The sequence below is a fragment of the Mycobacterium sp. 1164985.4 genome, assembly GCF_001668575.1.
Taxonomy (GTDB): Bacteria; Actinomycetota; Actinomycetes; order Mycobacteriales; family Mycobacteriaceae; genus Mycobacterium.
Genome location: NZ_LZMD01000022.1, coordinates 1 through 57,232, shown reverse-complemented (window position 1 = coordinate 57,232; position 57,232 = coordinate 1). Strand labels below are relative to the sequence as shown.

General features: G+C 68.4%; 54 protein-coding genes and 2 riboswitches. Of the genes, 21 read left to right on the top strand and 33 right to left on the bottom strand.

Going from position 1 to position 57,232, the window contains the following annotated elements; genetic code table 11:
- Positions 1-748: NAD(P)/FAD-dependent oxidoreductase (locus tag A5650_RS03435; protein ID WP_197501775.1), on the top strand; the 748-nt coding region annotated here is incomplete at its 5' end.
- On the opposite strand, the gene A5650_RS03430 is transcribed toward A5650_RS03435, so the two are convergent.
- The 7 genes from A5650_RS03430 to A5650_RS03400 are packed head-to-tail and all read right to left on the bottom strand — an operon-like array spanning position 745 to position 5,523.
- Entirely contained in the window at positions 745-1,371 is a 627-nt protein-coding gene (locus A5650_RS03430) for an urease accessory protein UreD (RefSeq protein WP_067286311.1), read from the bottom strand. The two genes, A5650_RS03435 and A5650_RS03430, sit on opposite strands and share 4 nt — an antisense overlap.
- Entirely contained in the window at positions 1,371-2,045 is a 675-nt protein-coding gene (ureG, locus tag A5650_RS03425; RefSeq protein ID WP_067286309.1) for an urease accessory protein UreG, read from the bottom strand. Before ureG ends, A5650_RS03430 begins: the two co-directional genes overlap by 1 nt.
- 15 nt (positions 2,046-2,060) lie before the next feature.
- Complete coding sequence (locus A5650_RS03420) at positions 2,061-2,696, bottom strand: urease accessory protein UreF (protein WP_067286307.1); 636 nt, start codon at positions 2,694-2,696, stop codon at positions 2,061-2,063.
- Positions 2,697-2,698: 2 nt separating this feature from the next.
- Positions 2,699-4,432, bottom strand: a complete 1,734-nt coding sequence (locus A5650_RS03415) for an urease subunit alpha (protein ID WP_067286306.1) — start codon at positions 4,430-4,432, stop codon at positions 2,699-2,701.
- Between the two features lie 10 nt (positions 4,433-4,442).
- On the bottom strand, positions 4,443-4,757 hold the full coding sequence (locus A5650_RS03410) for an urease subunit beta (RefSeq protein WP_067286315.1): 315 nt from the start codon (positions 4,755-4,757) through the stop codon (positions 4,443-4,445).
- An 8-nt stretch (positions 4,758-4,765) separates the two neighbouring features.
- The gene (locus A5650_RS03405; protein WP_067286304.1) at positions 4,766-5,068 is read right to left on the bottom strand and encodes an urease subunit gamma; all 303 of its coding nucleotides are present in this window, start codon (positions 5,066-5,068) and stop codon (positions 4,766-4,768) included.
- 50 nt (positions 5,069-5,118) lie between these two features.
- Positions 5,119-5,523: a PaaI family thioesterase gene (locus A5650_RS03400; RefSeq protein WP_067286302.1), complete on the bottom strand. Its 405-nt coding sequence runs from the start codon at positions 5,521-5,523 to the stop codon at positions 5,119-5,121.
- Positions 5,524-5,586: 63 nt separating this feature from the next.
- Here A5650_RS03400 and A5650_RS03395 point away from each other — a divergent pair, with 63 nt between their 5' ends.
- The gene (locus A5650_RS03395; RefSeq protein WP_067286300.1) at positions 5,587-5,964 is read left to right on the top strand and encodes a rhodanese-like domain-containing protein; all 378 of its coding nucleotides are present in this window, start codon (positions 5,587-5,589) and stop codon (positions 5,962-5,964) included.
- Positions 5,965-6,134: 170 nt separating this feature from the next.
- Here the strand turns inward: A5650_RS03395 and A5650_RS03390 are convergent, their stop codons facing one another.
- On the bottom strand, positions 6,135-6,911 hold the full coding sequence (locus tag A5650_RS03390) for an iron reductase (protein WP_067286298.1): 777 nt from the start codon (positions 6,909-6,911) through the stop codon (positions 6,135-6,137).
- A gap of 218 nt (positions 6,912-7,129) precedes the next feature.
- Here A5650_RS03390 and A5650_RS03385 point away from each other — a divergent pair, with 218 nt between their 5' ends.
- The 9 genes from A5650_RS03385 (at position 7,130) to A5650_RS03345 (ending at position 19,428) form a co-directional block, all read left to right on the top strand.
- Positions 7,130-7,546 carry a BlaI/MecI/CopY family transcriptional regulator gene (locus A5650_RS03385; RefSeq protein WP_067286296.1) on the top strand — a complete coding sequence of 139 codons (417 nt, stop codon included), beginning with the start codon at positions 7,130-7,132 and terminating at the stop codon, positions 7,544-7,546.
- A gap of 14 nt (positions 7,547-7,560) precedes the next feature.
- The gene (locus tag A5650_RS03380; protein WP_067286294.1) at positions 7,561-8,502 is read left to right on the top strand and encodes a M56 family metallopeptidase; all 942 of its coding nucleotides are present in this window, start codon (positions 7,561-7,563) and stop codon (positions 8,500-8,502) included.
- Positions 8,503-8,560: 58 nt separating this feature from the next.
- On the top strand, positions 8,561-10,024 hold the full coding sequence (gene gnd, locus A5650_RS03375) for an NADP-dependent phosphogluconate dehydrogenase (RefSeq protein WP_067286293.1): 1,464 nt from the start codon (positions 8,561-8,563) through the stop codon (positions 10,022-10,024).
- A 102-nt stretch (positions 10,025-10,126) separates the two neighbouring features.
- A complete protein-coding gene (locus tag A5650_RS03370; RefSeq protein ID WP_067286291.1) occupies positions 10,127-11,563 on the top strand; it encodes a GuaB1 family IMP dehydrogenase-related protein in 1,437 nt (478 codons plus the stop codon).
- Positions 11,564-11,759: 196 nt separating this feature from the next.
- Entirely contained in the window at positions 11,760-13,133 is a 1,374-nt protein-coding gene (locus A5650_RS03365; protein ID WP_067286289.1) for a hemolysin family protein, read from the top strand.
- The gene (locus A5650_RS03360) at positions 13,126-14,178 is read left to right on the top strand and encodes a hemolysin family protein (RefSeq protein ID WP_067286287.1); all 1,053 of its coding nucleotides are present in this window, start codon (positions 13,126-13,128) and stop codon (positions 14,176-14,178) included. Before A5650_RS03365 ends, A5650_RS03360 begins: the two co-directional genes overlap by 8 nt.
- Positions 14,171-15,091: a 3-methyladenine DNA glycosylase gene (locus A5650_RS03355; protein ID WP_231992515.1), complete on the top strand. Its 921-nt coding sequence runs from the start codon at positions 14,171-14,173 to the stop codon at positions 15,089-15,091. The genes A5650_RS03360 and A5650_RS03355 overlap by 8 nt, the downstream gene beginning before the upstream one ends.
- Positions 15,092-15,138: 47 nt before the next feature.
- A complete protein-coding gene (locus A5650_RS03350; RefSeq protein ID WP_067286313.1) occupies positions 15,139-17,346 on the top strand; it encodes a malate synthase G in 2,208 nt (735 codons plus the stop codon).
- Between the two features lie 33 nt (positions 17,347-17,379).
- Positions 17,380-19,428, top strand: a complete 2,049-nt coding sequence (locus A5650_RS03345) for a substrate-binding domain-containing protein (RefSeq protein WP_067286285.1) — start codon at positions 17,380-17,382, stop codon at positions 19,426-19,428.
- Here the strand turns inward: A5650_RS03345 and A5650_RS03340 are convergent.
- The 13 genes from A5650_RS03340 to A5650_RS03275 form a co-directional block, all read right to left on the bottom strand.
- Entirely contained in the window at positions 19,409-20,290 is an 882-nt protein-coding gene (locus A5650_RS03340) for an alpha/beta fold hydrolase (RefSeq protein WP_067286283.1), read from the bottom strand. The genes A5650_RS03345 and A5650_RS03340 overlap by 20 nt on opposite strands.
- A gap of 116 nt (positions 20,291-20,406) precedes the next feature.
- On the bottom strand, positions 20,407-23,253 hold the full coding sequence (gcvP, locus tag A5650_RS03335; protein ID WP_067286281.1) for an aminomethyl-transferring glycine dehydrogenase: 2,847 nt from the start codon (positions 23,251-23,253) through the stop codon (positions 20,407-20,409).
- Between the two features lie 38 nt (positions 23,254-23,291).
- Positions 23,292-23,411, bottom strand: a riboswitch (glycine riboswitch).
- Positions 23,412-23,509: riboswitch (glycine riboswitch) on the bottom strand.
- A 120-nt stretch (positions 23,510-23,629) separates the two neighbouring features.
- Positions 23,630-24,265: a MerR family transcriptional regulator gene (locus A5650_RS03330; protein WP_067286278.1), complete on the bottom strand. Its 636-nt coding sequence runs from the start codon at positions 24,263-24,265 to the stop codon at positions 23,630-23,632.
- Positions 24,266-24,496: 231 nt separating this feature from the next.
- The gene (locus A5650_RS03325) at positions 24,497-24,991 is read right to left on the bottom strand and encodes a bifunctional nuclease family protein (protein WP_059098552.1); all 495 of its coding nucleotides are present in this window, start codon (positions 24,989-24,991) and stop codon (positions 24,497-24,499) included.
- Positions 24,992-25,051: 60 nt separating this feature from the next.
- Complete coding sequence (gene ftsR / locus A5650_RS03320; RefSeq protein ID WP_067286269.1) at positions 25,052-25,801, bottom strand: transcriptional regulator FtsR; 750 nt, start codon at positions 25,799-25,801, stop codon at positions 25,052-25,054.
- Positions 25,802-25,832: 31 nt separating this feature from the next.
- A complete protein-coding gene (garA, locus tag A5650_RS03315) occupies positions 25,833-26,312 on the bottom strand; it encodes a glycogen accumulation regulator GarA (protein ID WP_067082990.1) in 480 nt (159 codons plus the stop codon).
- A gap of 132 nt (positions 26,313-26,444) precedes the next feature.
- Entirely contained in the window at positions 26,445-26,840 is a 396-nt protein-coding gene (gcvH, locus tag A5650_RS03310) for a glycine cleavage system protein GcvH (protein WP_067286268.1), read from the bottom strand.
- Positions 26,841-26,860: 20 nt separating this feature from the next.
- Positions 26,861-27,700 carry a DUF881 domain-containing protein gene (locus tag A5650_RS03305; RefSeq protein ID WP_067286266.1) on the bottom strand — a complete coding sequence of 280 codons (840 nt, stop codon included), beginning with the start codon at positions 27,698-27,700 and terminating at the stop codon, positions 26,861-26,863.
- A gap of 13 nt (positions 27,701-27,713) precedes the next feature.
- Positions 27,714-28,046, bottom strand: a complete 333-nt coding sequence (locus A5650_RS03300) for a small basic family protein (RefSeq protein WP_067286265.1) — start codon at positions 28,044-28,046, stop codon at positions 27,714-27,716.
- Between the two features lie 21 nt (positions 28,047-28,067).
- Positions 28,068-28,985: a DUF881 domain-containing protein gene (locus A5650_RS03295; protein ID WP_067286264.1), complete on the bottom strand. Its 918-nt coding sequence runs from the start codon at positions 28,983-28,985 to the stop codon at positions 28,068-28,070.
- On the bottom strand, positions 28,982-29,608 hold the full coding sequence (locus A5650_RS03290) for a CDP-alcohol phosphatidyltransferase family protein (protein WP_067286263.1): 627 nt from the start codon (positions 29,606-29,608) through the stop codon (positions 28,982-28,984). Before A5650_RS03290 ends, A5650_RS03295 begins: the two co-directional genes overlap by 4 nt.
- 9 nt (positions 29,609-29,617) lie before the next feature.
- Positions 29,618-31,954 carry an accessory Sec system translocase SecA2 gene (secA2, locus tag A5650_RS03285; protein ID WP_067286262.1) on the bottom strand — a complete coding sequence of 779 codons (2,337 nt, stop codon included), beginning with the start codon at positions 31,952-31,954 and terminating at the stop codon, positions 29,618-29,620.
- Between the two features lie 254 nt (positions 31,955-32,208).
- On the bottom strand, positions 32,209-33,840 hold the full coding sequence (locus tag A5650_RS03275; RefSeq protein ID WP_067286260.1) for an acetolactate synthase: 1,632 nt from the start codon (positions 33,838-33,840) through the stop codon (positions 32,209-32,211).
- A gap of 258 nt (positions 33,841-34,098) precedes the next feature.
- On the opposite strand from A5650_RS03275, the gene A5650_RS03270 reads away from it, so the two are divergent.
- Positions 34,099-36,012: an ABC transporter ATP-binding protein/permease gene (locus A5650_RS03270; RefSeq protein ID WP_067286248.1), complete on the top strand. Its 1,914-nt coding sequence runs from the start codon at positions 34,099-34,101 to the stop codon at positions 36,010-36,012.
- On the opposite strand, the gene A5650_RS03265 is transcribed toward A5650_RS03270, so the two are convergent.
- From A5650_RS03265 to A5650_RS03245, 5 genes are read right to left on the bottom strand one after another with little or no spacing between them, the layout of a single operon-like run.
- On the bottom strand, positions 36,009-37,514 hold the full coding sequence (locus A5650_RS03265; RefSeq protein ID WP_067286246.1) for an FAD-binding protein: 1,506 nt from the start codon (positions 37,512-37,514) through the stop codon (positions 36,009-36,011). The genes A5650_RS03270 and A5650_RS03265 overlap by 4 nt on opposite strands.
- Positions 37,511-37,981, bottom strand: coding sequence for a VOC family protein (locus A5650_RS03260; protein ID WP_067286244.1), 471 nt, complete (start codon positions 37,979-37,981; stop codon positions 37,511-37,513). Before A5650_RS03260 ends, A5650_RS03265 begins: the two co-directional genes overlap by 4 nt.
- Before the next feature lie 49 nt (positions 37,982-38,030).
- Positions 38,031-38,669, bottom strand: coding sequence for an SRPBCC domain-containing protein (locus A5650_RS03255; protein ID WP_067286241.1), 639 nt, complete (start codon positions 38,667-38,669; stop codon positions 38,031-38,033).
- A complete protein-coding gene (locus A5650_RS03250) occupies positions 38,666-39,004 on the bottom strand; it encodes an ArsR/SmtB family transcription factor (RefSeq protein ID WP_067286239.1) in 339 nt (112 codons plus the stop codon). Before A5650_RS03250 ends, A5650_RS03255 begins: the two co-directional genes overlap by 4 nt.
- A gap of 31 nt (positions 39,005-39,035) precedes the next feature.
- A complete protein-coding gene (locus tag A5650_RS03245) occupies positions 39,036-39,722 on the bottom strand; it encodes a TetR/AcrR family transcriptional regulator (protein ID WP_067286237.1) in 687 nt (228 codons plus the stop codon).
- Between the two features lie 101 nt (positions 39,723-39,823).
- On the opposite strand from A5650_RS03245, the gene A5650_RS03240 reads away from it, so the two are divergent.
- On the top strand, positions 39,824-40,264 hold the full coding sequence (locus A5650_RS03240; RefSeq protein WP_067286236.1) for a nitroreductase/quinone reductase family protein: 441 nt from the start codon (positions 39,824-39,826) through the stop codon (positions 40,262-40,264).
- Here the strand turns inward: A5650_RS03240 and A5650_RS03235 are convergent.
- The 3 genes from A5650_RS03235 to A5650_RS03225 all read right to left on the bottom strand — a co-directional run bounded on the left by A5650_RS03235 (position 40,261) and on the right by A5650_RS03225 (position 43,488).
- The gene (locus A5650_RS03235) at positions 40,261-40,956 is read right to left on the bottom strand and encodes an Rv1815 family serine proteinase (protein WP_067286233.1); all 696 of its coding nucleotides are present in this window, start codon (positions 40,954-40,956) and stop codon (positions 40,261-40,263) included. The two genes, A5650_RS03240 and A5650_RS03235, sit on opposite strands and share 4 nt — an antisense overlap.
- A gap of 183 nt (positions 40,957-41,139) precedes the next feature.
- Positions 41,140-42,558 (bottom strand): NAD(P)/FAD-dependent oxidoreductase, encoded by a 1,419-nt coding sequence (locus tag A5650_RS03230; protein ID WP_067286231.1) that lies wholly within the window; start codon positions 42,556-42,558, stop codon positions 41,140-41,142.
- 45 nt (positions 42,559-42,603) lie between these two features.
- On the bottom strand, positions 42,604-43,488 hold the full coding sequence (locus tag A5650_RS03225) for a sterol desaturase family protein (RefSeq protein ID WP_067286312.1): 885 nt from the start codon (positions 43,486-43,488) through the stop codon (positions 42,604-42,606).
- A gap of 193 nt (positions 43,489-43,681) precedes the next feature.
- Here A5650_RS03225 and A5650_RS03220 point away from each other — a divergent pair, with 193 nt between their 5' ends.
- Both A5650_RS03220 and A5650_RS03215 read left to right on the top strand, forming a co-directional pair.
- Positions 43,682-44,017 (top strand): DMT family transporter, encoded by a 336-nt coding sequence (locus tag A5650_RS03220; RefSeq protein ID WP_067286228.1) that lies wholly within the window; start codon positions 43,682-43,684, stop codon positions 44,015-44,017.
- Positions 44,017-44,340: a DMT family transporter gene (locus A5650_RS03215; RefSeq protein ID WP_067286226.1), complete on the top strand. Its 324-nt coding sequence runs from the start codon at positions 44,017-44,019 to the stop codon at positions 44,338-44,340. The genes A5650_RS03220 and A5650_RS03215 overlap by 1 nt, the downstream gene beginning before the upstream one ends.
- Here the strand turns inward: A5650_RS03215 and A5650_RS03210 are convergent.
- Positions 44,309-45,505, bottom strand: a complete 1,197-nt coding sequence (locus A5650_RS03210; RefSeq protein ID WP_067286224.1) for an MFS transporter — start codon at positions 45,503-45,505, stop codon at positions 44,309-44,311. The genes A5650_RS03215 and A5650_RS03210 overlap by 32 nt on opposite strands.
- A 107-nt stretch (positions 45,506-45,612) precedes the next feature.
- On the opposite strand from A5650_RS03210, the gene malQ reads away from it, so the two are divergent.
- Together malQ and A5650_RS03200 are read left to right on the top strand one after the other, a co-directional pair.
- A complete protein-coding gene (gene malQ, locus A5650_RS03205; RefSeq protein WP_067286223.1) occupies positions 45,613-47,742 on the top strand; it encodes a 4-alpha-glucanotransferase in 2,130 nt (709 codons plus the stop codon).
- A gap of 77 nt (positions 47,743-47,819) precedes the next feature.
- A complete protein-coding gene (locus A5650_RS03200) occupies positions 47,820-48,230 on the top strand; it encodes a hypothetical protein (RefSeq protein ID WP_067286220.1) in 411 nt (136 codons plus the stop codon).
- A gap of 43 nt (positions 48,231-48,273) precedes the next feature.
- Here A5650_RS03200 and A5650_RS03195 read toward each other — a convergent pair whose 3' ends face one another.
- The 3 genes from A5650_RS03195 to A5650_RS03185 form a co-directional block, all read right to left on the bottom strand.
- Positions 48,274-51,441: an ATP-binding protein gene (locus tag A5650_RS03195; protein ID WP_067286218.1), complete on the bottom strand. Its 3,168-nt coding sequence runs from the start codon at positions 51,439-51,441 to the stop codon at positions 48,274-48,276.
- A 147-nt stretch (positions 51,442-51,588) separates the two neighbouring features.
- Positions 51,589-52,023: an SRPBCC family protein gene (locus tag A5650_RS03190; RefSeq protein WP_067286215.1), complete on the bottom strand. Its 435-nt coding sequence runs from the start codon at positions 52,021-52,023 to the stop codon at positions 51,589-51,591.
- A gap of 3 nt (positions 52,024-52,026) precedes the next feature.
- Positions 52,027-52,872, bottom strand: a complete 846-nt coding sequence (locus tag A5650_RS03185; protein WP_067082915.1) for a lysophospholipid acyltransferase family protein — start codon at positions 52,870-52,872, stop codon at positions 52,027-52,029.
- Between the two features lie 120 nt (positions 52,873-52,992).
- On the opposite strand from A5650_RS03185, the gene A5650_RS03180 reads away from it, so the two are divergent.
- From A5650_RS03180 to A5650_RS03165, 4 genes are all read left to right on the top strand, one after another.
- On the top strand, positions 52,993-53,937 hold the full coding sequence (locus A5650_RS03180; protein ID WP_067286213.1) for a metal-dependent hydrolase: 945 nt from the start codon (positions 52,993-52,995) through the stop codon (positions 53,935-53,937).
- On the top strand, positions 53,937-55,040 hold the full coding sequence (locus tag A5650_RS03175) for a PDR/VanB family oxidoreductase (RefSeq protein ID WP_067286210.1): 1,104 nt from the start codon (positions 53,937-53,939) through the stop codon (positions 55,038-55,040). Before A5650_RS03180 ends, A5650_RS03175 begins: the two co-directional genes overlap by 1 nt.
- A 20-nt stretch (positions 55,041-55,060) precedes the next feature.
- Entirely contained in the window at positions 55,061-56,506 is a 1,446-nt protein-coding gene (locus tag A5650_RS03170) for a serine/threonine-protein kinase (RefSeq protein ID WP_067286208.1), read from the top strand.
- Positions 56,503-57,232 (top strand): LLM class F420-dependent oxidoreductase (locus A5650_RS03165; RefSeq protein WP_067286206.1); only part of this gene is annotated, 730 nt, incomplete at its 3' end. The genes A5650_RS03170 and A5650_RS03165, both read left to right, overlap by 4 nt.

Sequence of the window (57,232 nt, the reverse complement as noted above, 5' to 3'; positions counted from 1 at the left end):
CCTGCTCGATGCGGCGCCTGCGGTGCTGCCCCCGATGGGCGAGAAGCTCGGCAAGAAGGCGCAGACGCGGCTGGAGAAGATGGGCGTCGACATCCAGCTCGGGGCCATGGTCACCGACGTCGACCGGAACGGGATCACGGTCAAGGACTCCGACGGCACAATCCGGCGGATCGAATCCGCGACGAAGGTGTGGTCGGCGGGCGTGGCCGCCAGCCCGCTGGGCCGCGACCTCGCCGAACAGTCCGAGGCCGAGGTCGACCGGGCCGGTCGCGTGCTGGTGCAACCCGATCTGACGTTGCCCGGGCATCCGAATGTGTTCGTGGTGGGCGATATGGCGCACGTCGAGGGCGTTCCCGGACAGGCGCAGGGCGCCATCCAGGGCGGCAGGTACGCCGCCAACGCGATCAGGGCCGAACTCAAGGGCGCCGATCCCAGCCAGCGCGAGCCGTTCCAGTACTTCGACAAGGGCTCGATGGCCACGGTGTCGCGGTTCTCGGCGGTCGCCAAGATCGGCCCGCTGGAATTCGGCGGGTTCATCGCCTGGCTGGCCTGGCTGGTGCTGCACCTGGTCTACCTGGTCGGCTTCCGTCGCAAGATCACCACCCTGCTGCACTGGACGGTGACGTTCCTGTCGACGCAGCGCGGCAACCTCACCATCACCGAACAGCAGGCCTACGCCCGCACCCGGATCGAAGAACTCGAAGAGATCGCCGCCGGGGTGCGCGACACCGAGAAAGTTGCCGGCTAGAGCCGCGGACCCTGCCAGGTCGTCAGGCAGCCGCCCGCGGCCAACGCCAGCGGCGTGCCGGTGGTTTCGGTGTCGACGTCGGGATAGCTCAGTTCGCTGATCGCTGCCATCGGTGTGCCGATCTCGTCGTCGGCGACAGATCCTCCGCCGAGTTCGATGCGGTGACGCAACAGCGGTGCGCCGTCGACGTCCGCGTGCAGCGAGCCCGACCAGAAGCCCTGCCGCTCACCGGATCTGCCGATCTGCACCCGCTCACGCAACTTCACGCGCCCGGACACGCCGAGCTCGAGCCGAATCGAACTGTGGTGACGCGAGGCCGCGGCGACCACCGTGGGTTCGGGGTCGAGGTCCAGCTCGCCGGCCACATCGAGATCCCAGATCGCATGCGAGTCAAGGGTTTCCGCACCCGGCAGCGTCACCGTTGCCGCAGCGGTGCGTAAACGCAGCCGCGCGTCGGGTTCCACGACGACCCGGAAGTGCAGCACGTCTCCCCCCAGCGGCGTCGCCGCCGCCGACACCAGGTGGACAATGTCGGGCCCGGTGAGCCGGGCCGCCAGCCCACCGGCGCATTCGATGCGCGGCCGACGGTCGCGGCGCGCGACGATCAGCACCTCGGAGCGCACTAGACGGGCACCCGCAACTGTTCACGCACCCAGTTCAGCACCGGTGAGGCAGCGGGATCGTCGGTCAGCGAGATCATCACGAAGGGCCGCTCACCACGGACCGCCGCCGCGTCGCGTCGCATCACGTCGAGGTCCGCCCCGACCATCGGGGCGAGATCGGTCTTGTTGATCACCAACAGGTCGGAGTAGGTCACCCCCGGCCCACCCTTGCGGGGGACCTTGTCGCCGCCGGCCACATCGACGACGAAGATTTGGACGTCGACCAGGCCCGACGAGAACGTCGCCGTGAGATTGTCGCCGCCGGATTCGACGAGGATCAAGTCCAACGGGTCGTTTCCGGCGATGAGGTCGTCGATCGCATCGAGGTTGGCGGTGATGTCGTCGCGGATCGCGGTGTGCGGGCACCCGCCTGTCTGCACCGCCGCGATCCGCTCGTCGGGCAACACGGCGTGGCGGCGCAAGAAGTCGGCGTCCTCGGTGGTGTAGATGTCGTTGGTCAGCACTGCCAGCGACAGTTCCTCGCGAAGCCGGCGGCACAGCGCCGCGACCAGTGCGGTCTTGCCCGATCCGACCGGACCGCCGACGCCGATGCGCAGTGGTTCTCCCGGTTGGCGCGAACGCCTGGGCCGTTCGACATGGTGGTGCGGCTCGCCGTCGTTGAAATGCGGTGGCATGACGTCCTTTCGGGGCTACGAGGCGAAGAGTGGGCGTTCGCGGCGGTGGTGGCGCTCGGCCAGCACGTCGAGCAGCGGATCGGACAGGTCGGCCAGTTCCTTGGCGGCCGAGGTCGCCGTCTGATCGCACAGCGCCGACAGTTCGAAGGTGAGCGCTGCGACGTCGCCGGGATCGAGGGCGAGCAGTCGCTGGGCGGCCGTCGCCGAGTTCGTCATCGTGGTGTAGACGACCGAAAGCGCGGTCTGCTCGGCGGTCAGACCGGCGGCTCGGCCCACCCATCCCGCCGCCACCGCGAGGTGGGGCGTCGCGCCGAGCGGCTCCCAGTCTTCGCCGGCCCACACCCGCCGGGCCAGCCTCACGAGGCCTCGGCCCTGCGCCCGCGACGCCTGGCGGGCTGCGGGTGCCGGTGTGCGAGCGTCGGTTTCGAGGTCGGCCCGGGGCGGGGCGAGTGTCCCGGTGTGCACCGCCGCCGCTAGTGAGGCGGTGACCAGTCCCTGAGTGCGGATGCGGCGACGCAGATAGGCCCGCAGGGTTATCACGTCGGCGACCAGTCCGCTGGTGACGGCCTCCTCGACGCCGCCGGAGTGCACGTGCCCACCGGTCGGCAGCCGCGAATCGGAAAGCGCGAGAAGCATGGTCAGGTTCGTCATCGTCAGAAGAGGAAATACCGTTGCGCCATCGGCAGTTCGGCCGCCGGCTGCTCCTGCCACACGTCGCCGTCGATGCGGACGGTGAACGTGTCGGGGTCGACCTCGATGCGAGGCAGTGCGTCATTCAGCGGCATATCGGCTTTGCCGACCTTGCGAACATCCGTGACCGCAACGAGGCGCCGCTTCACGTCGATCCGATCGGCGAGCCCGTCGTCGACGGCCTGCTGCGAGACGAAGTGCACGGACGTGGCGGCAGCGGCCGACGGCGCGGCGCCGAACATGGGACGCGGCAGCACCGGCTGCGGGGTGGGGATCGACGCGTTGGCGTCTCCCATTGCGGCCCAGGCGATCATGCCGCCCTTGAGCACCGCGTGCGGCCGCACCCCGAAGAACGCGGGTTCCCACAGCACCAGGTCGGCGAGCTTGCCCACCTCGACCGACCCGATCTCACCGTCGAGACCGTGCGCGATCGCCGGGCAGATCGTGTATTTGGCGACGTAGCGGCGCGCGCGGTGATTGTCGGACTGTCTCGGTCCGGTCGGGTCGCCGTCGAGCGCCCCGCGTCTGCGCTTCATGACGTGAGCGGTCTGCCATGTGCGGATGACCACCTCTCCGATGCGGCCCATCGCCTGCGCGTCGCTGCCGATCATCGAGATCGCGCCGATGTCGTGCAACAGGTCCTCGGCGGCGATGGTGGAGGGTCGGATGCGGCTCTCGGCGAACGCGAGATCCTCGGGGACGCTGGGGTTGAGGTGGTGGCACACCACCAGCATGTCGAGATGCTCGTCGAGCGTGTTCACCGTGTGCGGCCGCGTCGGGTTGGTCGAACTCGGCAGCACGTGCGGTTGCGCGGCGACGGTGATGATGTCGGGCGCGTGTCCGCCGCCCGCACCCTCGGTGTGGTAGGCGTGGATCGACCGGCCGGCGATCGCGCCGACGGTGTCCTCCACGAACCCCGCCTCGTTGAGGGTGTCGGAATGCAGCGCCACCTGAACGCCCGACGCGTCCGCCACAGCGAGGCAGGCGTCGATGGCCGCGGGTGTGCTGCCCCAGTCCTCGTGCAGCTTGAACCCCGAAGCGCCACCACGCAATTGCTCCCACATGGCTTCGGCGCTGACGGTGTTGCCCTTGCCGAGCAGCGCGATGTTCATCGGCCAGGAGTCCAGCGATTCGAGCATGCGGGCCAGATGCCATGCGCCGGGGGTCACGGTGGTGGCCTTGCTGCCCTCCGCGGGACCGGTGCCGCCGCCGATCATCGTGGTGATACCGCCGCCGAGCGCCTCCGCCATTGTCTGCGGGCAGATGAGATGCACGTGGCAGTCGATGCCACCGGCGGTGACGATCCGGCCGTTGCCGGCGATGATCTCCGTCGAAGGACCCACGACCAGATCGGGATGTACGCCCGACATGATGTCCGGGTTGCCGGCCTTGCCGATCGCGGTGATGCGGCCGTCGCGAATACCGATGTCGGCCTTGATGATTCCCCAGTAGTCGAGGATCACCACACCGGTGATGACGGTGTCGGGGGCCCCGTCCGCACGCGTCGCACGGCCCTGACCCATCGACTCGCGCAACACCTTGCCCCCGCCGAAGACGGCCTCGTCGCCGGCGAACTCCGCTCCCCCGCTGCGGTCTTCGGTGATCTCGATGAAGAGGTCGGTATCGGCCAGCCGGATCCGGTCGCCGGTCGTGGGGCCGAACAGTGCACCGTATCTGGCGCGCGGCAGCCGGGTCATCGGGCTCCTCTCATTGCGGGTCCAGCCGCCCGGGTGGGTTCAGGCTCAAGCCGTGCACCTCACGCGAGCCCCCGAGCGGGACGAGCGAGACAGTTTGAGCCACACCGGGTTCGAACCGCACCGCGGTGCCCGCGGGGATGTCGAGCCGGTGCCCGCGCGCGGCGGACCGATCGAAGGACAGCGCGGCGTTGGCCTGCGGCAGGTGGACGTGGCTCCCGACCTGCACGGGACGGTCGCCGGTGTTGACGATCTCGATTGCGAGCCGCGGGGCACCGGCGTTGATCTCGATATCGCCGTCCCCGTAGATGATCTCGCCCGGCACCATGGGTCCGGTCATGGGATCGGATGGTGGACGGTGACGAGCTTGGTGCCGTCGGGGAACGTTGCCTCGACCTGGACGTCGTAGAGCATCTCGGGCACGCCCTCCATGACGTCATCGCGACCGAGAACCTCGCGGCCGCTGGCCATCAGTTCGGCCACTGTGCGCCCGTCGCGTGCCCCTTCGAGGAGGTGGTCGGTGATCACTGCGACCGCCTCCGGATGGTTGAGCTTCAGACCCCGGGCCTGCCGGCGCCGGGCGAGTTCGGCCGCGTAAGAGATGAGCAGGCGGTCCTGCTCATGCGGGGATAGACGCATAGTGGGCGATATTGCCACGGAGCGCGGCGATCAGCAGCGCACGCGAAGCCCTACTCGGCAGGCATGTTCTGTAGCCGCACCTGCCCGCGGGCGACGACCTTGTCGTTCTCGTCGGTGATGACGATCTGCCACAGCTGCTGGCGCCGGCCGCGGTGAATCGGTGTGGACACCGCGGTGACGGTGCCCGAGGTGATGGCCCGCAGAAAGTCGGTGTTGTTGTTGACACCGACGACGTTGCCGCCCCCGTGGTCGGCTAGCCACACCGCAGCCGACACGCTCGCCAGGCTCTCGACGATCGAGCAGTACACGCCCCCGTGCACGATGCCGTAGGGCTGCAGCAGCTTGTCGGTGATCGTCAGCTGCGCACGGCCGCCGTCGGGTCCGAGATCCAGATAAGCGAGGCCGAGCTCTTTGTCGAAGCCCCTACCCAGGTCGGATGGCAAGTCAGAAGTCACGCAACGTGTTTACACGCTGTCGAACTCCATGACCGCGTCGGGTGCTGCGAGTTAGTCTCGGCCATGGCCAAGACCGCGAAAGAACTCGTAGAAGCCGCCAACGCCGTGGTGCCCAAGATCTCCCACGACGAGGCGAAAGACTTGATCGGCAAGGGCGCGTTGGTCGTCGACGTCCGCGACGCCCCCGAGGTGGAGAAGAGCGGAAAGGTGGCGGGCGCCATCCACGTACCGCGCGGCATGCTCGAGTTCCGCGCCGATCCTGAGTCGCCGTACCACGACCAGAACTTCTCCAGGGACAAGCCGGTCATCGTGTACTGCGCGTCCGGCGGCCGCTCGGCCCTGTCCGGTCAGGCGCTCAAGGAACTCGGTTACGAGAACGTCTACAACCTCGGCGGCTTCGGCGACTGGGCCGACGGCGGTGGCGCGGTCGAGAAGGTTTGATCGAAAAGCGTTGAGGCAGCCCCGCGTTCGGCGGGGATGCGAACGGGCCCCGCACCGATGGTGCGGGGCCCGTCCTCCGTGTGGACCGGGGGTCTCTGCAGCCCTCAGGACTCCGGCGCGGTCCGGTGGTTCTTCGTCGATCTCTTCAACAGAGCATAGGCAAGGCTGCCCTAATTAAGCAAGACCTTCCCCGCGGATGCGCGAGACGTTCCCCGCACGGGGAGGCCGAAGCCGACCAGCGCGTCGAGGACGGACTGGCTGCGGCGCATGCTCGTCCATTCGCTCGAGCCGGCGAGCAGCGGCACCTGCGTCGCAGCGGCGACCACCGCCCCGCCCACGACGTGCCACATCGACGCGACCGACATGGCGCCGCCGCTGATCTCCGCCAGCTTGGTGAACAGAGGCGCGAGCGCGCGGTGGCTGCGGTGCGCCACCCACGTCGTCAACGCCGCCTCGCTCGGCAGCGCGACGATCCCCTCGCGCGTCGACCGGTCGATGTCACCCGACCCGCGCTCGAAACACGGATCGTCCGGCAGTGCCCGCAGTGTCGGGTCGACGACGCCGACCCAATCGATCGCACCCTCGGAATCCACGTGCACCCACAGGTTCTCCAGCCCGGTGTCCCAGGCCCGGCCCTCGAGGACGACCAGGGGGACGACCCGTCCGACGACGACGTGGGCGAGCGTGGCCGCCAACTGGTGGGCCACCGCCGCGCGGCTGTCGGTCTCTTCGGCCGCGAGGTCGAACATCGTCTGCAGACGGTCCGTGGTCAGCGCATCGGCTAGCGGCCACCATCGCCGCCGGGACAGGTCACCCATCACCGCGACGCCGTAGACGCGCGGACACTCGGGGTAGAGCGCGCGGAGCCGCCGACTCGACTCATGCAGCGGCAGGATCCTGCGGATCGCCATGCTTGCGATGAGTGGATCGTCGACCAGTACCGTCATGGAGCCTCCCGACATCGAGTTAGGTAAGGCTTACTATAGCTTTGCGCGTCACGACGACCAGACCCTGTGACTGCTTTCACACAGGGCTGTAAAGCGGCGGTGACCACGGCGGAAGGCTCGCGCGGTCGTTGGCGACGCCTTGTCCACCAGGCGAAATACGACGCACGGTAGTAACAAGTAGTACGCTGGACCAATAGCCTCTAGGAGATGAACGGACCATGGCGAAGTTGACGCGTCTAGGGGACCTGGAACGCGCTGTGATGGATCATCTGTGGTCCTCGCGCGAGCCCCAAACCGTGCGCCAAGTTCACGAGGCGCTGTCCGCCGAACGCGACCTGGCGTACACCACGATCATGACCGTGCTGCAGCGGCTGGCGAAGAAGAACCTCGTCGTGCAGCACCGCGACGACCGCGCCCACCGCTACGCCCCGACCCACGGCCGCGACGAACTGGTCGCAGGGCTGATGGTCGATGCGCTCGACCAGGCCGCCGATTCGGGCAGTCGGGAGGCGGCGCTGGTGCATTTCGTCGAGCGGGTCGGCGCCGACGAAGCGGCCGCGCTGCGCCGCGCGCTGGCCGAGCTGGAAAGCAAGGATCGCGTTACGCCGCCCGCTGGCAATTCGGGCACCGGCTGAGAGAGACTTACAGCGTGTCCGCGCTGGCCTTCACCATCCTGGCGCTGGTCCTGTCCGGACCGGTGCCCGCTCTCCTGGCGCGCGCGTCCTGGCCCTTCCGCGCACCGCGGGCGGCGATCGTGTTGTGGCAGGCCATCGCGTCGGCCGCTGTGCTGTCGGCCTTTTCGGCCGGGATCGCGATCGCGAGCAGGCTTTTCGCGCCCGGGCCCGACGGCAGGCCGACCGCAGGCATCACCAGTGAGATCGCCGTCCTGGGGTGGCCGGTGTGGATCGCCTATGTCGTCGTCTTCGCGCTGACGCTGGTGATCGGTGCCCGGCTGATGGCCGCGGTGTTGCAGGTCGCGATCGCGACGCGACGCCGCCGCGCGCATCACCGGATGGTCGTCGACCTCGTGGGCAAGTCGCAGACGTGGGCCCGCGCGCACGCCGGTGACGGCCTGCGCATCCTCGACGTGGACCAGCCGCTGGCCTATTGCCTGCCCGGCGTGCGGAGCCGCGTGGTGGTCAGCGAGGGCACGCTGACGACGTTGGAGGACAACGAGATCGCCGCGATCCTCACCCATGAACGGGCGCACCTGCGCGCCCGCCACGACCTGGTGCTCGAGATGTTCACCGCAGTGCATGCGGCATTTCCCCGCTTCGTCCGCAGCGGAAGCGCGCTGCACGCCGTGCGCCTGCTGGTCGAGATGCTGGCCGACGACGCCGCGGTGCGCATCGCCGGTCCCACTCCTCTGGCCCGCGCGCTCGTCGCGTGCGCGGCCGGGCGCACGCCGTCGGGTGCGCTGGCCGCGGGCGGGCCCACCACCGTGCTGCGGGTGCGCCGCCTCGGCGGGCGACCCAACAGCCGGGTGCTGGCCGCCGGCGCGTACGCGGCCGCGGCGGCGGTGCTCGTGGTCCCGACCGTCGCGGTCGTGCTGCCGTGGCTGACCGAGCTGCAAAGGCTGTTCACCGCTTAAGGGACAAGCCACCCCCGAACCATGCGTTCACACAACAAAACAACGAAAGGCTGCCCGAATGAGCTCTGACGCTTCCGCATCAATCACCGGTACCGCTCAAATCGGGGTGACCGGGCTCGCCGTCATGGGGTCCAACATCGCGCGCAACTTCGCCCGGCACGGGTACACCGTTGCGCTGCACAATCGGTCCGTCGCCAAGACCAATGCGCTGCTCGAACAGCACGGCTCCGAGGGCAAGTTCGTGCGCAGCGAGACCATCGCGGAGTTCCTCGACGCGTTGGAGAAGCCGCGCCGGGTCCTGATCATGGTCAAGGCCGGTGACCCCACCGACGCGGTGATCAACGAGCTCGCCGACGCGATGGAAGAAGGCGACATCATCATCGACGGCGGCAATGCGCTCTACACCGACACGATCCGCCGCGAGAAGGCGATGCGCGAACGCGGTCTGCACTTCGTCGGGGCCGGCATCTCCGGCGGCGAGGAGGGTGCGCTGAACGGCCCGTCCATCATGCCCGGCGGCCCGGCGGAGTCCTACAAATCGCTGGGCCCCCTGCTCGAGGAGATCTCCGCACACGTCGACGGCGTGCCGTGTTGCACCCACATCGGCCCGGACGGCGCCGGCCACTTCGTGAAGATGGTGCACAACGGCATCGAGTACTCCGACATGCAGCTGATCGGCGAGGCCTATCAGCTGCTGCGCGACGGGCTGGGCAAGTCGGCAAGCGAGATCGCCGACGTCTTCGACGAGTGGAACTCCGGCGACCTGGACAGCTTCCTGGTGGAGATCACCGCGAAGGTGTTGCGCCAGAACGACGCCAAGACCGGCAAGCCGCTGGTCGACATCATCCTCGACGAGGCCGAGCAGAAGGGCACCGGACGCTGGACCGTGAAGTCGGCCCTCGATCTCGGCGTTCCGGTGACCGGCATCGCCGAGGCCGTGTTCGCTCGTGCCCTGTCCGGATCGGTAACCCAGCGCAAGGCCACGACCGGCCTGGCCTCCGGCGGCCTCGGCGAAAAGCCCAGCGACGCCGAGAAATTCACCGAGGACGTCCGCCAGGCGCTGTACGCGTCGAAGATCATCGCCTACGCGCAGGGCTTCAACCAGATTCAGGCGGGCAGCGCCGAGTACGACTGGGGCGTCACGCCCGGCGATCTGGCCACCATCTGGCGCGGCGGCTGCATCATCCGGGCCAAGTTCCTCAACCGCATCAAGGATGCGTTCGACGAGGATCCCGACCTGCCGACGCTGATCGTCGCGCCGTACTTCCGCAGCGCCATCGAAGCGGCGATCGACAGCTGGCGCCGCGTCGTCGTCACGGCCACCGAGTTGGGCATCCCGATTCCGGGCTTCGCCTCGGCGCTGTCGTACTACGACGCGCTGCGCACCGAGCGCCTGCCCGCTGCGCTCACCCAGGGCCTGCGCGACTACTTCGGCGCCCACACCTACGGGCGCATCGATGCGGACCCCGCCAAGCGGTTCCACACGCTGTGGAGCGGGGACCGCAGCGAGGTCGAGGCGTGACCTCCTCGGCGAGCAGACGGAAAACTGCCGCATTTCGCGCTTGAATGGGCAATTTCGCGTCTGCTCGGCCGAGTACTGGGGCGCAACTAGACTTGAGCCGACATGCGATTCCTGGAGGGCCACCGGCCCGCTTATGACCTGACCTACAACGACGTCTTCGTCGTCCCCGGGCGCTCCGACGTCCAGTCCCGGATGGACGTCGACCTGTCGACCTCCGACGGCTCGGGCACCACGATCCCCGTCGTCGTCGCGAACATGACCGCGGTCGCCGGCCGACGGATGGCCGAGACGGTGGCCCGCCGCGGCGGCCTCGTCGTGCTTCCGCAGGACCTGCCGATCTCGGCGGTCAAGGAGACGGTCGACTTCGTCAAGAGCCGCGACCTCGTCGTCGACACCCCGGTCGTGCTCTCCCCCGACGACTCGGTGTCCGACGCGACCGCGCTGATCCACAAACGCGCGCACGGCGCCGCGGTCGTGGTGTTCGAGGGCAGGCCGATCGGACTGGTGACCGAGGCCAACTGTGAGGGCATCGACCGCTTCACCCGCGTGCGCGACGTGGCGATCTCCGACTTCGTCACCGCGCCGGTGGGAACCGAACCGCGCAAGGTCTTCGATCTGCTCGAGCACGCACCGGTCGACGTGGCGGTGTTGACCGAGAGTGACGGCACGCTGACCGGTGTGCTGACGCGCACCGGTGCGGTCCGGGCGGGCATCTACACCCCCGCCATCGACGACCGGGGCCGGTTGCGGATCGCCGCCGCGGTCGGCATCAACGGCGATGTCGGTGCCAAGGCGCGCGGCCTGGCCGAGGTCGGCGTCGACCTGCTCGTGATCGACACCGCGCACGGGCACCAGGTCAAGATGCTCGACGCGATCGAGGCGGTGGCGGCGCTGGACCTGGGTCTACCGCTCGCCGCGGGCAACGTGGTCTCCGCCGAGGGCACCAGGGACCTGATCAACGCGGGCGCGTCGATCGTGAAGGTCGGCGTCGGGCCCGGCGCCATGTGCACCACGCGGATGATGACCGGCGTCGGCCGGCCGCAGTTCTCGGCAGTCGTCGAATGTGCCGCGGCAGCAAGGGAATTGGGTGCCCACGTGTGGGCGGACGGCGGTATCCGCCACCCGCGCGACGTCGCGCTGGCGCTGGCGGCGGGCGCCTCCAACGTGATGATCGGCTCCTGGTTCGCGGGGACCTACGAATCCCCCGGCGACCTGATGCGCGACCGCGACAACCAGCCGTTCAAGGAGAGCTACGGCATGGCGTCAAAACGCGCGGTGGCCGCCCGCACGGCCGGCGACGGCGCCTTCGACCGGGCCCGCAAGGCGCTGTTCGAGGAAGGCATATCGACATCGCGGATGGGGCTGGACCCGTCCCGCGGCGGCGTGGAGGATCTGCTCGACCACATCACCTCCGGGGTGCGCAGCACGTGCACCTACGTCGGCGCCGCGAATCTGACCGAACTGCACGAGAAGGTCGTGCTCGGCGTGCAGTCCGCGGCCGGCTTCGCCGAGGGCCACCCGTTGCCCACCGGTTGGTGAGCCCTCACCCGCCCCATCACCCGTTACCATGGGTTTTCTTCAGTCCTCTACGCGAAAGGGATCACGTGCCGCAGGCACCCGTCGAGGTCCGGGTTGCAGAGGGGCCCGAGGGGGCCGAGCGGCCCGAGCCTCCCGACGCCGAGCCTTCCTCTAGACGGCCGGGCGAGCGGCCCGGCATCCGCGTGGGGACCACCCGATGAGCGTCGTCTCGTCGCTGTTGGCCCTGCTCGCATTCGTCCTGTTGACCGCGGGCACCGCGGTCTTCGTCGCCGCCGAGTTCTCGCTGACCGCGCTCGAGCGCAGCACGGTGGAAGCCAATGCGCGCAGCGGCAACCGGCGCGACCAGCTGGTCCGACGGGCGCACCGCACGCTGTCGTTCCAGCTCTCCGGCGCCCAGGTCGGCATCTCGATCACCACGCTCGCGACGGGTTTTCTGGCCGAACCCGTCGTGGCCCGGCTGATCCACCCGGCCCTTGACGCGGTCGGCGTACCCCCGCAGTACACCGGCGGGATCGCGCTGACGCTGGCGATCCTGATCGCCACCTCGCTGTCGATGGTGTTCGGCGAGCTGGTGCCGAAGAACCTGGCGGTCGCACGACCGGTACCGGTGGCGCGGTGGTCGGCCGCGCCGCAGCTGTTGTTCTCGGCGCTGTTCACACCGTTGATCCGGCTGACGAACGGCACCGCGAACACGATCCTGCGCCGTCTGGGTATCGAGCCCGCCGAGGAGCTGCGCTCGGCCCGCTCTCCCCAGGAGCTGGTGTCGCTGGTGCGCAGTTCGGCCCGCAGCGGTGCGTTGGACCCGGTCACCGCGGTGCTGGTCGACCGGTCGCTGCGGTTCGGTGACCGCTCCGCCGAGGAGCTCATGACGCCCCGGCAGAAAATCGAGGCCCTCGACGCCGACGCGACGGTCGCCGACCTGGTCACCGCCGCGATCCGGACCGGATACTCGCGGTTTCCGATCATCCGCGGAGACCTCGACGAGACGATCGGGATCGCCCACGTCAAGCAGGTGTTCGAGGTGCCGATCGACAAACGCGGCAGCACCCGGCTGGCCTCGCTGGCGCTGCCGGTGGCCAAGGTGCCCTCGACGTTGGACGGCGATGCGGTGATGACACAGATCCGCGCCAACGGCCTGCAGACCGCGCTGGTCGTCGACGAATACGGCGGAACGGCGGGCATGGTCACGGTCGAAGATCTCATCGAGGAGATCGTCGGCGACGTCCGCGACGAACACGACGACGAAGCCCCCGACGTCGTGCCCGCGGGTCGCGGCTGGCAGATTTCGGGCCTGTTGCGCATCGACGAGGTCGCCGGCGCCACGCCGTTCCGCGCCCCCGAGGGCGACTACGAGACGATCGGCGGCCTGGTCCTCGAGAAGCTGGGCCACATCCCCGACGAGGGCGAGTCGGTCGAGCTCGAGGCGTTCGACCCCGACGGTCCCCTCGAGGACCCCAACCGCTGGCTGGCCACCGTGCTGCGGATGGACGGGCGCCGCATCGATCTGCTCGAGCTGACCGAGCTCGGCCGCAGCGAGGACGCCGTCGACGGGAGAAGCGTCGATGGGTGACTTCCTCGGTGTGCTGCTGACGGCGCTGCTGTTGGGCGTCAACGCGTTCTTCGTCGCCTCGGAGTTCGCGTTGATCTCCGCGCGACGTGACCGGCTGGAGGCGTTGGCCGAACAGGGCAAGAAGAGCGCCGTCACCGTGATCCGTGCCGGTGAACATCTGTCGCTGATGCTCGCAGGCGCCCAGCTCGGTATCACGATCTGCTCCATCCTGCTCGGCCGCGTCGGCGAACCCGCCGTCGCGCACCTGCTGGAGAAGCCGTTCGACGCCATCGGCGTGTCCGACGCGGTGCTGCACTCGGTGTCGTTCGTCGTCGCGTTGGCCGTGGTGGTCGTCCTGCACGTGCTGCTCGGCGAGATGGTGCCGAAGAACATCGCGATCGCCGGTCCGGAGTCGGCGGCGATGCTGCTGATCCCGACCTACCTCGTGTGGATCCGGGTGGCCCGGCCGCTGATTGCCTTCTACAACTGGTGCGCCAACGCCACGCTGCGGCTCTTCCGGGTGGAGCCGAAGGACGAACTCGACGTCACGGTGTCCACGGTCGAGCTGTCGGAGATGATCGCCGAATCGCTGTCGGAGGGCCTGCTCGATCCCGAGGAGCACGGCCGGCTGACCCGGGCGCTGCAGATTCGCGACCGCGCGGTCAAGGACGTGGCGTTCCCGCTGCGTGACATCAGGACGGTGGCGGTGTCTGGCGAGGGCGCTGGACCGACGGTCGGCGCCGTCGAGGAGGCGTTGGCCGAGACCGGCTACTCACGCTTCCCCATCACCGATGCGTCCGGCGCCTACCTCGGCTACCTGCACATCAAGGACGTACTGGCGTTCGTCAACGATCCCGACGCCGTGCTGGACTTCGCGATGGTGCGCCCGCTGCCGGTGGTGTCGGCGTCGCTCCCACTGCCCGACGCATTGTCTCGGCTGCGGCGCACCAACAGCCACCTGGCGCTGGTCACCGGGCCCGACGGCAGCGTGACGGGAATGGTGGCGCTGGAAGATCTGGTCGAGGACCTGGTCGGCACCGTGCGTGACGGGACCCATCGTGTCTGACGTCGCCCTGTGCTCCCGGGTCACCGAACTGCTCGACGAAGAGGCCTGGGCGGACCGCGAGGCTGCCCACCAGCGTCGGGCCGACGCGTTCTGCGCCCCGCACCGCCGCCGGGCCCGCGCCGGCGAGAAGCACCCGGTCTGGGACTTCCTGTTCACCTACTACAGCCTGCGTCCCGGCCAGCTACGCACCTGGCATTCCGGCTTCGGCGTCACCCTCGGCGGCGCGCGGGCGCAGCGCTTCCTGGCCCGGACTGGTTACACGCGTGACCACAACGGAGTGACGGTGAGCCCCGAATACCTGGCCGCGCGCCTCGACACGGTCCGCTTCGTCGCCCGCCTGCTGCGATCGACCGAGGCCCGCCCGGCGCGGCTGAACTGCTTCGGGCTGCACGAATGGGCGATGGTCTACCAGGCGCCGACGGTACGCCACGAGGGCGTGCCCCTGCGGCTCGGCGCAGCGGGCACCGACACGGTCGTCGACTCGATGCCGTTGCGCTGCAGTCACTTCGACGCATTCCGCTTCTTCACCGAACCCGCCGCCCGGCTCAACGCCGAACAGCTCACCCGGCGGCGCCAGGTCGACACCGAACAACCGGGCTGCCTGCACGCTTCCATGGACCTGTACAAGTGGGCCTTCAAGCTCGGCCCCTTGGTGCATTCGGAGCTGGTGATGGACTGCCTGGGACTGGCCGCCCAAGCCCGCGAACTCGACATGCGGGCCAGCCCCTATGATCTCCGCGAATACGGATTCGAGCCGATCGCGATCGAGACACCGGCCGGTCGTGCCGAATACGTGCGGATTCAGCAAACCATTGCGGAGCGGGCGACGCCGTTGCGGGCCGCACTGGCCGATCGGTGCGAACGGCTTCTCGCCGCGGCCGCCCGCGGCAGCGGACCGGCAGGTTGCGAATAAGCCCGGTTACCGCTGGGTAAGCTGGGGCGACAGTTCTAGGAGGAATGATGACCGATCGCGTGACGGTGGGGAACCTGCGCGTGGCCAAGGTGCTGTACGACTTCATCAACAACGAGGCGCTGCCCGGCACCGACATCGAACCCGACACCTTCTGGTCCGGCGTGGACAAGGTCGTCGCCGACCTGACCCCGAAGAACGAAGAACTGCTGGCCAGGCGGGACGATCTGCAGGCCCGCATCGACAAGTGGCACCGGCAGCGGGTCATCGAGCCGCTCGACCATGACGCGTACAAGGCGTTCCTGACCGAGATCGGCTACCTCCTGCCCGAACCCGACGACTTCACGATCACCACCGCGGGCGTCGACGACGAGATCACCACGACCGCCGGCCCGCAGCTGGTGGTGCCGATCCTCAACGCCCGCTTCGCGCTGAACGCCGCGAATGCGCGCTGGGGTTCGCTCTACGACGCGCTGTACGGCACCGACGTGATCCCCGAGGACGACGGCGCGGAGAAGGGCGAGAGCTACAACAAGATCCGCGGCGACAAGGTCATCGCGTACGCCCGCACCTTTCTCGACGAGGCCGCACCGCTGGCGTCCGGTCAGTGGAGTGAGGCGACCGGTCTGCGCATCGACGACGGCCAGCTGCTCGTCGATCTGGGTGACGGCAACTCCGTCGGGCTGGCCACGCCCGAGCAGTTCGTCGGTTACACCGGCGACCTCGGAGCGCCGCAGTGGTCGGTGCTGTTGCGCAACAACGGATTACACGTTGAGATTCTCGTCGATCCCGAGTCGCCCGTCGGCTCGACCGACGCCGCAGGAATCAAGGATGTGGTCCTGGAGTCTGCGGTCACCACGATCATGGACTTCGAGGATTCCGTCGCGGCCGTCGACGCCGACGACAAGGTGCTCGGATACCGAAACTGGCTGGGCCTCAACCGCGGTGACCTCACCGAAGAGGTGAGCAAGGGCGGTAAGACCTTCACCCGCCGGCTCAACGAGGACCGCACATACACCACTCCGGACGGCGAGGGTGAGCTGACGCTCCCCGGTCGCAGCCTGTTGTTCGTGCGCAACGTGGGCCACCTGATGACCAACGACGCGATCGTCAGAACCGACGGCAATGGCCAAGAAGTCGAGGTGTTCGAGGGTATCCAGGATGCGCTGTTCACCAGCCTGGTCGCGATCCACGGCCTCAAGTCCGGCGACGGTAACGGCCCGCTGGTCAACAGCCGGACGGGCTCGGTCTACATCGTCAAGCCGAAGATGCACGGCCCCGACGAGGTGGCTTACACCGTCGAGTTGTTCGGCCGGGTCGAGGACGTGCTGGGACTGCCGGCCAACACCCTCAAGGTCGGCATCATGGACGAGGAGCGGCGCACCACCGTCAACCTCAAGGCCTGCATCAAGGCCGCCGCCGACCGGGTGGTGTTCATCAACACCGGCTTCCTGGACCGCACCGGCGACGAGATTCACACGTCGATGGAAGCGGGACCGATGATCCGCAAGGGCGCGATGAAGAGCACCCAGTGGATCCAGGCGTACGAGGACCAGAACGTCGACATCGGCCTGGCGGCTGGTTTCTCCGGCAAGGCCCAGATCGGCAAGGGCATGTGGGCGATGACCGACCTGATGGCCGACATGGTCGAGCAGAAGATCGGCCAGCCCAAGGCGGGTGCCACCACCGCATGGGTGCCGTCGCCGACCGCGGCCACGCTGCACGCCATGCACTATCACGAGGTCGACGTGTACGAGGTGCACAAGGAGCTGCAGGGCGAGAAGCGCACCAGCATCGAGCAGCTGCTGGCGGTGCCGTTGGCCAAGGAACTGGCCTGGGCGCCCGAGGAGATCCGCGAGGAGGTCGACAACAACTGCCAGTCGATTCTCGGTTACGTGGTGCGCTGGATCGACGCCGGTGTCGGCTGCTCGAAGGTGCCGGACATCCACAACGTCGCGTTGATGGAAGACCGTGCGACGCTGCGTATTTCGAGCCAGCTGCTGGCGAACTGGTTGCGCCACGGCGTCATCACGCGCGACGATGTGGTGGCCAGCCTCAAGCGGATGGCCGCCGTCGTCGACAAGCAGAACGAGCAGGATCCCGAATTCAAGCCGATGGCAACGGATCCGGATCACAACATCGCGTTCCAGGCCGCGCAGGAGCTGATCCTGTCGGGCGCCGAACAACCGAACGGCTACACCGAGCCGATCCTGCATCGCCGGCGCCGCGAGTACAAGGCCGCAAACAGCGGTGCGTGATCCGGTGACCGGTCGGCGTCAGTAAGGGCGGAAGTGGGCAGGCACAGCAAACCGGATCCCGAGGATTCGCCAGGCGGGGACTTCGGCGAGCGGCACGACGAGTCGCAGACCGAGCGTTTCGGCTACCTCCGTGATGAGCCAGACCGCGGGGACGCAGGGTACGACGCCGGTTACGGCTCCGACTACGAGGACGGCTCCGATTACGACGACGTAGACGACCCCGCCTACTCGGATGGCCCGGACTACACCGACGCGCCGGATCACACACCCGACTTCGAGGACGACGCCGGATCGGCCCCTCCGTCTCGCCCGATGCGCCGGCACAGCGGCGAGTGGGAGGGCGGCGAATGGACCGGCAGCCACCGCGCGGTCACCGCGGGCAGGCGCGGCGTCAGCGTCGGCGTCATCGCGGCCCTGGTGGCGGTCGTCGTCCTCGTCGGCGCGGTGATCCTGTGGCGCTTTTTCGGTGACGCCCTGTCCGATCGCACTGATCAGGCCGCCGCGCGCTGTGTGGCCGGTGAACTGTCCGTCGCGGTGGTGGCCGACCCGAACATCGCCGAACCGATCCAGTCGCTGGCCAACCGGTACAACGAGACCGCGGCCCCAGTGGCCGACAAATGCGTGAAGATCGGCGTCAAGCCCGCCGAATCCGATCAGGTGGTCAACGGCTTCATCGGGCCGTGGCCGAAGGAACTGGGCGACCGCCCCGCGCTGTGGATTCCGGGCAGCTCGGTGTCGGCCGCCCGGCTCGAGGCCTCCTCGGGTGCGCAAACGATCATCGACAGCCGATCGCTGGTCACCTCCCCCGTCGTGCTGGCCGTCCGACCGCAGCTCAAAAGTGCCTTGGCGCAGCAGAACTGGTCGACGCTGCCGAACCTGCAAAGCAACCCGACGTCGCTGGACGGGCTGAACCTCCCGGGCTGGGGCTCGCTGCGGCTGGCGCTGCCGTTGACCGGCGACAGCGACGCGTCGTATCTCGCCGCGGAGGCGATTGCCGCCGCGTCGGCGCCGGCCGGTGCACCGGCGAGCGACGGCACACGCGCGGTGAACACCCTGATGGCGGGGCAGCCGAAGCTCGCGGACAAGAAGACCTCGACCGCGATGGACGCGCTGGTCAAGGCCGCCGATCCGGCGGCAGCGCCGGTGCACGCCGTCGCCATCACCGAACAGCAACTGTTCCAGCGCAGCGCGGATCTGCAGGACGCCGCCAAGGTGGTGTCCGCGTGGCTGCCGCCCGGGCCCGCGGCGGTCGCCGACTATCCGACAGTGCTCCTGTCGGCGGACGGGCTGACACAGGAACAGAAGAGTGCCGCAAGCGAATTCGCCCGGTTCATGCGCAAACCCGAACAGCTCGCCGAACTGGCCAAGGCCGGGTTCCGCGCCCAGGGTACGACGCCGCCGGACAGCGACGTCGTCGACTTCGGGCCGGTGCCGGCGCCGCTGTCGGTGGGCGACAACGAGACACGCGCGCTGCTGGCCAACGCCCTGACAGCCCCGGCGGCCAATCCGGCGGTGACGATCGTGCTCGACCAGTCGATGCCCACCGACGACGGCGGACGACCCCGGCTGGAGAACGTCGTCTCCGCGCTCAACGCCCGTCTGCAGGCGTTGCCGGCATCGGCGGCGGTGGGGCTGTGGACGTTCGACGGCACGTCGGGCCGTTCGGAGGTGAGCACCGGACCGCTCAGCGATCAGGTGAACGGGCAGCCGCGGTCGGCGGCGTTGACCTCGACGCTGAACGGACAGTCCGCCTCGGCCGGCGGCGCGGTGTCGTTCACGACGCTGCGGCTGGTCTACACCGAAGCGATCGCGAATTACCGGCAAGGACAGAAGAACTCGGTCCTGGTGATCACGACCGGGCCGCACACTGACCAGACCCTCAACGGGGACGGGCTGCAGCAGTACATTCGCGGCGCGTTCGACGAGGCCAAACCTGTGGCCGTGAACGTCATCGACTTCGGCTCGGACTCCGACCGCGCGACCTGGGAGGCCGTCGCCGAGATCAGCGGCGGCAGCTACCAGAACCTGGACAGCTCCGACTCCCCCGAGCTGACGTCGGCGATCACGAACTTCCTTGGCTAGCGGCGAGTAGGCTCAGCGCGGCCCGGCTGAACACGTCGGGCACCTCGACCTGTGGATAGTGACCGACCCTCGGCAACTCGATGACGTCGGCGTGGGGCCGCAGTTCACGCAGACCGTCGAGCACATTGCTGGTCGCAACCGGATCGTCTAGCGCCCACAAGAAGCTCAGCGGCTTGCCCCAATCACGCACGGCGCCATGCCATCGCGGCGCGAACTCGACACGCTCGTTGAGGTAGGAGATCAGCAGGTGGGCGATCCGGTTCCCGTCGTTGTGGGCCAGCAGCGCCCACTGCGCCTCGGCCTCGTCGCGGGTCAGCGGGTGCGCGCCGCTGAACAGCCTGCCGAACCCACGGGCGAAGCCGCGTTCGTTGGTCAGCCGGGAGAACACCGGCCCGAGCGGACCGCGCAGAATCTTCTGCGCCGGCCGCAGGCTGGCCCGGTCCAGGATGACGCTGCCGTTGGTCAAGACCGTCGCGTGCAGGTCGAAGGGCAGCTTGCCGTCGATGTCGCGCGCCAGTAGTTCGGTAGCCACCGACGTGCCCATGTCGTGGGCCACCATTACTACCGGACCCGTCGTCGTCTCGGCCACCACGGACTGCACGATGTCGGCTTGCTCGAACAGGCTGTACCGGTGCGGGCGTGGTTTGTCCGACAACCCGAAGCCCAGGAAGTCCAGCGTTACCCAGGCCCTGCCCTCCAGATGCGGCACGACGCGTCGATAGTCGTAGGAACTCGACGGATAACCGTGCAGCAGCAGGATCGTCGGGCCGTCGCCGGGCGCGCTGCGGACGAACACCTTCCCCGCCGCCGTGCTCAGCAGGCGACCGCCGTCCCGCCACTCCGCGACCGTCGGTGGTAGCACGCCAGCACCCTATCCGCCGAACGTGGGTTACCGGCGCACATTTCGGCATCGAAGCGTGTGTCAAGCCACACCCGGCGGTATGGCCGGCGGGCTTCAGGCGGTATGGCCGGCGGGCGTCAGGCGAACGCCTCCACCGGCGGGCAGGAGCACACCAGGTTGCGGTCGCCGTACGCGCCGTCGATGCGGCGCACCGGAGGCCACACCTTCGGTCGGTAGTTCTTGCCCAGCGGATAGGCGGCCTGCTCGCGGGTGTAGGGGTGGTTCCAGTCGTCGACGAGGAGGGACTCCGCAGTGTGGGGTGCCCCGCGCAGCGGATTGTCGTCGACGGACCAGGTGCCGTCGCCGACCTTGTCGATCTCCGCGCGGATCGCGATCATAGCCTCGCAGAAGGCATCGACCTCGGCGAGGCTTTCGCTCTCGGTCGGCTCGACCATCAGCGTGCCCGCCACCGGGAAACTCATGGTCGGTGCGTGGAAACCGTAGTCCGCCAACCGCTTCGCCACATCGTCGACGGTGACGCCGGTCTGCTTGGTGATGGTGCGCAGATCGAGGATGCACTCGTGGGCGACCATGCCGTTCTCGCCGGTGTAGAGCACCGGGTAGTACTCGTCGAGGCGGCGGGCGATGTAGTTGGCCGACGCGATGGCGGTCAGCGACGCGGCGCGCAGGCCGTTCGCGCCCATCATCCGGATGTAGGCCCAGCTGATCGGCAGGATCGACGCCGACCCGTACGGCGCCGCCGAGACGGTGTGCTTCTCGGGAAGCTCGTCGGCCAGCGGATGTCCGGGCAGATACGGCGCAAGGTGGGCGCGGACGGCGACCGGACCCACGCCCGGTCCCCCGCCGCCGTGCGGGATGCAGAACGTCTTGTGCAGGTTGAGGTGGCTGACGTCGCCGCCGAAGCGGCCGGGACGGGCCAGGCCGACGAGAGCGTTGAGGTTGGCGCCGTCGACGTACACCTGACCGCCGGCGTCGTGCACGGCCGCGCAGATGTCGGCGATGTCGTGCTCGTACACCCCGTGGGTGGACGGGTACGTGACCATCAACGCGGAGAGGTGATCCGCGTGCTCGCTCACCTTCGCGCGCAGATCGTCGAGGTCGACGTCGCCGTTCGCGCGGCACGCCACCACCACGACCCGCATACCTGCCAGCGCCGCCGACGCCGCGTTGGTGCCGTGCGCGCTGGACGGGATCAGGCAGACGTTGCGGTCGGGCTCGCCGTTCTCGGCGTGGTACGCCTGGATCGCGAGCAGACCGGCGTACTCGCCCTGCGAACCAGCGTTGGGCTGCAGCGACACCGCGTCGTATCCGGTGATGCCGATCAGCCACTGCTCCAGATCCGCGATCAGCTTGCGCAGGCCCGGGGTGTCTGAGGCCGGGGCGAACGGATGCTGACGGCCGAACTCCGGCCAGGTGATCGGCTCCATCTCGGCGGCCGCGTTGAGCTTCATCGTGCACGAGCCGAGCGGAATCATGCTGCGGTCCAAGGCGATATCCTTGTCGGCCAGCGACCGCAGGTAGCGCATCATCTCGGTCTCGGTGCGGTACCGGGTGAACGCGGGATGGGTCAGGAACTCCGATGCGCGCGTCGCGATGCGGGGCCCGTCGAATTCCGCGTCGACCGGCGCCGCCGAGAACGCCGACAGCACCGCCTCGACGTGCGCATCGGTGGTCGCCTCGTCACAGGCGACAGAGACGTGGTCGTCGTCGACCAGCCACACGTTGATTCCGCGCGCCTTGGCCGCGTCGCGCACCGCCGTCGCCCGGCCCGGCACCTCGGCCAGCACCGTGTCGAAGAACGAGCGGTGCACGATCTGCACCCCGGCCGCCGAGAGTCCGGCAGCCAGCGCCCGAGCGCGCTCGTGCACCCGGTGCGCAATCCCGGTCAAGCCGTCGGCGCCGTGGTAGCTGGCGTACATCGCGGCCATCACCGCCAGCAGAACCTGTGCGGTGCAGATGTTGCTTGTCGCCTTGTCGCGGCGGATGTGCTGTTCGCGCGTCTGCAACGCCAGCCGGTACGCCGGCGCGCCGTCGGCGTCGAGCGATACCCCGACCAGGCGGCCCGGCAGCTGACGCGCGTGCTTGGCGTGCACGGCCAGGTACCCCGCGTGGGGTCCGCCGAATCCCATTGGCACACCGAACCTTTGGGTGCTGCCGAAGGCGACGTCGGCGCCGATCTCGCCGGGCGGGGTGAGCAGCGTCAACGCCAGCAGGTCGGCGCCGATCGCGACCAGTGCGCCGCGGTCGTGGGCCTGGGCGACCAGGTCGCTCCAGTCGACGACGGCGCCGCTGGCGCCCGGCAGCTGCGTGACGACGCCGAAGAACCCGCCCTCGGGCAACCCCTGGGTCAGGTCGGCGGTGACGATCTCGATGCCGAGCGGCTCGGCGCGGGTGGCCAGCACGGCGGCGGTCTGGGGGTACAGGTCGGCGTCCACGGCGAGGCGGTTCGACGATCCGCGCACGGCGCGATGCATCAACGTCATCGCCTCGGCGGCCGCCGTGCCCTCGTCGAGCATCGACGCATTGGCGACCTCGAGGGCTGTCAGGTCGGTCACCATGGTCTGGAAGTTGAGCAGCGCCTCGAGGCGGCCCTGGCTGATCTCCGGCTGGTACGGGGTGTACGCGGTGTACCAGGCGGGGTTCTCAAGGATGTTGCGGCGCAACACCGGTGGGGTGAGCGTGTCGAAGTAGCCCTGGCCGATCATCGACACCGCGACGGTGTTCTGGTCGGCCAGCGCGCGCAATTCGGCGAGCGCCTCCTCCTCGGTGGCGGCAGCGGGCAGCCGGTCCAGGCCCGGGGCCAGGCCGTCGACCGAGAGCGCGTCGAGGATGTTGGCAGGCAGCGCCTTCTCGGCGAGCTCGTCGAGTGAGGAGGCGCCGATGGTCTTCAGCATGATGCCGACGGCGTCGGCATCGGGTCCGATGTGACGGTCGGCGAAGTTGGGCTGGTGGTGATCGAACACTCGGGCTGCTCCAGACGCGTACAGGCAGAGACCGCTGGTCCTCCCCCTCTGTCGTCGACCCGGTGCGGGCGCCTGAGAGATTCGGCGATCGCGACGGTGCGAGATTCGCCTTTCCCCATGGGCGGGTGAGCGCTGCTCACCGCTTTCCAGAGGCATCGGGGTCTCGTGCGGTCCGGGTGCCTGAGAGGTTGACGGAGAGGTATTGCTCCTTCGGCGTCCGTGACTGGCCGTCACGAAACTCTCCCGCACAAGTGCGATGCGTTGGCCAGTTTACCGGTGGGTCCTGTCAGGCCGCGAGCAGACGCGAACATGCCCGTTTCCCGCCGAAAAGAGGCAGTTTTGCGACTGCTCGCGAAGTAGTGAGGCCCCGGGGGCGCTAGCCGATCTTGCGGTCGCGGTGCTTGCGCCGCGACGCCAGTTCGTCCTCGGGTGCGGCGATCGATTCGCCGCCGTCGGCGCGTTCGCCGGGGAAATCGGCGATCGCACCGGTCAACTCCCGCATGGCGCCCGACACCGCGATGCCGAACACGCCCTGACCGCCCTGCAGCAGGTCGACGACCTCTTCGGCCGATGTGCACTCGTAGACCGTCGTGCCGTCGGAGAACAGCGTGATGTTGGCCAGATCGCGAACCCCGCGCTGGCGCAGGTGGTCGACGGCGACGCGGATGTTGTGCAGCGAGATGCCGGTGTCGAGGAGCCGCTTGACGATCTTGAGGACCAGGATGTCCTTGAACGAATACAGCCGCTGGCTGCCGGAGCCGGCCGCGCTGCGAATGGACGGTACGACCAGCGAGGTCCGCGCCCAGTAGTCGAGCTGGCGGTAGGTGATGCCGGCGATCTGGCAGGCGCTCGGTCCGCGGTAGCCGACGAGCTCGTCGGGCACCGAGTTGTCGGGGAACAGCCCCGCCTGCACGGGCTCTTCGGTCGTCACCGAGGCGGTGGTCGGTTCCGAATCCGCGGGGCCGCTAGCAGCAGTGAGGTCCAGCTGCTCCTGACGTGGCGTGTCTCCCACTTGTCGATTCCTCTCGCCGATCGAACCCGCGTCTGTGACCTCGCGTGGGGCGCACATTTGCCAAGCCCGAGTGTGTCGAGCATACGCTTCTCGCCGTCCGTGGACTGCCCATCAGTGGTCCAGCTATCGAAGTATGGCTGCCCATCTCGCCGATGGGGAAAACCCCGCACCGCGTGTCGAAGTGACGAGACGTTTCCGTGATAAACAGTCACGGTGCCGGCCCAGGTCGGGCTAGGTCGCCTTGAAGTCGTCGGGTGAGACGCTGTCGAGGAACTCCTTGAACTTCTCGACCTCGTCCTCGCGCACCGCACCCGCGGCTTCGTCGTCGTTCTCGTCCGGAATGATCAGGCCGGCCTCGGCCAGCACTGCTTCCTCGACGTAGATCGGCACCCCGACCCGCAGCGCGATCGCCACCGAATCCGACGGGCGCGCCGACACCTTGATGTCGCGGTCGAAGATCAGGTCGGCGTAGAAGGTGCCCTCCTGCAGGTCGACGATCCGCACCTCTTTGAGCGAATGGCCAAGCGCGGCAATGACATCTCGGATCAGATCGTGCGTCAGCGGCCGTGCGGGCTCGACACCCTGCTGTTCGAGCGCGATCGCAGCGGCCTCGGACTGCCCGATCCAGATGGGCAGATATCGGTCGCCGTTCGACTCCCTCAGCAGCAGGACCGGCTGGTTCTGCGGCTGCTCAACGCGAATGCCGACCACACGAACCTCACCCATCTGTGTCTGCCCTCCGCGCCGAAGAAGCGAGCCTGATAGCCATCGCTTCGAGTCTAATCCTCAGCGATCCAGTACGTCGCGCACAGCCGACTTGATCAGCGATGTGTGCAAGGTGATCGCCAGGGCTGCCACCTCGCGTGCCAGGTCGTCGGCCCTGTCGCGCGCGCCGGCCTTGTTGCCCTTGACGATCGGCCCGGCGATCTGCGCGATCAGGTCGGACTGGCGGTCGGCCGCCGACCGGAACGCCCGTAGATGCCGCGGCTCGACACCGTAGTCGGCCAACGCGCGGGCGCACTGCGCGATCACCACGGAGTGCTCGTCGAAGAAACCACCCGGGCCGGTGGTGATGATCCCCGATTTCACGAGCGCGCTGAGCAGTTCCTCGTCGACGCCGGAGCGCGCCAGCAGGTCCTCCCGCGAAAGCCGCACCTGCGTCGGGGCCACCGCCGCCGCACCCGCGGCGTTGTCGTCGCCGTCAGTGCCGTCTGGGGAGACCGGCACCAAACGCGGTACGCCGTACGCGGATCCGTGCGAAGGCAGCTCACCGTCGGGCTGCGCGTCGAGCTGCGCCTTGATCACCTTCAACGGCAGGTACTGGTCGCGCTGCGCGGTGAGGATGAACCGCAGGCGCGCGCAGTCGTAGGCGGTGAACCGCCGATAACCCGACGCGGTGCGCTCAGGGGTGACCAGGCCTTCGGCCTCCAGGAAGCGAATCTTGGAGATGGTCACGTCCGGGAAGTCCGGTCGCAGCAGATCGAGGACCGCTCCGATCGACATCCCAGTGAGCGCGGGAGTGTCGGGTGCGCCCATGGCTACTCTTCGCGCATGCGCTGGTCGAGCATTAGCCGGCCTGACCGCTGTCGTCGTTCTTGGGCCCGGTGAGGAACACCAGGCGGAACTTCCCGATCTGCACCTCGTCGCCGTTGGCGAGCACCGCGGAGTCCACCGGTTCGCGGTTGACGTAGGTGCCGTTCAGGCTGCCGACGTCGACCACCTGGAACTCGCCGCCTTCGAGGCGGAACTCGGCGTGCCTGCGGCTCACCGTCACGTCGTCGAGGAAGATGTCGCTGTCGGGATGCCGACCGGCCGACGTGGTGGGCTGGTCGAGCAGGAACCGGGAACCGGCGTTCGGCCCGCGCTTGACGACCAGCAGCGCCGATCCGGCGGGCAGACCTTCGACGCCCGAAACGGCGCCCTCGGTTCCCGCCGTGGCCGGGGCGTCCAGTTCGTTCAGGAAGTCGGCGCGGAAGACGGATGTCGTTTCCACGGTGACTTCGTCAGACGTCTGGTCGGTCCCAGAGTTCTGGTCGTTTTCCGTCACCCGCTGCTCCTAACTGGCTGCTGTGGCGATACCGCGTCTGGTGTCGACCGTACCGCGCGGCGAGCGTCGTTGTGCCCACCACCGCCGGATCCGCCCTAGTTGGCGTCCGGTCTGCAAAACCCTAACAACCCGTCATTCCGACACCGTGCTGCGGTAGCCGTCGGCGTCGAGGAGCCCGCCCAGGCCTTCCTCCAGCGCTGCGGCATTGGCCTGCAGCTCGATCAGCCAACCCTCGCCGTAGGGGTCGGAGTTCACGAGCTGCGGACTTCCCTCGAGATCACCGTTGACCGCAACGACTTTCGCCGTGACGGGCGCGTAGAGGTCCGACACCGACTTGGTGGACTCCACCTCGCCGAACGACTCGCCGGCCGTCACCTCGGTACCGACGTCGGGCAGTTGAACGAACACCACGTCACCCAGCGCCGACTGGGCGTAGTCGGTGATACCGACGCGCACGGTGTCGTCGCCGGTGCGCAGCACCCACTCGTGCTCCTCGGTGTAGTGCAGGTCGGCTGGGATCTCGCTCACGGCGCTCCTCGTAGGTCAGCTCATTTGACTGGCTGAGCGTATTGGCGCTGTTTCGGTTGCCGCAAGGCGGTCACGTCGACGCGCTCGGACTGTTGCACGGTCATGGTGCCGCCGACGCGTTCGACGCTGTCCATCGCGCCGCCGGGGATCGTCATCGCCGCGGCCAGGGTCGGCGGATCGCCAATGGCCAGAACAGAATACGGCGGGTTCATCGTGACGTTGTCGATCACCAGGGCGCCAGGGTTGCCGACGACCCAGGTGTCGACGCCGACCCGCACTGCGGTCGCTGAGTCGGGTCCCCCTGCGCGGATCTCCATCGCCTCGGCGCCGGCGTTGCGCAGCTCGTTGACCACGTCGAGCAGTGTTTCAGCCGGCACGCCGGGCGTGGTGTCGGTGATGGTCAACGTCACGCCGGGGCCGGTCGCGGGCACGGTGCCGATCAGGATGGACAGGGCGGCCAGCCGGGCCTGAGTGTTCTCGATGGCCGCCTGGTCGCTGCTGCCCGACGCCTGCAGCTGGGCCAGGGTGCGCTGCAGATCGCTCACCTCGGTGTTGAGCGCGGCCTCCCGCTGCTGCAGCGAGTCCAGCAGCACCAGCAGGTCGGCGGGCCGGGCCGTCTCCAGCGAGTCACCGGACTCGTTCTGCCGGACCTGGGTCACGATCGCCACGCCGAGCAGCAGGCACAGCACCACGGCCAGCGCCCCGAACGCCACCTGCGAGCGGCCCCGGCGCAGCACCCCGGCCACCCCGCCCGCGTGCAGCTCACCGATCTCCGGCGACGGCTCATCGCGCGGCAGTTCGTGACGGCCACCGTGGGCGTGGTCGTCGGGATCGGAGTGCTGCGGTGTGTGCTCACTCATAGGTCACGCCTCGCTACGCGCCGAACAGCCTGCGGCGCAACGCGGCTGCGTTACCGAAGATTCGGATGCCCAGCACGACGATGATCGCCGTCGACAGCTGCGTGCCGACGCCGAGTTGATCACCGACATAGACGATCAGCGCGGCGACCAGCACGTTGAACACGAACGACACCACGAACACCTTCGCGTCGAAGATGCGCTCGAGATACGCGCGCAGGCCACCGAAGACCGCGTCGAGCGCGGCGACCACCGCGATCGGCAGGTACGGCTGGACGAACTCGGGCACGTCGGGGTGGAACACCAGGCCCAGCACGACGCCCACGATCAGTGCGGCGATTCCGATCATGTGTCTGACTCCATGGTGGTGTCACTGCCCAATCTGCTTGGCGAAGTTGACTTCTCGGACGGTGCCTGCGGGCAGCCGCAGGCCCTCACCGGCGCTCACGCTCACCCCGACGCCGTAGGAGGCCTCCAGCAGCCGAAGGCGCTGCAGGCCGGGGCTGCGGTCGAACACATCCTGCATCGCGTGCGGCGGTCCGATCGCGAGGACGACGTATGGGCTGCTGATCGGTTGATTGTCGACCAGGATCCCGCCGCCCGCCTGCCGGACCGTCACATTGGGGCCGATCCGCACGCCGCCCACCGACAGCGCCTCGGCGCCGCTGACCCATAGCGAGTTGACGACCAGCTGCAGGTCGCGGTCGAGGATCACCTGTCTGCTGCCCGGCAGCCGTTGTTTGGACACGTCGCTCAGGTTGGCCGCCGACGCGCCCGGATCGGTGACGGTGATCGTCAGCCCCGGGCCGATGACCGGTGTGGCCGCGGCGGCGAAGTTCGCCTCGTCGAGGCGGCTCAGCAGCTGCTGGCCGCGCGCGTCGCCTTCCAGGCGCCGACGGCGCTCGTCGTCGACCTCGGCTGCAAGGGCGTCGCGACGTTCCGCGGCGGCGGTGGTCTCGGCCTGCTCGGTGCGCACGCTGCCGGCCAGAACGTGCTGCGTCTCGCGGACGCCGGGGGCGGTGGCGCGCGCCTGGGCCACGGCGGCCGCGAACACGACGACAAGCAGCAGAGCGCCCGCCAGCTGCCAGGCCCACTGCTGCCATCTGGGTCGCTCACGACCGGCGGCCTTGGCCTCGGCGGCAGCCGCGTACCCCGGGTCGAGGTGATCGGTCAACAAGGAGCGCAGCAGCGACGGCACCGGGATCTTCGTCGGCCGGTCCGTCCCGTGGGCGCGAAGCCCCGCGTCGGGGTCGTAACCGCCGAGCGTCTTGCGGAAGCTCTGCGTCATCGCGGAACCTTCGGTAGCCGGCGCACCACCATTCCGACCTGGATCAGGTACAGCAGGCCGGACCACAGGTACATCAGCAGGCCCCAGATCAGAAAGCCCCACCCGATCGCGAGCACCACCCGACTCCAGGTGGCGTCCCACTGCCCCAACAGGATCAGCGGAAGACCCGACATCAGCGCGAACGTGGCGGCCTTGCCGATGTAGGTGACCGGCAGCGCGGTCAGCCCGCGGCGGCGGAGCAGCGGCAGGGTGGCGGCGAGCACGGCGTCACGGCCGATCAGGGTGAGCACGATCCACCACGGCAGCGAACCGTGCAGCCCCATGGCGATCGGGATCGTGATCATGTAGATGCGGTCGACCGCGGGGTCGAGCAACTCCCCCAGCCGAGACGACTGGTTGTCGACCAGCCGGGCGATCTTGCCGTCGGCCCAGTCGGAGAACCCGGAGAACATCAGCACGGCCACGGCCCACCCGTTGGCGTGCACCACGAGCAGCAGCCAGAGGAAGACCGGCACCAGCACCAGTCGCACCGCGCTGAGCACGTTGGGCACCGTGAGCACCCGGTCGCGGGCCTGACCCGCCTCATCCGGCGGCGAAGGCACCCGGCCATGCGCCTCGGTCATGGGCTAAACCTAGCGGAATACGCCCGGAAGGCTCAGCGCCGAGAGCGAGTCGTCGGCCAGCGGGTTGTCGTGCACCATGTACGTCCACGTCGAGGTCGGCCGGGCCAGCTTCGACAGGTCGACGCCGGGCTCGTCCTCGATCGACGGCGCCGTCTCGAACGTCTGTTGGGCCGCCTCGATGGCATCAGCGGCCAGCGACGCGAACGCGTCGACGGCCATCCGGTGGAACTCGTCGATCGGCGTCTGGTTGCCCAGCGCCCGCAGGTGGATGCTCTCCCGGATGTCTGCCAGATAGGCCAGGTGATCGGCCCAGCCGCGGTCGAGGTGATAGAGCATGATCAGCCGGCAGATCTTCTCGAGCTTGTCCTCGCCGAGCCGTTCGACGACCTCCTCGTAGCGCTTCGGCGACAGCTCGGCGAGCTCCTCGCGCGCGGTCGCCGTGCGCAACAACGTGTTTCGGCGGTCGACGATGATCGCGCGCTGCTGGGCGATCAGCTGGTTGTATCGCCAGTTGTTGGCGTGGATGTCGAGCATCCGGCCCTCGGCGATGCGCTGGGCGTGATCGAGCAGGCTGGCCGCTTTCGGGCTGACGACGCGACCGTCTTCGTCGGTCTCCATCGGCAGCTTGTTCGGGTCGAGGTGGGCGACCACGACGTCGTCCTCCCAGCTGGAGAAGAACACCGACGACCCGGGATCGCCCTGGCGTCCGGCGCGGCCACGCAGCTGGTTGTCCAGCCGCTCGGTGTGGTGGCGGCCAGTCCCGATCACGTGCAGCCCGCCGAGTTCGGCGACCTCATCTTTTCTGGCGTCGTGGTCGCTTACGTCGGAGCCGCCGAGCCGGATGTCGGTGCCGCGGCCGGCCATCTGGGTGGACACCGTGACGCTGCCGAGCTTGCCGGCCTCGGCGATCACCGCGGCCTCCTCGGCGTCGTTCTTCGCGTTCAGCACGACCGCCGGGACGCCCGCCTTGACGAGTTTCTCGTGCAGCTCTTCGGATTCGGCGACGTCGCGGGTGCCGACGAGCACCGGCTGGCGGGTCTCGTGGATCTCCTTGATGTGCTCGACGATCGCGTCGTTCTTGGCCGCCGCGGTGACGTACACCCGGTCGGGCTCGTCCTCGCGGATGTTCGGCTTGTTGGGTTCGATCGGTGACACGCCGAGCTTGTAGAACTGCCGCAGCTGCTCACCGGCCGCCAGCGCGGTGCCGGTCATGCCGCACACCGTCGCGTACCGGTTGACCAGCGCCTGGACCGTGATGGTGTCGAGCACCTCGCCGGTCTCGGTGGTCTCGATGCCCTCCTTGGCCTCGACGGCGGCCTGGAGCCCGTCGGGCCAGCGCTGCAGCTGGGCGATGCGGCCGCGGGAGGCGTTGATCAGGTGCACGGCGTCATCGCGGACGATGTAGTGCACGTCGCGTTGCAGCAGCACGTGCGCGTGCAGCGCGACGTTGACCTCGGTCAGCGTGCTGGAGACGTGCTCTTCGGAGTACAGGTCGATGCCGCCGAGCTTGGCCTCTAGTTTCTGCGCGCCCGTCTCGGTGAGGTGCACGTTGCGGCTGTCGGCGTCGGTGTCGTAGTCGACGCCGGGCGTGAGTTCACCGACCATGCGGATGATCTCGACCTTCGGGGTCTCGCGGTGGCTGGTGCCTGCCAGCACCAGCGGCACCAGCGCCTCGTCGACCAACACAGAGTCGGCCTCGTCGATCAGCGCCACGTCGGGGTTCGGCGAGACGAGGTCGTCGACGTCGGTGACCAGCTGATCGCGCAGCACGTCGAACCCGATCTCGTTCACCGACGCATAGGTGACGTCGCACTTGTAGGCCGCGCGGCGCTCCTCGGCCGTCGAGGCCTCGGTGATCCAGCCGACAGTCAGGCCCAGCGCTTCCAGCAGCGGGCCCATCCATTCGGCGTCGCGGCGGGCGAGGTAGTCGTTGATGGTGATGACGTGCACGCTGCGGCCGCCCAGCGCGTATCCGGCGGCGGCGATCGCACCCGAGAGCGTCTTACCTTCGCCTGTGGCCATCTCGACGACGTCGCCGGCGAGCATGCGCAGGGCGCCCAGGAGCTGAACGTCGAAGGGCCGCAGCGACGTTGTGCGCTCGGCGGCTTCCCTGGCGATCGCCAGGAACTGCGGGATGTCGGTCGCTTCGGCGAGATCCTCGAGGTTCAGCAACTTGGCGGCCTTGCGCAACTGCTCGTCGTCGAGGGCCGCGGCCTTCTCGTCGAACTCCGCCGAACTGCGCACCTGCGCCATCGATTGCGCCTGGTCCCGGTCGGTGCTGGCGCCGAGCAGCCGCCAGAACCTATTGCTGACACGACCTGAAGTGCGGGTCTTCGTCTTCGCCACACCGCTACGGTACGCGTCGCCGCCCGGTGCCCCCCTCCCGGAGCGGGACGGCTCCGTGGCGCGAGCGTGCCGGAGTTCTGCCGCGCCGAGAGCCGCAGCGCATCGTCGGGTATCGCCGTCCGCAGGAGCGTCAGCTCGACGGTGTTGGCGATCGGATCGCCCGGTTTCGTCGCGCTCGTCGGCGGTGAGGGTGCGCGAAGTGCCGTAAATTCGCGGCGTGTCGTGTGCAGACACGCGCGCTCGCGCAAACAGGGCTAGGCGAGGTTGGAGCGGCGAGGGTAGGCGACCGCCGGGTCGGTCAGCACGTTGACCACCGCGGGCAGCGCCGACGCGAAGGCCCGCTCCAGCGCCGGGCGCAACTCGGCGGGCGTCGACACCAACTCGCCGTGCCCGCCCAGCGCTGTCACCACCTCGTCGTACCGGGTTCCGGGTCGCAGGTCAGCCACGACGGAATACCCGTAGATCGCCTCCATCGGATGCTTCTCGAGCCCCCAGATCCCGTTGTTGCCGATCACCGATACAACCTGAATACCGTGACGCACCAACGTGTCCCACTCCATGCCCGAGAACCCGAACGCGCCGTCGCCCTGCAGCAGCACCACTTGCCGTTCGGGTCGGGCCAGCTTGGCGGCCAGGGCGTAGCCGGGTCCGGACCCGAGGCAGCCGAACGGTCCGCTGTCGAGCCAGGCGCCGGGCACGTAACTGTCGATGACGCGGCCGGCGTAGGAGCCGAAGTCACCGGCGTCGACCACCACGATCGCGTCGCGGTCGAGCATCGCGCTGATCTCGGCGTACACCCGCATCGGGTGCAGCGGCGTGCGGTCGTCGCGCAGCTCGTCCGCTTCGGCGGTACGCACGGCGGTCTCGGCCGCGCGCAGACCGGCGATCCACGCCTCGTGATCGCCGGCGGCCGCCGCCGCCAACGCCGACAATGTCGTGCTGATGTCGCCGTACAAACCGGCCGCCACCTCCCGCGGATGAGGTCGATCGGGTGCGACGCGGTCGACGGTGATCAGCGCGGTGTCGGCGCCGAACACGCCCCCGAAGCCCAGCCGGAAGTCCATCGGCACGCCGATCACCAGCGCAACGTCGGCCTGCTGCAACGCTTTTGACCGAGCGCGAGAAAACGCGAGCGGATGGTCGGCGGGTACGGTGCCGCGCGCCATGCCGTTCATCAGCACCGGGATCCGCAGCGCGTCGGCCAGGTTCAGCAGCGCGGTCTCGGCGTGACCCCACCAGACGTTGGTGCCGGCCATGATGACCGGGCGTTGCGCCTCGGACAGCAGGCGAAGCGCGGCGGCCACGGCGTCGCCGTCGGCCTGCACCACCGCCGTCGGCGCGCTGAGCGCCCCCGGCGCGCCCGTATCGGTGGCCTCGCTGAACACGTGGTCCATCGGGAAGTCGACGAACGACACCCCCGAGGGCGCCCCGACCGCGGCGCGCAGCGCGTCGTCGACCAGGCCCGCGACCGCATCCGGCGATGAGGCGGTCGCCGCGAAGCGCGTCAGCGGCGCGACGAACGGGACATGGTCGATCTCCTGCAGGCTGCCCTGTCCCCACCGCAACGCCGGCGCGCGACCGCCGAGGATCACCAGCGGCGACTGGTTCTGTTGCGCGGCGGCCATCGCGCTCATGCCGTTGGTGACGCCAGGGCCGGCCGTCAACGCCGCGATGCCCGGCACGCGGGTCACCTTCGACCATCCTTCCGCAGCGAACGCCGCGGTCTGCTCGTGGCGGGTGTCGATCAGCCGGATGTCCTCCGCCCGGCAGCCGTCATAGAGGGAGAACAGGTGCCCGCCCGAGAGCGTGAAGATCGTGTCGATCCCGCTGGCGCGCAGTCGCCGCGCGATCAGGTGTCCCGCGTTCACCGGAGCGTCGCTGCCCATGGCCGCAGCTTACGCAGCACCGTTCCCCTGGCCCGGACCGTCGCCGACTTCCGCAGCGGGGTCGCGGATCCGGGCGTTCCATAGCCCTGGTGCAGAAATCGGCGGGCGGTAAGGCCGGTGTAAGGCCCGAGCAACGGGTCGTCCCACATCCCTGGTGCGCAACAGAGGCCGCTGCGCGCGACGACTCGATGCGCATCGTTGGCCCTATGAACGGCCGCGTAAAGGTTGTCGCGGTACCTTGCCGGAGTGAATGAGGGAATGTTCACCCCGACGCTGGACTGGGGCAGTGAACTGTGGACTTCGCTGATATGGATCGCGCGCGGCTGGGCGATCGCAGCGGTGTGCACGTTGGTCATCCTGGTGCTCATCGCCAGATTCACCACCTGGGGACGCCAGTTCTGGCGCATCACCGGCGACTACTTCAAAGGCCCGGAGAGCATCAAGGTCTGGCTGTGGCTGGGCGTGCTGCTGCTGTCGGTGATCGTTGGGGTCCGCCTGACGGTGCTGTTCACCTACCAGGGCAACGACATGATGACCAGCTTCCAGGTGGTGGCCTCAGGGCTGGGCACCGGCGACGACGCGATCAGGAACTCCGGCAAGGACGGGTTCTGGATGTCGATGACGATCTTTGCGATCCTGGCCGTCCTTCACGTCGCGCGGATCATGCTCGACCTCTTCCTGACGCAACGATTCATGTTGGCGTGGCGCGTCTGGCTCACCGACCGGTTCACCGGCGACTGGCTGGACGGTAAGGCCTACTACCGCGGGCGGTTCATCGACGACACGATCGACAACCCCGACCAGCGCATCCAGCAGGACATCGACATCTTCACCGCCGGGGTCGGCGGCCTGCCGAACACGCCGAACAACACCTCGACCGCCACGCTGCTGTTCGGCGCCGTCAACGCGGTGGCGTCGATGATCTCGTTCACCGCGATCCTGTGGAACCTTTCGGGAACGCTCACCCTGCCGCTCATCGGCGACGTGCCGCGGGCGATGTTCTGGATCCTGCTCGCCTACGTGCTGTTGGCGTCCGTCTTCGCGTTCTGGATCGGCCGGCCGATCATCTGGCTGTCCTTCAACAACGAGAAGTTCAACGCCGCCTTCCGCTACGCGCTGGTCCGGCTGCGCGACGCCGCCGAGGCCGTGGCGTTCTACCGCGGCGAGATCGCCGAGCGCTCGGGATTGCGGCGGCTGTTCGCGCCCGTCGTGTCCAACTACAAGCGCTACATCAACCGGATGATGGGCTTCTATGGCTGGAACCTGTCGATGGACCAGATCATCGTCGTGCCGCCCTATCTACTGCAGTTCCCGCGCTTCTTCACCGGCGAGATCACGCTCGGCGCTATGAGCCAGACCGCGGCGGCCTTCGGCAACATCGAGCAGGGCCTGTCGTTCTTCCGCAACGTCTACGACCAGTTCGCCGGGTACCGAGCGGCGATCATCCGACTGCACGGGCTCGTCGTCGCCAACGAGGAGGGCCGCGCGCTACCCGAGTTGACCACCGCCGCCTGCGTCGACGGCACCGTCGAGCTGTCCGGCGTCGAGGTCCGAACCCCCGACGGCAGGCAGCTGATCCGGCCGCTGGACATGCGGCTCGAAGTCGGTGAGACGCTGGTGGTCACCGGCCGCTCGGGCACCGGCAAGACCACGTTGCTGCGCAGCCTCGCGCAGCTGTGGCCGTTCACCTCGGGCCGGTTGACGCGCCCGTGCGGTCCCAACGAGTCGATGTTCCTGTCGCAGCTGCCGTACGTGCCGCTCGGCGACCTGCGCACCGTCGTCAGCTACCCCAACGAGGTGGGCACCATCGACGACCGGACGTTGCAGAGCATGCTGCACAAGGTGGCCCTGCCGCACCTGGCCGACCGTCTCGACGAGGTCGACGACTGGGCCAAGGTGCTCTCGCCCGGCGAACAGCAGCGCATCGCGTTCGCCCGAATCCTCTTGACCAAACCCAAGGCCGTCTTCCTCGACGAGTCGACGTCCGCGCTCGACGAGGGCCTGGAGTTCATGCTCTACCAGTTGGTGCGCACCGAGCTGCCGGACACCATCCTGATCAGCGTCAGTCACCGCAGCACCGTCGAACAGCACCACACCCACGAGCTCGAACTGCTCGGCGACGGCGCCTGGCGGCTGGGGCGCGTCGAGGGCGACGAACCGGCGAAGGTCTAGCGCGTCGCGGCGCGTTCGCCCGCCCGCCGCGCTGCTTGTCGACCCGCCCGCCGCCCGAAGAACGACCCCTCGCCGAGCTGGGTTCCGCTGGCATAGCCCTTGCCGTCGTGGGCGATGTTCGACGCGCACGCACCCGCCGCATAGAGGCCGGCGACGACGGATCCGTCCTCGCGCAACACTTCTCCGTCGACGGACACCGCGAGGCCGCCCATCGTGAAGCCCGAGTACATCGCCCGGCCCAGGGACAGGTCGAAGGCCGCGAACGGGCCGGTGTCCTGTGCGGCCAGATAGTCGGGCTGCTTGTGGAAATCGGGATCCTCACCGCGCGCGGCGAACTCGTTGTAGCGGCTCAGCGTGGCGACCAGGTTGCCCTGCGGAATACCCAGTGCCGCTTCCGTTTCCTCGAGGGTCTCCCAACCGTCGATGAACTTGATCAGCGGCATCTCGGGCATCTCCATATGGGCCTCGTCGACCACGAGGTAGGCAGTTTGTTCGGGCTGCTCGAGCACGAAAGCCGAAGTGCGCGAATGGTAGGAGTCCTCGTTGACGAACCGCTTGCCATCCTTGTTGACGATCACGCCGGTGAGCAGGATTTCGGGCGGATACGCCGCGGCGGTGATGAACAACTGGTCCATGTTCTTGGCCACTCCGCCGGCGGAGATGCCCATCCGGATGCCCAGGCCGTCGTCGTTGGGGTTGCCCAGGATGTAGGGCTCCACCTCGCCGTGGTGCTTGGTCTTGCGCTTCTGACCGAGCGCCGGCGTGTACTCGGCAACCATCTCCGGATTCATCGCGAAACCGCCCGCAGCGATGATCACCGCCTTCGCCCTGATCGCACCCGTCTCGCCGAAATGCTTCCACCGCACCCCGACCACGGACCCGTTCTCGACGACTAGGTTGGTCACGCCGGTCTCGTAGCGGACCTGAACGTTGAGTTCGGCGGCACGCTTCACCAACAGCTCGATGACCATCGCGGCGCCGCCGAGTTCACCGGGCACCGGCACCGAATGTCCGCGCGGGGCGGGCTTGGCCTGCTCGCAGAACGGCCACACCTTCTCGTTGCCGGTGTACGACAAGCCCTCGGTGCCCGGCGGCACCACCACCTTGCCCGGGTAGTAGCTGCGCTCGAACTGAAAACCCAACTCCTCCAACCAGTTGAAGTGTTCGACGCTGCCGTCGCAGTAGGCGCGGATCTTCTCGTGGTCGGGTTCGGGCGACACCGCGACGAGGTAGGAGTACATCTCCTCGGCGCTGTCGTCGTGACCGGTGGCCTGCTGCACCGCGGTCCCGCCGCCGAGATAGAAGTGTCCGCCCGCCATCGCGCTGGTCCCGCCGGCGTCGGCGGCCTTCTCCAGCACCAGGACTCGCGTGCCCTCGGCGGCCGCGCTGACCGCCGCGCATCCGCCCGCGATGCCGAAACCGATCACCACGACGTCGAACTCGTCGGACCACGATGCGACGTCCGCGGCCGCGACGGTGTCGGGAATCTCGCTGATGCTCACTGCTGCTCCTGTTTGATGTAGTCGAAGAATGCCCTGATCTCGACGGGGATGCGGGCGATCTCGAGGTACGGGACACCGGGGGCCGCGATGTAGGCGAACTCCATACCGCCCGCCATCACCCCGCGCTGCACCGCCTCGTCGCCCCGTTGGGTCAGCGCCGCGTCCACGTCGTCGACCTCGACGCAGATGTGGTGCAGTCCCGGCCCCGCGGTGTCGAGGAATTCGGTGTAGATGCTGCGCCCGGAAACCGGCGCGATCAGTTCGAGCTGGGTGTCGCCGGCGTAGCTCAGGGAGATGTCGGCGACGAAGTCCGCCGGCTCACCGCGGTAGGTGCACGTATCCGGCGAGAAGTGAACGCCGGGCATGCGCACCCACTTCTTGGCGCCCAACAGCGTGGTGAGCGCCTGCTCGGTGGCGTCGAGGTCCCGCGTCACCCACGCAATCTGGACAGGTGTCTGGGCAAGCATCGCGTCGAGGATATCCGCGGCCCGTTCCGTTGGCTAGAACGTGTTCTAGTTAGCCCTCGCCGTAGTACGCCTTCAGGCAGCGATCGGCGGCCTCACGTGCGGTGGCCGGATCGGCGCCGGAGGCGACGTTGGCCTGGTACCACGCCTCGTTGGACAACGCCAGGAAGCGGCGCCCCTCGTCGGTGGTGACCCACTGCTGGCCGAAATCCGGATCGATCGTCTCGCCGGTCGACAGGTGCAGCGCCAGGCCGAGCACCATCGAATCCCAGCCGATGCCGACGGCGCCGGGGCCGAACTGCAGCGACATCTCGTCGCCGACAACCGCGATGTGTTCGATGACCAGCTCCGCCCGGTCCGCGCCCCGGCCGTCGACATTGACCGCGATCCAGCTGGTGTTGCCGCCGTACTCCCAGGTGGCCGTGAAGGTCTTCGGCGGATCGCACGTCAGGATCGTTCCGCTGGCGTTGCCGTGCAGTTGATAGGTGCCGCCGACCTCGAGCTCACCGGAGATCGGCATCAACCATCGGGGTATGCGCTCGATGTTGGTGACGGCGTCCCACAGATCGTCCTGATCGGTGTCGTAGGCCTGCTTGATGGTGACGACATGCGCCTCCCCCGCGTCGATCGTGCGTTTCCCGACCGTGCGGGCGACCGCGTTGATCTGGTGGTCCACATCGATCTCGGTCATGTTGCCTTCCTTCGTCGTTGTCGCTTCCCTCGCGCGATCTCGGTGCCGAGCGCGTCGAGCCGCGGCGCCCAGAACCGACGGAAGCCGGCGAGCCACTCGTCGGCGTCGCGCAGCGCTGCGCCGTTGACCGCGTAGAGGCGGCGCTGACCGTCCGGCCGCACCGAGGTGAAACCGTTGTCTCGCAACACCTTCAGATGCTGCGAGACCGCCGGCTGAGTGATCGCGAACTCGTCTTGGATTGTGGCGGCGATGGCACCGGCCGCCAGCTCGCCGTCGGCGAGCAACTCCAGGATCCGGCGGCGCACCGGATCCCCCAGGACGTCGAATGCGTGCACCCACTCAAGCTAAAGTGGCAACTTATATAAGTCAACCCTTAACCATAGTCAGCGCGTGGATCAGCAGTCCGATCTGCAGGTCGAAGACGTCCGCGGGTTCGGTGAGCGTGTCGGGGCCGTACTGGCCGAATACCTCGAGGCTGATCGCGCCGATCAACGTCGCCCAGCTCAGAAACCCCTTGGTGACCGCCCCGTCGTCGCCGGAGAAGGAGAACTCCTCGCGCAGCGCCTCGAAATCCGACGACAACGGTTCGGGGACAACGGTTTCCGATGGGGGAATATCGCCGGCGGCGATACCGGCGGCGATCACGTCGAACAAGGCGCCGACGACGCGAGTCCCGGGTCCCACGGTGCGCTCCCGCGGCGCGCGGTAGCCCGGCACCGGCGTGCCGTAGAGCAGGGCCCATGAGGCGGGCTTGTCGACGGCCCATCGGCGCGCCGCGTGCGCCATTGCGCGGAACTGCTCGTGCCAGGGCGCACAGACGTCGCGGCTACGGTCCACGCAATCGGCGAGTTCGGAGTAGGCATCGACCAGCAGCAGGGTCAACAGCTCGTCGCGACTGGCCACATAGCGGTACACCGCCGAGGACACCATGCCGAGATCGCGAGCGATGGCGCGCAGCGACAGCCCGGCGGCGCCCTCCGTCACCAGATGGCGCCGCCCCAGCTCGACGATCTGTGCCTCGATCCGCTGACGGCTCTCCGCTCGCCTGCCCATGGGCCGAGTGTGACACAAAACGAGATCACTGCTCTTGATTTAGCTCGTTCGACGTGGCAACGTGGAGTCGAGAGCACCGCTCTCAGAACACGGAGGCGACCATGACGACCCGCTACGACGAACCGACGCGACCCGCCCGCGCGGTCAACCGCATCTTCCGCTGGCTCGCCGAAGCCGGAATCAGCATCGCCGGAACGAAAGCGTTGACGGTGCGGGGCCGAAAGTCGGGCAAGCGCCGAAGCGTGGTGGTCAATGTGCTCACCGTGGACGGGCGCGACTACGTCCTCTCACCACGAGGCAACACCCAGTGGGCGTGCAACGCCAGGGCTGCTGGAGTCGTGGAGGTCGGCTCGCGTTGGCACCGCCGCGAGGTTCGCCTCACCGAGGTGGCCGACGAGGCCAAACCGGAACTGCTCAGCCGCTACCTCGACCGCTGGTTCTGGGAGGTCAAGGGACACGTCGGCGGCCTCACACCCGACTCCTCATCAGACGAGTTGCGCGCCGCGGCGCCGTCGATCCCGGTGTTCGCGTTGGCGCCCTAGGGCAGCGAGACCGTGCCGACGGTGGCCGACGCGGCGGAGATGACGTCCTCGCTGGCCTGCTGGCTTGCCGTCTGCCAGGACACCGCCGCCGGATACGCGCCCCACGTGCTGTTGAACATGCCGATCAGCACCGCCCGGTTGTCAGGGGTGACCACGTAGACCGGCCCGCCGGAGTCGCCCTTCTGGCTGACGACGCCGTTGGCCATCGTGAACCAGCCGTTGTTGACGGCTTCGACGTTGCCGCAGCTCTCGCCGGTCACCACGCCGAAGTGGCACACCGGCTGGCCGGCCGTCGGCACGACACCGGGGTCGGCCACCAGCACTTTGCCGCCCGGCAGCACGTTGTTGACCATGACATCGGGTGCCAGTGCGATCGCCTCCCAGTCGGCGATCTGATGATTGGTGTCGACGGTCGCGCCGTTGGGGGTGTTGTCGCGGAACACCGTCTGCATCCCGATGTGGTTGCCGTCGCGGTCGCGCACCGGTCCGCTACCGCGGCAGTGCCCCGCGGTGAAAGCGATCCGCGCCGCCGGGTCGACGTAGCCCAGCGTGCAGACGTTGTTGTCCTGGCGAATCTCCATGCCGGGGTAGACGACGACGCCGGGCGCCGCCTGGGCGGGGCCGGAGAGAAGCGCAAGCGTAGCGATCGGGGCGGCCAACGCCGCCAGTACCGGTATCGAGTGTCCGCGCACTGTCGTCTCCGCTCGTCGAGCCGATGTAGGTCCGGTACCGGCGTGTTGTGGGCCGCTGAACCGGGCCGGGAGTCCGACAACCACCCCGACCAGGAACAACCACTCGACGATGGTCCCGTCACTTCCCCATCGGTGAAGGTCACAGAGACGTTACGCTCCGGCCGCACTTTCGGCACGGGAGTACTACGAATCGAAACCGAGACCGAATGCGTCCAGGGTTCGCAGGAACACGTTGCGCTGGCCTTCGGCGTGGTCGGCGCGGTTCAGTGACCACCGCGTGGCCTGGATGCCGATGCCGGCCAGCGGCTCGGGCGGGAACGGCAGCGGACGGTCGCGCACCATCTGCAGTTCGGTGCGCGGGGTGGGCCGGCCCTCGAGCAGATCGAGGCACACATCCGCGGCGAATCGCGACGCGCCCACGCCTAATCCGGTGAAGCCGTTGACGTATGCCACGCGGCCGTCCCTGGCCAGCCCCCAGTGCGCGCAGAACCGGGTGTTGGTGTCGATGGCGCCGGCCCAGCGATGGGTGAACCGGACGCCGTCGAGTTGCGGGAAGGTGAGAAAGAAGTGCGCGGCCAGCCGCCGGTAGGTGCCGGTCCGATCCTCGTAGCGCGGATCCACTTTCCGTCCGAAGTGATAGACCGCGTCGTATCCGCCCCAGACGATCCGGTTGTCCGCGGTGAGGCGGTAGTAGTGAAACTGGTTGGCGCAGTCGCCGATCCCCTGGCGACCGCGCCAGCCGATGCGGTCCAGCTGGTCATCGGTGAGCGGTTCGGTGGCCAGTACGTAGTCGTACACCGGGACCGTGTGCAACCGGTTGCGCTTGAGCAGGCTCGGATACACGTTCGTCGCCAGCACCGCCCGCCGAGCCGTGACCACCGCCTGACCCGTCTCGACACGCAGGCCGACACCGCCGGAGTCCAACCGCGTCGCGTTGGTGTGTTCGAAGATGCGCACGCCGGCGTCCCGGCACGCCATGGCGAGTTCGAACGCGAGCTTGGCGGGGTGCACGATCGCGCAGCTCTCGGCGCTGAAGAGGCCCGCGAGATAGGTCGGCGACGCCACCTCACCGCGCACCTCGGTCGTGTCGAGGAACTTCCCCACGCCGTCCGCCGCGGCCTCCCGCAGCCACTCGACCTGGTGCGGCTCCGTGGCGACCGTCAACATGCCGGTGCGCTCCCAGTCGGTGTCGAGGCCCAGCTCCCCCAGTTCGGCTTGCATCCCGTCGAGGTTCTCCAGTCCCATCGCCTCGAGGACGTCGAACTCGTTGGGCCAGCGCGCCTTTCCGTTCTCTGTGCCGTGCGTCAGGCTGGCGTCGACGAAACCTCCGTTGCGGCCGGAGGCTGCCCACCCCACCCGATTGGCCTCGATGAGCACGATTCGTTGGTTCGGGTCGCGTCGCGCCGCGTGCAGGGCGGTCCACAACCCGGTGTATCCGCCGCCGATGATCACCAGGTCGCAGGTGATCGGCGTGGTCAGCGCCGGGTACCGCGGACGCACCGGGCCGACCCGCTCGTCCAGCCACATCGACCCGAACGTGCTTCTCGCCAGGGAGCGTTCGACCAGACCGGCGTCGACCGGACCGTCGAATACGGTTTCCACACAGCGGAGATTACGGCGCGCGGCGGCGTTGCGCGGATCAGGCGGCTAAGCGGTGACCGCGGTCGACTCCTGCACCGCTTCCCGCGGCTGCGCCGGTGTCCAGCCGGGCGGGCCGAACATGTAGCCCAGCTTGTCGCGCCATCGCGGCGCCCGGCGGACGTCGCGGACGATTGCGACATACTCGTGGGTCTGCAGCGTCCAGATGTTGTAGGTGTCGACCTGTTTGGTCAACCCGTAGTGCGGCCGCACGGTCTCGGCCTGGAAGCTGCCGAAGAGGCGATCCCAGATGATGAAGATGCCGCCGTAGTTCTTGTCGAGGTACTCCTGGTCCATACCGTGGTGGACCCGGTGGTGCGACGGCGTGTTGAAGACGAATTCGATTGGGCGCCAGAGCTTATCGATGCGCTCGGTGTGGATCCAGAACTGATAGATCAGGTTGATCGAGAAGCTGGCGAACACGATCCACGGCGGTACGCCCAACAGCGGCAGCAGCGCCCGCAGGAAGACGTCTCCGCTGATGTTCCACTTCTGGCGCAGCGCAGTCGCGAGGTTGAAGTACTGGCTGGAGTGGTGTGCCTGATGGGTGGCCCAGAGGAGCCGGACCCGGTGCGCCATCCGGTGATAGACGTAATAGAGCAGGTCCACCCCGACGATCGCGATGACCCACGTGTACCAGGCGCCGGCCGGCAGCTGCCACGGTGCGACGTAGGCGAACAACGCCGCATATCCCAGCAGCGCGACGAAGTTCAGCACCCCGCTCGTGCCGATCGAGACCACGCCCATCCAGATGCTGGCCCACGCATCGGATCGGTGGTACGCCCCGGCGGGTGCACGCTCGGCCTCCTCGTGTGCCAGCTTGCGGGCGGCCGCCCATTCGATGATCAGCAGCAGCAGGAAGAACGGGACCGCGAACATCACGGGGTCGTGCATCAACGGTGGCAATACGTGCGCGAAGGCGCCACTCACATCCACGTCACACCTCCGGCCAAAGCATACGACTCACCGGAAGCTCAGCACCTGATCGCCCCAGGCGGTGCGCAGATCGCGATCGAGGTCGTCGACCACCCGGTCCGATCGCCGTGTCGGCAGAGCCGCGGCCGTCGAGGTCGGCTAGCTTGATCGCGTGCAGAGGTGGGTGTTGCTGGCCGGAGCGATCATCGTCGAGGTCGCCGCCACGTTGTCGTTGCGGGCGTCCCGGGACCACTCGGCGTGGCTTCTGGTCGTGGTCGTGGGCTACATCGCGGCGTTCGCGTTCCTGACCCTGGTGCTGCGCGCCGGGATGCCCGTCGGGGTGGCGTACGGGATCTGGGGCGCGGTCGGTACGGCGGGGACGGCGGTGCTGGCAGCGGTCCTGTTCAACGACCCGTTCACCTGGCCGATCGTCGCCGGCATCGGCCTGATCATCGCCGGTGTGCTGCTGATCGAGTTCGGATCGCACCGCGCGGTCGAACCGCGGTGATGTACTGGGCGCTGGCGGGCGCGATCGTGTTCGAGGTCGTCGCGACCCTGTCGCTGCGCGCCTCGGAGGGATTCCGCAAGAAGGCGTGGATCGCGCCGGTCGTCATCGGTTATCTGGCGTCGTTCTATATGTTGTGGCTGACCCTGGCGCTCGGCATGCCAGTCGGCATCGCCTACGGCGTGTGGACGGCGTGCGGCGTGGCGCTGGTCGCGGTCATCGCCCGCTTCGTGTTCACCGAACCACTGACCTGGCTGATGGCACTGGGCATCGCGCTCGTCATCGGTGGCGTGCTCACGATCGAACTGGCCGCCGTCGGGCACTGAGCACGCCCGACAACGCGACGACCAGAACCCCGGCGATCGGCACGGTGAGCAACCCGATGCGCAGGCTCGTCGCGTCCGCGATCACCCCGACGAGCACCGGGGCGCCGAAGAACCCGATGCGCATCAGCCAGGTCAGGATCGTCAGCCCGCTGCCCGGTCGAAGGCCCGGCAGCTGATCGGCGGCATGCATGGCCGACGGCACCAGCGTCGCCACCCCGAACCCGGCGAGCGCGAAACCCGCGATCGTGGCGGGCACCGACGGGAACGCCAGCGCGAGACCCATGCCGACCGCCGTGATCGCACCACCCGACCGAACCACGGCGCGGGTGCCGAACCGGTCGACCAACCGGTCCCCGATGAGCCGCCCGACGAACATGAAGGTGACCGCGGCGATGTAGCCGGTCACCGCGATCGGACCGGGCGCACCCAGCACGTCACGCAGGTAGACCGCGGCCCAGGAGCTGCCCGCGTCCTCGACCGTCGCACCGGCCACCGCGATCAGCACCAGAGCCAGCAGCGCGGCGTACACCGCCAGGCCGGCGTCACCGCCGCCGGTGCGCGCCGCCGGGTGGGTGTCGTGGTCGGCGCCGGGCAGCAGGTAGCGATAGGCGACGAGCACGACCGCGCTGCACAGTACCGCCGAGAAGCCGAGGTGCGCCCCGCGCGAGACGCCCAGCGCGATCGCCGTCGCCCCCATCAGACCTCCGATGATCGCGCCGGCGGCCCACACCGCATGCAGCGAGTTGATGATCGAACGACCATAGAGGCGTTGGACCCGCAGCCCGTGCGCGTTCTGCGCGACGTCGGTCACCGAATCGCTGGCGCCGGCCGCGAACAACCCGGCGGCGAACAACACCGGAGACGGGGCCACGCCCGCCAGCATCACGAACATCCCGATCCCGATGGTGCCGAGAACGGCGACCCGCGACGAGCGGTAGCGGCGGATCAGCGCCGCCGCGGTCAGCCCGGCCGCCAGGGCGCCCGCGGAGAATGCCGCGACGGCGGCGCCGTAAGCCGAATTCGTCAGCCCCAGATCGCTCTTGATCTCGGGGTACCGCGGCAGCAGGTTGGCGAACACGGCGCCGTTGGTCAAGAACAGCGCTGCCACCGCGATGCGCGCGCGCCGGCTCTGCACCTCGACCGTCTCTTGTCGGTCGGCCGCCATACCGGCCGACCCTACATGCGCTCGAGTGCGGTGTTGAGTTCACGCAGATCGGGTATGAGCGAGCCTGTGACGAGACCTGCCGACGGCTTCCGGGCAAGATTGGCGACATGACAGAGCCCGCCGCGTCGCTTGTGGAGTTGGCGCGACGCTACGGTGTCGCAACCGATTACGAGGACTGGGCGGGCCGGCACATCGCCGTGGCCCCCTCGACGCTGATCTCGGTGCTGGCCGCGTTGGGAGTTCCCGCCGCCACCGAGGACGACCGCGCCGCCGCGCTGGCCGCGCACGACCGCGAATACTGGGAGCGCCCCCTACCGCCGACGATCATCGGGCGCACCGGCGCCACCTCGACGTTCTGGGTGCACGTCACCCATGGCAACCCGGTCTCGCTGCGGATCCATCTCGAGGGCGGGTCCGTGCGCACGGACCTGCGTCAGCTCGAAAACAACAGGGCACCATATGATTTGGATGGCAGACTGGTCGGTGAGGCGACCTTCGAGACGCCCGCCGACCTTCCGATCGGATACCACCGCCTCGAGCTGCACGCCGACGATCAAACGTTCGCCACGGCGCTCATCGTGTCCCCCGCCACGCTGGTCCCGCCGTCGGGCAGGCAGTGGGGGCTCGCCACTCAGCTCTACAGTGTCCGTTCCGAAAGGTCCTGGGGCATCGGCGATCTGACGGATCTGGCCGACCTCGCGGTGTGGTCGGCCGCCACCCACGACGCGGGATTCATCCTCGTCAACCCGCTGCATGCGGCCGCCCCGGTCGCGCCGATGGAGCCGTCGCCCTACCTTCCGACGTCCCGCCGCTTTGTCAATCCGATCTATCTGCGGGTCGAGGCGATTCCCGAATACGCCTACGTCCGGCGCCGCAACCGGTTACGCAAGTTGCGCGAAGCCGTGCAGTCCCGTGCTGACCGCGCCGATCAGGTGGACCGCGACGCGGCGTGGAAGGTGAAGCGCTCGGCGCTCGAGGCGGTCTATGAGGTACCGCGTTCTGCGGGACGCGACCTGGCCTACACCGCCTACCGCGAGCGCGAGGGTGCGAGCCTCGATGACTTCGCCATCTGGTGTGCGCTGGCCGAACGCCACGGCGCCGACTGGCATCAGTGGCCGCGTGAACTACAGCATCCGGCGAACCCCGCCGTCGCGGCCTTCGCTGCCGAGCACGCCGGCGCCGTCGACTTCCACCGCTGGTTGCAGTGGCAGCTCGACGACCAGCTGACCGCGGCGCAGGCCACCGCGCTGCAGACGGGTATGGGCCTGGGCATCATGCACGACCTCGCGGTCGGCGTGGACCCGAACGGCGCCGACTCGTGGGCGCTGCAGGATGTGCTCGCGCTCGGTGTCACCGCGGGCGCGCCGCCCGACGAGTTCAACCAGCTCGGCCAGGACTGGTCGCAACCGCCGTGGCGCCCCGACCAGCTGGAGAGGCTCACCTATGAACCGTTCCGCGCGCTGGTAAACGCCGTACTGCGACACGCGGGCGGGGTGCGCATCGACCACATCATCGGGCTGTTCCGGCTGTGGTGGATCCCGAACGGGTCCCGCCCCACCGAAGGCACCTACGTGCGCTACGACCACGAGGCGATGATCGGCATCGTCGCGCTCGAGGCCTACCGCGCGGGCGCCGTCGTCGTGGGCGAGGACCTCGGCACCGTCGAACCATGGGTGCGCGACTACCTGCACGAGCGGGGGTTGTTCGGGACCTCGATCCTGTGGTTCGAAGCCGACCGCGACGGGGACGGCGGCCCGCTGCCCGCTGAGCGGTGGCGCGAGTACTGCCTCTCGGCCGTCACCACCCACGACCTGCCCCCCACCGCCGGCTACCTGGCCGGCGAACACGTCCGCCTACGCGACCAACTCGGGCTGCTGACGCGTCCGGCCGCCGATGAGCTGGCCGACGACCGTGAGCAGCAGAAGCGCTGGCTCGACGAACTGCGCCGTTCCGGCCTGCTGAGCGACGCCGGAGATTCCGACAGCGCCGAGATCGTCGAGGCGCTGCATCGCTACCTCGGCCGCACATCGTCACGGTTGCTGTCGCTGTCGCTGGCCGACGCGGTAGGCGATATGCGGACCCAGAACCAGCCGGGCACCACCGACGAGTATCCGAACTGGCGGGTGCCGCTGGCCGACCCCAACGGTAAGAAACTGCTGCTCGAAGACGTCTTCGCCGATGCCACGGCGCAGCGGCTCGGCGAGGTCATGCGCGACGCGGTGCGCCCGCACGTGTAACGCCGGCGGCTTCTGCTCCGGTTTCACATTCATCACGCCTGCGATATGTTCGCACCGCAGCGACCTGAGGAGATCACGTGAACAAGCTTGTTGTGCTGAGCGGCGGGCTCGCAGCCGTCGGTTCGGCGGCGCTGGTCGGCGCCGGGATCGCGATGTCGCAACCCAGCCTCAACGTGGTCGGCGAGCCGTACAACCGGGCGCTGCAGATCCTCAAGTCCCAGGGCGTCAAGGCCTACTTCGGTGGTTCGGTGGGCAGCGTGCTGCCACAGGCCGAGTGCCTGGTGGACCAGCAGAAGATCACGTCGGGCGGCCGGATGCTGCTGATGCTGGACTGCAGCCAGAAGGCGGCGGACCTGATCGCGGAGCAGGCGCCCTCGGGCGGTCCGACGGTCGGCCGCAACGGCATCACCACCGTGACCCCCACCCCCGTGGTTCCGATTCAGGGCGCACCCGGCGCGGGCACCCCGCCGCCGGCCCCGGTCGGCTGACCGGGATCGAGCGCTGCGCACCACGCCCCCGGGGTCCTAGGGCTCACGCCATTGCCTTGGCTTGCGCGATGTGACCTTCGAAGGCGGCCGACGCCGCCATGGCGCTGTAGCGCCTCGCGAAGTCGCGATAGCCACCTCGGTCGCCCCTAGCATCTGCAAGATGTGCCTGTAAGCGCAGCAGCGCCAATTCTTTGGGAACGAATCCCGGTTCCGTAGGGCAGGCTGCGAGATCGTCGATGGCTGCCTGTGCCTCGTGCAGATCTCGCTCGGTCCTGCGGTGTAGGAGTGATTCCGCCAGCACGGTCGACGCGGGTGTTCGGAACATGACCCCGCCGCAGTCGGACAGGTGAGCGACTACCCCTCTGGCGAGATCGATCGCCCCGTCGAGCTCTCCAGTCTGAGCCTTGCACTCCGCGATCTGGACGTCGGCCATGGTCACGGTAAGCAGATCACCGTGTCCGAAGGCTTGCTGACGAGCCTTCGCCAGCATTTCAAAGCCGGCTTTCTGGTTTCTGCCGGGCAAACGAACCAGCATGATGCCGTGAGCCACGTGTGCCCACGTCAGTGAGACGTCATCGCCGCAGCGCTCGGCGGTCCGAACTGCGTCGGTCGTATCCATCAGCGCCGTTGAGTCGGGCACCAGTGCGCCGTTCATGACTGCCACCGCGTAAGCGGTCGTGGTCACCGCAGCCTGGGTGATCCCCTTCACCTGTTGCGCCATCGCGAGCCCCGCCCGGAGATCCTCGCGCCAGCCAGGATGGCCCAAGCTGCATCGGGCCAGGCCCCGCAGAGTGGTTGCCCACGCCAATGGCGATTCAAAGAAAAAATTGCCCAGGGTGATATTGCCGTCGGCTACTTCGATCGCGCGCTCGAACAGCCTCAGCGCTTCAGTGATCTCGCCTGCTTCGAGCATGCCGTGGCTCGCCGTGTTTACCAGCATGATCAGCGCAGGATCACCGGTCGACTCGAGCAGGCCGATGTAATCGGGTGCCAGAGCGCATAATTCGCGCAGCCGATGGTTGAGAGTCATCCCCACGAGCACTCCCGACATGCCCATCAGCAATGACATCTCATCGCCCGCTTCGCTGCACAGTTCGCGCAGTTCGTCGAATCCGGTGTCAGTGACACTGGCGCCCCCCGTGCGCCAGCCGAAGGCACACAGCAGCGTGCGCGGCGCGATGCGCATCGACGTGCGATCGGCGTCGTCGTGCGGCATTTGGTCGGCGGCTGCGCGCGCCCGCGCCCAACTCGCGCGTGCCGCCCCGATATCGCGATTGGTCAGCCAGGTCGCCGCGCGCATGTGCCATTCGAACGCCGCACGAAGATCTCCAGCGGCCTCGAGGTGAGTCGCGATCAACGCCGCGTTCTCCTCCACCGCTGTCGGATCATGGAGTTCTATGGCCGCTGCCACCCGCCGGTGTAATGCGATCCGGTCGGATCTCAATTGCGACTCGTAGGCAACCGCGCGGATCAGGGGATGGCAGAACGCATAATCCTCTCGAGGAGAGACGATCACCGGTTCAACGAGCTCCGCGTCGACCAACTCTGTGAGCCCAACAGCGGGGTCGATGCGGGTGAGCAAGTTCGCGTCGAACCGAGAGCCGATCACCGCCGCCGCGTGCAGTGTGCGCTTAGCGGCACCGCTGAGGCGGTCGATACGTGCCTCGATGGTGGCTTGTACGGTGGCCGGCACACTGACTTGCGCGGTGTCAACGCGGCAGACGTATGCCCCCGGTGTTCCAATGAGGACCTCCCTCTCGGCCAGGTCGCGCACGATCTCCTCGGCGAAGAACGGATTGCCATCGGACCGCTCGGCCACCTCCGCATACAGCCCTGCTACCGAGGGGTCGATGCCAAGCAGTTCTTTCGTCAACGCCGAGATCTCGGAATCAACAAGCGGCGCAAGACGTATGGCTTGCGAGCCGGTCGTCTCGGTCAGGATGCCACGGTATTCGGGACGGTAGGTGAGCAGCGCAAGCGAATGTGTCCGTCGCAAGGCAGACATGAGATCCGCGAGTATCAGCTCGCTCACGTCGTCGAGCCAGTGTGCATCCTCGATCACGTAGACGGTTGGTCTTGAGCGCGTCAGCGCGGCGGCCCGGACCACGCCCGCCAACCGTCGGCGCCGGGCGTCCGGGTCGATGGCGACGGGGCCCATTCCGGACTCGCCGATCCCTATCAGGTCACAGAGCAGCTCCAAGTCCTCGGTGTTCGTGTCGAACAGCCGCTGACGCACGCGCTCCCGTGCGGTTTCGGGTTCCACGCCGTCAATCTCAAAGAGCGCACGTAAAAGCCCCGCCGCGCCGTAAAAGGCGATGTCGCTGGTATGGGACTGACAGAACGTCGAGAAAACCTCCGCGCCGCGGCGACTGGCCATCGCCGCAGCTTCGCGAACCAACCGACTCTTACCGATGCCCGCCGCCCCGACGATGCCCACAACACCGCCTGAGCCGGCGATCGCGCGCTCGAGCATCGTCGTCAGCAGGCGAATGTGGCGCTGACGCCCTATGAGGCGCACTTCCGACCGGCAGGTCTGGCCACGTTGCACGCTGATCGCCCGCAGACGACGCGCCGGAAGCGGATCGCGGCGCCCTTTGACATCCAGGAATTTCAGTCGATCCAGCACGGCATTGTTCTCGACCAGCCGCGCGGTCGACTGGCTCAGCATCACCCCACCCGGCGGGGCGACAGACTCCATCCGCTGTGCCATTCCCACCTGTTCGCCCATCGCGGTGTAACCGAACGCGCTCGAGCCGAGTTGACCGGCGATCACCTCGCCGGAGTTCAGGCCGATCCGCAGCTGTAGTTCGATACCGTCACGTCGCCGTACCTCGGCGGCGAGATCTTGCGCTTGCTCCTGGATGTTCAGTGCAGAAAGGCAGGCGCGAATTGCGTGATCTTCCAGAGCTTTTGGGGCCCCGAACAACGCCATGATGCCGTCGCCGGTGAACTTATCGACAGTTCCGCCGTAGCGGTGCACCACGCGCGCTGCGCGGTCGACGAGAACAGACATGATCTCGCGAAGTCGCTCGGACCCCACCGTGGCCGCGATGTCCATCGAATGGACCACATCGGCGAACAAGACGGTCACCTGCTTGTACTCGGCTGGTTCGTCGGCAGCCGTGACGGCCGAACCGCACTCGTGGCAGAACTTCGCCGCCTCATGCAGCCTCGTGCCACATGCTCCGCACGTCACCCCACCGGGTTTCATACGAGCACCGCCAATCCGAGTCCGGCCTGCCCGATGCGCCAACGATAGGCCGCGTGCCGGCCGGAAACACCAACATTGACACAGCTCTAAGACAGCATGGTCATCTACAGCAGAGCAGTTCCGCTGAGAGTCGTGCGGCTAGCACAGCTAGCCCTCCACCATCTGACGCAGGTTGGTCAGCGTCCGGCTCATCGTGCGGCCGACCTGTCGCGCGGCCACCCGATCGGCGATCAGCCCGAGCAGGTTGCCCGCGGACTCGTAGGACAACCGGAACGTCACCTTGGTGCGCCCGTCGTCGGTGTCGCGCAGCCGGAAGCGGCCACGTTGGGAGACCCCGGTGAGCCCGATCCACGACACCTCGCGCGGCGCATCGAACTCGACGACCTCGACGGTTCCGCCGATCGGCACTGAACCCACCTTCCAATGCACCGTGTACCGGGAGCCGAGGCCGGCGGGATCATCGCTCAGCGTCTCCCAGCGTTCGAGGCTGGCCATGAACTCCGGATAACACCCGGGGTCGCTGACCACCTTCCACACCTGGTCCCGGTCGGCGTCGATCACGCACTGGCGTTGCACTCTCATGGTTCAGCCCAACACCGGGAAGCGTCGTTCGGCGGCCAGCCGGTCGACCCCGGCCTGCAGGCTGGTCAGCACCTTGTCGTTGATGACGTCGTCGTCGCTGGCCGCGATGTCGTCGGCGTCGATCGGGTCCTGCACCTCGATGGAGATCTTCGTCGGCAGCGGCAGCCGGGGGATGAAGTCGCTGACGGTCAGCCCCCACGGCGGGGCGAACAGGATGGGCACGCTCTTCAAGCGGGCCAACCGGTCCACCATCAGTAGCCGCGCCAACCATTGACCCCGGTCGAGGAAGAGCGCGGCCTCCTGACCACCGACGCTGGCAACGGGCACGATCGGCACACCCGCCTCGCGCGCGAGCTTCACGTAGCCCTTGCGGCCGCCGAAGTCGACCTCGTGGCGCTCCCACGACGGCCGGAACACCTCGTAGTCCCCACCTGGATACACCAGCAGGGCTCCTCCGGATTCCAGGGCCAGCTTCGCGTTGTCGTGGTTGGCGGCGACGGTGCCGAACTTGCGCAGCGAACCCAGGCCCGGCATCGAGACCACAAGGTTGTGCGCCAGTTGGTAGAACGGCCGCTCGACGCCGAAATACGAGCTGAAGGCCAGCGTGAACACGAATGTGTCGGGTGGCAGGTTCCCGCCGCTGTGGTTGCCCACCAACAGCACCGGGCCGTCGGCGGGGATGCGGTCCAGGCCGCGCACCTCCGCGCGGAAGTACAACGACGCCAGCAGCCACAGCCCGGGCAGTTGCTCACGGATGTAGTCGGGGTCGCGCTGATCCAGGTCGGCCTTGGGCACCCGGGCGGACACCTGCTGTTTGGCCCAGCCGAGAACGTCGTCGATCCCCACCATGGACACAGATATAGACATTGCCCGCGAACCTGAAACCTGGTGGAGCACCGCTGCCCGTAGACTGTGCGGCACGAAGGAGGAGCCGACATGCCACGATCGCCGGCCCGTTCTACGGCTCGAATGGCGGCCCAGCCAACGGCTCATTCGCCGGTACCGCCGGCGGGCCCCCTACGTCCGCGCCGGTTCGCGCATGAGGTGGACCCGGGCCCCGTCCAAATCCAGGTCCGCAAGGTGCATTTCGACCTGACCGGCGTCCCGCTGGAGTGGATTCCCGGCCACCCGGTGGCCTCCACCATGATCAACCTGTTCAACGTGGTGCTGCCCGCCGCCGAGCACTGGTTCGTCCGCACCTACAACGAGGCGCTGCCGCTGGTGCGCGATCCTCAGCTGGCCGACGACATCCGCGGTTTCATTGGGCAGGAGGCCACCCACGCCGCGGCCCACGATGACGTCATCGAAAATTTCCTTATCGGCAACGGGGTCGACCCGAAGCCGATGCTCGACCTCGTCGGCTACATGTTCGAAAAAGTCCTGGCGCCGAAGCATTTCGACGATCCCCAGCGGCGCCTGAGCAACCTGTGTGAACGGCTGTGGCTGATCGCCGCCATCGAGCATTACACCGCGGTGCTCGGCGATTTCGCGCTGAACTCGACCTGGGACGACCACGGCGCGCACCCCACCCTTGTCGACCTGTTCCGCTGGCACGGCAGCGAGGAGGTCGAGCATCGCTGCGTCGCCCACGACGTCGCGGTCTACTTCCACGACAGTTACCCGGACCGGATCCGGGCTATGACGGTCGCCGCGACGGCGATCTTCACGTTCTTCCAGCGCGGCACCTGGTATCTGCTCAAGACGGACCCGAACAGCGACATCGGATGGTTGCAGATGCAGCGCATGCGGATGCAGGACTCTGAACTCGGGCTGCTGCCGAGGTTCCGGACCCTGTTCGGGGCGAACACCCTGTCGTACTTCCGGCCCGGCTACTCGCCCGAGGACATAGGGTCGACCGCACAGGCCGTGGCCTACCTGGCCACCTCACCCGCCGCGCGCGCCGCACATCGGTGATGGGGCTGCGGGAGCGCTACCGGCAACTGCCCGCCCATCCGCTGCGGCCGGGACGGCGCTACATGCTGATCGGCGTCGCGGACGCCCTGATCAACGGGATGGAGGCGCTGGCCGGCGCCGTGCGCCGCGTCGCGCCTCCCCGCGAGCTCGACCGCACCCACCTCCTGCGAGTCGCCGACCGGCAGGTCGTGGCGTGCGACGAGAACGTGGTGGCCTTGACGCTGGCCTCCGCCGACGGCCGACCGCTGCCCCGATGGCATCCGGGCTCGCACATCGACATCACGCTGCCCAGCGGGCTGGTGCGGCAGTATTCGCTGTGCGGTGATCCGGCCGAAGCGGACCGCTACCGCATCGCGGTGCGGCGCATCCCCGACGGTGGCGGCGGCTCGACCGAGGTGCACGAGGCGCTGAGCGTGGGCGCGACCGTCACGACGCACGGACCCCGCAACGCCTTTCCGGTGACTGTGCCCGGTCACGGTTCGCCCACCCGGCGACTGCGGTTCATCGCCGGCGGAATCGGCATCACCCCGATCCTGCCGATGCTGCGCCTGTCGCATAGCCACGGCGTGGAGTGGTCGATGGTCTACACCGGCCGCAGCCGTGACAGCCTCCCGTTCGTGGACGAGGTCGCGCGCTTCGGCTCTCGCGTCCAGATCCGCACCGACGACGTCGACGGGCTGCCGGACGCCGACGACCTGCTCGGCGACTGCCCCGACGGGACCGCGGTCTACGCCTGCGGGCCGGCGCCGATGCTGACCGCCGTCCGCGAGCGCCTGGTCGGTCGCGCCAACGTCGAGCTGCACTTCGAAAGGTTCGCCGCCCCGCCCGTCGAGGACGGCGCGAGCTTCTCGGTCACGGTGGCCTCGACGGGCCAGACCGTCGACGTGGCCGCCGACGAGACGCTGCTCGGGGCGCTGCGCCGATCCGGAGTGCACCCCCCGTACTCGTGTCAGCAGGGATTCTGCGGTACCTGCCGCACCCGGGTGGTGGACGGCTCCGTCGAGCACCGCGACACACTGCTCACCGACACCGAACGCGCCAACGGGCTGATGCTGATCTGCATCTCACGCGCCGAAGGTTCTCATCTCACACTCGATCTGTAGTTGTCTCGTACTATTCGGCCATGCCGTTGGCCGAGGGGGCGACGTTCGCCGGGTACACCATCGTGCGACTGCTCGGCTCCGGCGGTATGGGTGAGGTCTACCTCGCGCAACATCCGCGCCTACCCCGTCGCGATGCGCTCAAGGTGCTGCCCGCGTCGGTGTCGGCGGACGACGAGTACCGCATGCGGTTCCAGCGCGAGGCCGATATCGCGGCCACACTGTGGCATCCGCACATCGTCGGCATCCACGATCGCGGTGAGGCCGACGGCCAGATCTGGATCTCGATGGACTACGTCGACGGCACCGACGCCGCGCAACTGCTCAAGGAGCGCTACCCCGACGGCATGCCCCCGCACGATGTCGCCGCGATCGTCACCGCCATCGCCGATGCGCTCGACTACGCGCACCAGGGTGGTCTGCTGCACCGCGACGTCAAACCGGCCAACATCCTGCTCGCCCGGCCCGAGTCCGGAGACCAACGAATCCTGTTGGCCGACTTCGGGATCGCGCGCTGGGCGGACGACGTCAGCGGGCTCACCGCGACCAATATGACCGTCGGCACCGTCTCCTACGCCGCCCCCGAACAGTTGATGGGCGAACAGCTCGACGGTCGGGCCGACCAATATGCGTTGGCCGCCACCGCATTTCACCTCCTCACCGGTTCTCCGCCGTTTCGCAACTCGAATCCGGCCGTGGTGATCAGCCAGCACCTGTCGGCCGCCCCACCGGCGATCGGCTCGCACCGCCCGGACCTGGCGCATCTGGACCCGGTGCTGGCCAAGGCGCTGTCGAAGAATCCGAAGGACCGGTTCGAGCGTTGCGCGGACTTCGCCAGAGCCCTGAGCCACCACCTCGGTGCCGCCGCGGCGGACCCCGACAGCACCCGGCGGGCCCTGGCCGCGACCCGGCCGGCGAAGTCGTGGCGGCGGCCACGCATGCTGATCGGGCTGGCGCTGCTGGTGCTGCTGATGATCGCGGTCGTGGTGGCCGCCTTCGACTTCGGCGAGGAACGCGCGGCTGCACCATCCACGGCGACGACCACCGCGTCGTCACCGGCGCGACCCGCACCTCCGCCACCGCCACCCCCACCATCGACGACCACCACCGCGACCGGGACCCCGGCCACGACCACCGCGACCGAGGACGACGACACCACCACGTCGTCGACCCAGGCCGCCGACTCCGCCGCGGTGATCGGGGCCAACTGCTCTCCCGAGGGCACCACCGCCCAGACCGCTGACGGATCGACCGCCTACTGCTCGACGCTGCAGAGCACCGGCGCCACGATCTGGTCGCTGACCGAAGGCGACGTACCCACTCCGACCGTCACCACCGAAGCGACCGATCCACCGCTGCCGGTGGCCGAGGAGTCACCCGTTCGGGTGTGCATGGAACAGACCGGACAGACCCGCCGCGAATGTCGCAGGGACATCCGGGAAAGCAACGGCCTGCCCCCGCTGCCATGAAATTCGCTGTTGTCGCGCCCGTGGCAGCCGGCGTCACCGCAGACCCGGCCTTCATGGCGGCGTTCGCACAGCACTTGGAGGCGTGCGGCTTTGAATCGCTGGTGGTGGTCGAGCACACCGTGCTGATGACGCGCTACACCAGCGTCTATCCGTATGACGCGTCGGGGCGTGTCGAACTGCCCGCCGACTGCGCCGTACCCGATCCACTCGACCTGCTCGCCTTCCTGGCCGGGCAGACCCAGCGGCTCGGGCTTGCCACCGGCGTGCTCGTGCTGCCCAACCACCACCCCGTCGTGCTGGCCAAGCGGGTGGCGACGGTCGACGCGCTCTCGGGCGGACGGCTGCGGCTCTGCGTGGGTGCGGGTTGGCTCAAAGAGGAAGTGGAGGCGTGCGGTGCGGACTTCGGCAGCCGCGGCAGGCGCGTCGACGAGCAGCTGGCCGTACTGCGACTACTCTGGCAGCACCGCCCCGAGGGGGCCGGCTTCCACGGCGAGTTCTTCGACTTCGACAACGCGATGTGTTATCCGAAACCCCTGGCGCACATACCCATTCACATCGGCGGACACAGCCGGGCGGCGGCAAGGCGGGCGGGCAGGCTCGGCGACGGCTTCCAGCCGCTCGGCGTCGGCGGGGCCCAACTGGCCGAACTGGTCGCCGTCGACCTTGGTGACGAGGTGTCCGAGCGAGAGCTCCAGCGCGTCGGGATCGCGCCCACACCGCTCGGCC

Excerpts from the sequence above, each read along its gene's own strand:
- ureG (WP_067286309.1), bottom strand. The coding sequence starts at position 2,045 with ATGCCACCGCATTTCAACGACGGCGAGCCGCACCACCATGTCGAACGG.
- A5650_RS03420 (WP_067286307.1), bottom strand. The coding sequence starts at position 2,696 with ATGACGAACCTGACCATGCTTCTCGCGCTTTCCGATTCGCGGCTGCCG.
- A5650_RS03415 (WP_067286306.1), bottom strand. The coding sequence starts at position 4,432 with ATGACCCGGCTGCCGCGCGCCAGATACGGTGCACTGTTCGGCCCCACG.
- A5650_RS03410 (WP_067286315.1), bottom strand. The coding sequence starts at position 4,757 with ATGGTGCCGGGCGAGATCATCTACGGGGACGGCGATATCGAGATCAAC.
- A5650_RS03405 (WP_067286304.1), bottom strand. The coding sequence starts at position 5,068 with ATGCGTCTATCCCCGCATGAGCAGGACCGCCTGCTCATCTCTTACGCG.
- A5650_RS03395 (WP_067286300.1), top strand. The coding sequence starts at position 5,587 with ATGGCCAAGACCGCGAAAGAACTCGTAGAAGCCGCCAACGCCGTGGTG.
- A5650_RS03390 (WP_067286298.1), bottom strand. The coding sequence starts at position 6,911 with ATGACGGTACTGGTCGACGATCCACTCATCGCAAGCATGGCGATCCGC.
- A5650_RS03385 (WP_067286296.1), top strand. The coding sequence starts at position 7,130 with ATGGCGAAGTTGACGCGTCTAGGGGACCTGGAACGCGCTGTGATGGAT.
- gnd (WP_067286293.1), top strand. The coding sequence starts at position 8,561 with ATGAGCTCTGACGCTTCCGCATCAATCACCGGTACCGCTCAAATCGGG.
- A5650_RS03370 (WP_067286291.1), top strand. The coding sequence starts at position 10,127 with ATGCGATTCCTGGAGGGCCACCGGCCCGCTTATGACCTGACCTACAAC.
- A5650_RS03365 (WP_067286289.1), top strand. The coding sequence starts at position 11,760 with ATGAGCGTCGTCTCGTCGCTGTTGGCCCTGCTCGCATTCGTCCTGTTG.
- A5650_RS03360 (WP_067286287.1), top strand. The coding sequence starts at position 13,126 with ATGGGTGACTTCCTCGGTGTGCTGCTGACGGCGCTGCTGTTGGGCGTC.
- A5650_RS03350 (WP_067286313.1), top strand. The coding sequence starts at position 15,139 with ATGACCGATCGCGTGACGGTGGGGAACCTGCGCGTGGCCAAGGTGCTG.
- A5650_RS03325 (WP_059098552.1), bottom strand. The coding sequence starts at position 24,991 with ATGGGTGAGGTTCGTGTGGTCGGCATTCGCGTTGAGCAGCCGCAGAAC.
- ftsR (WP_067286269.1), bottom strand. The coding sequence starts at position 25,801 with ATGGGCGCACCCGACACTCCCGCGCTCACTGGGATGTCGATCGGAGCG.
- A5650_RS03305 (WP_067286266.1), bottom strand. The coding sequence starts at position 27,700 with ATGAGTGAGCACACACCGCAGCACTCCGATCCCGACGACCACGCCCAC.
- A5650_RS03300 (WP_067286265.1), bottom strand. The coding sequence starts at position 28,046 with ATGATCGGAATCGCCGCACTGATCGTGGGCGTCGTGCTGGGCCTGGTG.
- A5650_RS03295 (WP_067286264.1), bottom strand. The coding sequence starts at position 28,985 with ATGACGCAGAGCTTCCGCAAGACGCTCGGCGGTTACGACCCCGACGCG.
- A5650_RS03290 (WP_067286263.1), bottom strand. The coding sequence starts at position 29,608 with ATGACCGAGGCGCATGGCCGGGTGCCTTCGCCGCCGGATGAGGCGGGT.
- A5650_RS03275 (WP_067286260.1), bottom strand. The coding sequence starts at position 33,840 with ATGGGCAGCGACGCTCCGGTGAACGCGGGACACCTGATCGCGCGGCGA.
- A5650_RS03270 (WP_067286248.1), top strand. The coding sequence starts at position 34,099 with ATGTTCACCCCGACGCTGGACTGGGGCAGTGAACTGTGGACTTCGCTG.
- A5650_RS03260 (WP_067286244.1), bottom strand. The coding sequence starts at position 37,981 with ATGCTTGCCCAGACACCTGTCCAGATTGCGTGGGTGACGCGGGACCTC.
- A5650_RS03255 (WP_067286241.1), bottom strand. The coding sequence starts at position 38,669 with ATGACCGAGATCGATGTGGACCACCAGATCAACGCGGTCGCCCGCACG.
- A5650_RS03245 (WP_067286237.1), bottom strand. The coding sequence starts at position 39,722 with ATGGGCAGGCGAGCGGAGAGCCGTCAGCGGATCGAGGCACAGATCGTC.
- A5650_RS03240 (WP_067286236.1), top strand. The coding sequence starts at position 39,824 with ATGACGACCCGCTACGACGAACCGACGCGACCCGCCCGCGCGGTCAAC.
- A5650_RS03225 (WP_067286312.1), bottom strand. The coding sequence starts at position 43,488 with ATGCACGACCCCGTGATGTTCGCGGTCCCGTTCTTCCTGCTGCTGCTG.
- A5650_RS03215 (WP_067286226.1), top strand. The coding sequence starts at position 44,017 with ATGTACTGGGCGCTGGCGGGCGCGATCGTGTTCGAGGTCGTCGCGACC.
- A5650_RS03210 (WP_067286224.1), bottom strand. The coding sequence starts at position 45,505 with ATGGCGGCCGACCGACAAGAGACGGTCGAGGTGCAGAGCCGGCGCGCG.
- malQ (WP_067286223.1), top strand. The coding sequence starts at position 45,613 with ATGACAGAGCCCGCCGCGTCGCTTGTGGAGTTGGCGCGACGCTACGGT.
- A5650_RS03195 (WP_067286218.1), bottom strand. The coding sequence starts at position 51,441 with ATGAAACCCGGTGGGGTGACGTGCGGAGCATGTGGCACGAGGCTGCAT.
- A5650_RS03190 (WP_067286215.1), bottom strand. The coding sequence starts at position 52,023 with ATGAGAGTGCAACGCCAGTGCGTGATCGACGCCGACCGGGACCAGGTG.
- A5650_RS03185 (WP_067082915.1), bottom strand. The coding sequence starts at position 52,872 with ATGGTGGGGATCGACGACGTTCTCGGCTGGGCCAAACAGCAGGTGTCC.
- A5650_RS03180 (WP_067286213.1), top strand. The coding sequence starts at position 52,993 with ATGGCGGCCCAGCCAACGGCTCATTCGCCGGTACCGCCGGCGGGCCCC.
- A5650_RS03175 (WP_067286210.1), top strand. The coding sequence starts at position 53,937 with ATGGGGCTGCGGGAGCGCTACCGGCAACTGCCCGCCCATCCGCTGCGG.
- A5650_RS03170 (WP_067286208.1), top strand. The coding sequence starts at position 55,061 with ATGCCGTTGGCCGAGGGGGCGACGTTCGCCGGGTACACCATCGTGCGA.